The organism is Murinocardiopsis flavida, from assembly GCF_003014485.1.
Lineage (GTDB): Bacteria > Actinomycetota > Actinomycetes > Streptosporangiales > Streptosporangiaceae > Murinocardiopsis > Murinocardiopsis flavida.
On record NZ_PYGA01000009.1, the window covers coordinates 173,014 to 230,684 of the forward strand.

The 57,671-nt window shown below is 72.5% G+C and carries 41 protein-coding genes, 1 other RNA gene and 1 pseudogene (1 of these 43 running past the window's edge); 25 read left to right on the forward strand and 18 right to left on the reverse strand.

Features of this window, described 5'->3' with window-relative positions:
- Nucleotides 1-221: 221 nt before the first annotated feature.
- The 9 genes and pseudogenes from CLV63_RS34580 to ssrA all read left to right on the forward strand — a co-directional run.
- Nucleotides 222-905, forward strand: a pseudogene (locus CLV63_RS34580) (HAD family hydrolase); the annotation flags it as partial.
- A gap of 798 nt (nt 906-1,703) precedes the next feature.
- On the forward strand, nt 1,704-6,656 hold the full coding sequence (locus CLV63_RS14500) for an NAD-glutamate dehydrogenase (RefSeq protein WP_106583535.1): 4,953 nt from the start codon (nt 1,704-1,706) through the stop codon (nt 6,654-6,656).
- Between the two features lie 120 nt (nt 6,657-6,776).
- Nucleotides 6,777-7,742: a tetratricopeptide repeat protein gene (locus CLV63_RS14505; RefSeq protein ID WP_146165566.1), complete on the forward strand. Its 966-nt coding sequence runs from the start codon at nt 6,777-6,779 to the stop codon at nt 7,740-7,742.
- A gap of 147 nt (nt 7,743-7,889) precedes the next feature.
- Nucleotides 7,890-9,008, forward strand: coding sequence for a peptide chain release factor 2 (gene prfB / locus CLV63_RS14510; protein WP_106583537.1), 1,119 nt, complete (start codon nt 7,890-7,892; stop codon nt 9,006-9,008).
- A gap of 376 nt (nt 9,009-9,384) precedes the next feature.
- On the forward strand, nt 9,385-10,074 hold the full coding sequence (gene ftsE, locus CLV63_RS14515) for a cell division ATP-binding protein FtsE (protein ID WP_106583538.1): 690 nt from the start codon (nt 9,385-9,387) through the stop codon (nt 10,072-10,074).
- An 81-nt stretch (nt 10,075-10,155) separates the two neighbouring features.
- On the forward strand, nt 10,156-11,064 hold the full coding sequence (gene ftsX / locus CLV63_RS14520) for a permease-like cell division protein FtsX (protein WP_211301307.1): 909 nt from the start codon (nt 10,156-10,158) through the stop codon (nt 11,062-11,064).
- 79 nt (nt 11,065-11,143) lie between these two features.
- Nucleotides 11,144-11,608: an SsrA-binding protein SmpB gene (gene smpB / locus CLV63_RS14525; protein ID WP_106583540.1), complete on the forward strand. Its 465-nt coding sequence runs from the start codon at nt 11,144-11,146 to the stop codon at nt 11,606-11,608.
- A 100-nt stretch (nt 11,609-11,708) separates the two neighbouring features.
- Nucleotides 11,709-13,688, forward strand: a complete 1,980-nt coding sequence (locus tag CLV63_RS14530; RefSeq protein ID WP_106583541.1) for a penicillin-binding transpeptidase domain-containing protein — start codon at nt 11,709-11,711, stop codon at nt 13,686-13,688.
- 480 nt (nt 13,689-14,168) lie between these two features.
- Nucleotides 14,169-14,541: a transfer-messenger RNA gene (ssrA, locus tag CLV63_RS14535) on the forward strand.
- Nucleotides 14,542-14,664: 123 nt separating this feature from the next.
- On the opposite strand, the gene CLV63_RS14540 is transcribed toward ssrA, so the two are convergent.
- Entirely contained in the window at nt 14,665-15,144 is a 480-nt protein-coding gene (locus tag CLV63_RS14540) for a hypothetical protein (RefSeq protein WP_106583542.1), read from the reverse strand.
- A 456-nt stretch (nt 15,145-15,600) separates the two neighbouring features.
- Between CLV63_RS14540 and CLV63_RS33565 the strand changes: the two genes are divergently transcribed.
- Nucleotides 15,601-15,834, forward strand: a complete 234-nt coding sequence (locus tag CLV63_RS33565; protein ID WP_106583543.1) for a hypothetical protein — start codon at nt 15,601-15,603, stop codon at nt 15,832-15,834.
- 296 nt (nt 15,835-16,130) lie between these two features.
- Here the strand turns inward: CLV63_RS33565 and CLV63_RS14555 are convergent, their stop codons facing one another.
- Together CLV63_RS14555 and CLV63_RS14560 are read right to left on the reverse strand one after the other, a co-directional pair.
- On the reverse strand, nt 16,131-16,445 hold the full coding sequence (locus CLV63_RS14555) for a hypothetical protein (protein ID WP_106583544.1): 315 nt from the start codon (nt 16,443-16,445) through the stop codon (nt 16,131-16,133).
- A gap of 134 nt (nt 16,446-16,579) precedes the next feature.
- Nucleotides 16,580-17,881, reverse strand: coding sequence for an N-acetylglucosamine-6-phosphate deacetylase (locus CLV63_RS14560; protein WP_106583545.1), 1,302 nt, complete (start codon nt 17,879-17,881; stop codon nt 16,580-16,582).
- A 479-nt stretch (nt 17,882-18,360) separates the two neighbouring features.
- Here CLV63_RS14560 and CLV63_RS14570 point away from each other — a divergent pair, with 479 nt between their 5' ends.
- On the forward strand, nt 18,361-18,966 hold the full coding sequence (locus tag CLV63_RS14570; protein ID WP_106583547.1) for an NADPH-dependent FMN reductase: 606 nt from the start codon (nt 18,361-18,363) through the stop codon (nt 18,964-18,966).
- A gap of 100 nt (nt 18,967-19,066) precedes the next feature.
- Here CLV63_RS14570 and CLV63_RS14575 read toward each other — a convergent pair whose 3' ends face one another.
- A complete protein-coding gene (locus CLV63_RS14575; protein WP_106583548.1) occupies nt 19,067-19,969 on the reverse strand; it encodes a hypothetical protein in 903 nt (300 codons plus the stop codon).
- A 141-nt stretch (nt 19,970-20,110) separates the two neighbouring features.
- Between CLV63_RS14575 and CLV63_RS14580 the strand changes: the two genes are divergently transcribed.
- The gene (locus CLV63_RS14580) at nt 20,111-21,601 is read left to right on the forward strand and encodes a GDSL-type esterase/lipase family protein (RefSeq protein ID WP_245928818.1); all 1,491 of its coding nucleotides are present in this window, start codon (nt 20,111-20,113) and stop codon (nt 21,599-21,601) included.
- 68 nt (nt 21,602-21,669) lie between these two features.
- Here CLV63_RS14580 and CLV63_RS14585 read toward each other — a convergent pair whose 3' ends face one another.
- Nucleotides 21,670-22,962 carry an HNH endonuclease signature motif containing protein gene (locus tag CLV63_RS14585; RefSeq protein WP_106583549.1) on the reverse strand — a complete coding sequence of 431 codons (1,293 nt, stop codon included), beginning with the start codon at nt 22,960-22,962 and terminating at the stop codon, nt 21,670-21,672.
- Nucleotides 22,963-23,193: 231 nt separating this feature from the next.
- Here CLV63_RS14585 and CLV63_RS14590 point away from each other — a divergent pair, with 231 nt between their 5' ends.
- The 6 genes from CLV63_RS14590 to CLV63_RS14610 all read left to right on the forward strand — a co-directional run bounded on the left by CLV63_RS14590 (nt 23,194) and on the right by CLV63_RS14610 (nt 34,382).
- Nucleotides 23,194-24,447, forward strand: coding sequence for a methyltransferase (locus CLV63_RS14590; protein ID WP_106583550.1), 1,254 nt, complete (start codon nt 23,194-23,196; stop codon nt 24,445-24,447).
- 211 nt (nt 24,448-24,658) lie between these two features.
- Complete coding sequence (locus CLV63_RS14595) at nt 24,659-26,761, forward strand: hypothetical protein (RefSeq protein WP_106583606.1); 2,103 nt, start codon at nt 24,659-24,661, stop codon at nt 26,759-26,761.
- Nucleotides 26,758-26,898 carry a hypothetical protein gene (locus tag CLV63_RS33570; protein ID WP_170134226.1) on the forward strand — a complete coding sequence of 47 codons (141 nt, stop codon included), beginning with the start codon at nt 26,758-26,760 and terminating at the stop codon, nt 26,896-26,898. The genes CLV63_RS14595 and CLV63_RS33570 overlap by 4 nt, the downstream gene beginning before the upstream one ends.
- A gap of 298 nt (nt 26,899-27,196) precedes the next feature.
- The gene (locus CLV63_RS14600; RefSeq protein WP_106583551.1) at nt 27,197-28,567 is read left to right on the forward strand and encodes a glycosyltransferase family 4 protein; all 1,371 of its coding nucleotides are present in this window, start codon (nt 27,197-27,199) and stop codon (nt 28,565-28,567) included.
- Nucleotides 28,564-33,315: an alpha-(1->3)-arabinofuranosyltransferase gene (locus CLV63_RS14605; RefSeq protein WP_170134227.1), complete on the forward strand. Its 4,752-nt coding sequence runs from the start codon at nt 28,564-28,566 to the stop codon at nt 33,313-33,315. Before CLV63_RS14600 ends, CLV63_RS14605 begins: the two co-directional genes overlap by 4 nt.
- A complete protein-coding gene (locus tag CLV63_RS14610) occupies nt 33,312-34,382 on the forward strand; it encodes a DUF3068 domain-containing protein (protein ID WP_245928819.1) in 1,071 nt (356 codons plus the stop codon). Before CLV63_RS14605 ends, CLV63_RS14610 begins: the two co-directional genes overlap by 4 nt.
- Before the next feature lie 395 nt (nt 34,383-34,777).
- On the opposite strand, the gene CLV63_RS14615 is transcribed toward CLV63_RS14610, so the two are convergent.
- Nucleotides 34,778-35,524 (reverse strand): class I SAM-dependent methyltransferase, encoded by a 747-nt coding sequence (locus CLV63_RS14615; protein ID WP_106583552.1) that lies wholly within the window; start codon nt 35,522-35,524, stop codon nt 34,778-34,780.
- 124 nt (nt 35,525-35,648) lie between these two features.
- Nucleotides 35,649-36,389 (reverse strand): class I SAM-dependent methyltransferase, encoded by a 741-nt coding sequence (locus tag CLV63_RS14620; RefSeq protein ID WP_106583553.1) that lies wholly within the window; start codon nt 36,387-36,389, stop codon nt 35,649-35,651.
- A 180-nt stretch (nt 36,390-36,569) separates the two neighbouring features.
- Here CLV63_RS14620 and CLV63_RS14625 point away from each other — a divergent pair, with 180 nt between their 5' ends.
- Nucleotides 36,570-38,681 (forward strand): hypothetical protein, encoded by a 2,112-nt coding sequence (locus CLV63_RS14625; protein WP_211301308.1) that lies wholly within the window; start codon nt 36,570-36,572, stop codon nt 38,679-38,681.
- A gap of 20 nt (nt 38,682-38,701) precedes the next feature.
- Here CLV63_RS14625 and CLV63_RS14630 read toward each other — a convergent pair whose 3' ends face one another.
- Nucleotides 38,702-40,009 (reverse strand): acyltransferase family protein, encoded by a 1,308-nt coding sequence (locus CLV63_RS14630; protein WP_245928820.1) that lies wholly within the window; start codon nt 40,007-40,009, stop codon nt 38,702-38,704.
- Nucleotides 40,010-40,195: 186 nt separating this feature from the next.
- On the opposite strand from CLV63_RS14630, the gene CLV63_RS14635 reads away from it, so the two are divergent.
- The 4 genes from CLV63_RS14635 to CLV63_RS14650 all read left to right on the forward strand — a co-directional run bounded on the left by CLV63_RS14635 (nt 40,196) and on the right by CLV63_RS14650 (nt 44,396).
- Nucleotides 40,196-41,122, forward strand: coding sequence for a DUF3068 domain-containing protein (locus tag CLV63_RS14635; protein ID WP_106583554.1), 927 nt, complete (start codon nt 40,196-40,198; stop codon nt 41,120-41,122).
- Nucleotides 41,123-41,148: 26 nt separating this feature from the next.
- A complete protein-coding gene (locus CLV63_RS14640) occupies nt 41,149-42,093 on the forward strand; it encodes a decaprenyl-phosphate phosphoribosyltransferase (protein ID WP_106583555.1) in 945 nt (314 codons plus the stop codon).
- A gap of 68 nt (nt 42,094-42,161) precedes the next feature.
- Nucleotides 42,162-43,511, forward strand: a complete 1,350-nt coding sequence (locus CLV63_RS14645) for an FAD-binding oxidoreductase (RefSeq protein WP_211301309.1) — start codon at nt 42,162-42,164, stop codon at nt 43,509-43,511.
- A gap of 114 nt (nt 43,512-43,625) precedes the next feature.
- The gene (locus tag CLV63_RS14650) at nt 43,626-44,396 is read left to right on the forward strand and encodes a decaprenylphospho-beta-D-erythro-pentofuranosid-2-ulose 2-reductase (protein WP_106583557.1); all 771 of its coding nucleotides are present in this window, start codon (nt 43,626-43,628) and stop codon (nt 44,394-44,396) included.
- Between the two features lie 32 nt (nt 44,397-44,428).
- Here the strand turns inward: CLV63_RS14650 and CLV63_RS14655 are convergent, their stop codons facing one another.
- The 4 genes from CLV63_RS14655 to CLV63_RS14670 are packed head-to-tail and all read right to left on the reverse strand — an operon-like array spanning nt 44,429 to nt 48,207.
- Nucleotides 44,429-45,052, reverse strand: a complete 624-nt coding sequence (locus tag CLV63_RS14655; RefSeq protein WP_106583558.1) for a GTP-binding protein — start codon at nt 45,050-45,052, stop codon at nt 44,429-44,431.
- The gene (locus CLV63_RS14660; RefSeq protein WP_106583559.1) at nt 45,033-45,404 is read right to left on the reverse strand and encodes a DUF742 domain-containing protein; all 372 of its coding nucleotides are present in this window, start codon (nt 45,402-45,404) and stop codon (nt 45,033-45,035) included. Before CLV63_RS14660 ends, CLV63_RS14655 begins: the two co-directional genes overlap by 20 nt.
- Nucleotides 45,405-45,415: 11 nt before the next feature.
- Nucleotides 45,416-45,850: a roadblock/LC7 domain-containing protein gene (locus tag CLV63_RS14665; RefSeq protein ID WP_106583560.1), complete on the reverse strand. Its 435-nt coding sequence runs from the start codon at nt 45,848-45,850 to the stop codon at nt 45,416-45,418.
- Nucleotides 45,847-48,207, reverse strand: a complete 2,361-nt coding sequence (locus CLV63_RS14670; protein WP_106583561.1) for a sensor histidine kinase — start codon at nt 48,205-48,207, stop codon at nt 45,847-45,849. Before CLV63_RS14670 ends, CLV63_RS14665 begins: the two co-directional genes overlap by 4 nt.
- A gap of 341 nt (nt 48,208-48,548) precedes the next feature.
- Here CLV63_RS14670 and CLV63_RS14675 point away from each other — a divergent pair, with 341 nt between their 5' ends.
- Nucleotides 48,549-49,634, forward strand: a complete 1,086-nt coding sequence (locus CLV63_RS14675) for a VanZ family protein (protein WP_342751409.1) — start codon at nt 48,549-48,551, stop codon at nt 49,632-49,634.
- Nucleotides 49,635-49,679: 45 nt separating this feature from the next.
- Here CLV63_RS14675 and CLV63_RS14680 read toward each other — a convergent pair whose 3' ends face one another.
- The 6 genes from CLV63_RS14680 to CLV63_RS14705 form a co-directional block, all read right to left on the reverse strand.
- Entirely contained in the window at nt 49,680-50,075 is a 396-nt protein-coding gene (locus CLV63_RS14680) for a DUF3592 domain-containing protein (protein WP_106583563.1), read from the reverse strand.
- 409 nt (nt 50,076-50,484) lie between these two features.
- The gene (locus CLV63_RS14685; protein ID WP_106583564.1) at nt 50,485-51,018 is read right to left on the reverse strand and encodes a hypothetical protein; all 534 of its coding nucleotides are present in this window, start codon (nt 51,016-51,018) and stop codon (nt 50,485-50,487) included.
- 33 nt (nt 51,019-51,051) lie between these two features.
- Entirely contained in the window at nt 51,052-51,636 is a 585-nt protein-coding gene (locus tag CLV63_RS14690) for a TetR/AcrR family transcriptional regulator (protein WP_106583565.1), read from the reverse strand.
- 114 nt (nt 51,637-51,750) lie between these two features.
- Nucleotides 51,751-53,853, reverse strand: coding sequence for a YhgE/Pip family protein (locus CLV63_RS14695; protein WP_106583566.1), 2,103 nt, complete (start codon nt 53,851-53,853; stop codon nt 51,751-51,753).
- Nucleotides 53,850-54,656, reverse strand: a complete 807-nt coding sequence (locus tag CLV63_RS14700; RefSeq protein ID WP_106583567.1) for an ATP-binding cassette domain-containing protein — start codon at nt 54,654-54,656, stop codon at nt 53,850-53,852. The genes CLV63_RS14695 and CLV63_RS14700 overlap by 4 nt, the downstream gene beginning before the upstream one ends.
- Nucleotides 54,657-55,019: 363 nt before the next feature.
- Nucleotides 55,020-56,459: a GuaB1 family IMP dehydrogenase-related protein gene (locus CLV63_RS14705; RefSeq protein WP_106583568.1), complete on the reverse strand. Its 1,440-nt coding sequence runs from the start codon at nt 56,457-56,459 to the stop codon at nt 55,020-55,022.
- Between the two features lie 242 nt (nt 56,460-56,701).
- Between CLV63_RS14705 and CLV63_RS14710 the strand changes: the two genes are divergently transcribed.
- A protein-coding gene (locus CLV63_RS14710; protein WP_106583569.1) for a CDP-alcohol phosphatidyltransferase family protein crosses the window boundary here: on the forward strand, nt 56,702-57,671 show its 5' portion. 50 nt of this gene lie beyond the right edge of the window; only the first 970 of its 1,020 coding nucleotides appear in the window; the start codon lies at nt 56,702-56,704; its stop codon lies beyond the right edge, outside the window.

Consider the following 57,671-nt stretch of genomic DNA (forward strand, 5'->3'; position numbering starts at 1 on the left):
ACTGCCGTGCTCGTCCCGATATGGGGCCGCGGGGCCGTGTTCGTGTGCGTCGGTGCGGCAAGATAGGGAGGAGGAGACCGCTCGTTCGGAGTCCACCCCGAGCCCGCCTCAGACCCCGGCCTGCTTCAGACCCCGAACCCGCTCTCGGCCCGAACCCCCGACCCGGCCCCCCGACCCGAACCGCGTCCGTACACAAGGAGCCTCCGATTAGCCGCTTGGTGCTGTGGAATATCGACCTCACCCTCGTGGACGTCGCCCGGGTGACCAGGGCGGCGTGCGCCGAGGCGTTCGAGACGGTCACCGGCCAGCCGCTGGTCTACCTGGCGGCGACCTCGGGCCTCAGCGACTCCGAGATCTTCTTCGAGTTCCTGGCCCGCAACGACGTCGACGGCGAACCCGACTACGACCAGCTGCCCGACTTCATCGAAGCGCTCGGCGACGCGTTCGCGCGCCGCCGCGACCAGCTCACCGCCACGGGCCGCGCCATGCCCGGCGCGCTCGAAGCGCTCCAAGGTGTCGCCGGCATGGAGAACACCGTGCAGAGCGTGGTGACCGGCAGCATCATGCCAAATGCCGTCGCGAAACTCGCGGCGTTCGGCATGGACGGCTACCTCGATCTCAGCATCGGGGGCTTCGGTTCCGAGCACTACCCCAAGGCGAGCATGATCCAGTTCACCCGCATGCGCGCCGAGGAAGCCCGCAAGACCTCGTTCCCGGAGTCCCGCACGGTCTACATCACCGACGCCGTCCGCGACGTGGAGGCCGCCATCATCGGCAGGGCGACGCCCATCGGCGTCCTCGGCGGGTCGGCCACCGAGTCGCAGCTCCGCGCGGCGGGCGCGCGGCACGTGCTGCCCGACCTCACCGACGTCGAGGCGCTGTTCGCGGCGGTGCGCGCCGCGACCGGCGGCGTCGCGGCGCCGGCCGAGCCCGACGACCACCACCTCACCGAACCGCTGGCCCACCTCCGCCGGCCCGCTTCCGACCGCACCGCCGAGATGCCGCCCGTAGCCGCCCCGGCGGCGCCGTCCGCCGCGGCCGCCTCGGCTGACTCGTCCGACGAGCGCACAGCGGAGCTGCCGCACCTCGGTCCCGACGGCGGCGAGGACCAGAAGACCGCCGAGATGCCGCCCGTCACGCCGCCCGCCGAACCGCCCGCTCCGCAGTCCACCGAGGACCGCACCAGGCCGCTGCCGTACCGCGGGCCGGAGGACGGTGCCACGGGAGCCTGACCAGGCCCCGGGGGCGGGTCCCGGGCTGACCGGAAGCGGACTGTGGCGCCCGGCCCCATGGAAACCGGTGCCGTACCGGGCGTAGCGTCGGTTCCGTGCACCCGGATACCCGCCTGAACCACCCGTCCGCACCAACCGCATCCGGTCGCGCAATGCACTCCTAACAGCGGAAACGTGCTATTAACGCGGTTTGGGGATGTTGATCGCTGTTCTACGGTGTGAAACGCAGTAGCCTGAACCGAGGCGTGGAGCGGACGACGACGTCCCCCCACACAGAACCTTGACCTGTGCGCACAGGACCACTGGGGGATTCTCCGATGCGGGCCGATGAACAGGGACGCGTTGCGCTCCCCGGTGGTGTTCACACATCATCACAATGCACACCCCACGTGTTACCGCGACAGGCGCGCGGACGCCCCCAGGACCTGGGCGCGGTGACCACCGACGACTCACAAAGGAGTGAGATCGCACATGTCCGGGCAGTCTGACGCTGTGCAGGAACGGATCCTCGGCGAAGCCGCCACCCAGTGGCCCGAACTCGCCGGCGCCTCCTCGGCCGACACCTCTCCGGTCGGCATCTCCCCGGCCGACCTCCGCGACGTCGAACGGTTCCTCCGGCTGTACTACCGGCACGTCGCGTCCGAGGAGCTCAAGGAGCGCGGCGGAGCCGAGATCTGCGGCGCCGCCATGGCGCACCGCGAACTCGCCCGGCACCGTCCCCAGGGCCGCGCGAAGGTGCGCGCCTACACACCCGACCGCGAGGCCGGCGGGTGGGACGTCGGCCACTCCGTCGTCGAGATCGTCACCGACGACGCGCCGTTCCTCGTCAACAGCGTGACCATGGAACTCGCCCGCCGCGGCATCGGCGTCCAACTCATCATCCACCCCCAGCTCGTCGTCCAACGCGACCTCAACGGCGACCTCATCGAGGTCGAGCCCGAGGACGCCGCCGCGCACCCCGGCCTCGCCCCGCTCGCCGAGTCGTGGATCCACATCGAGGTCGACCGCCAGTCCGACTCCGCGGCGCTCAAGGACATCGAAGCCGACCTCGAACGCGTCCTCAGCGACGTCCGCCAGGTCGACGAGGACTCCGGGAAGATGCGCGGCCGTGCCATAGACCTCGCCGAGGAACTGTTCAACAACGAAGCGGTCCTCGAACGCTCCGGTATCCGCAGCCGCGAGGTCATCGAAGGCGTCGAGTTCCTGCGCTGGGTGGCCGACCGCCACTTCACCTTCATCGGCTACCGCGAATACGCCCTCGCCGAGGACTCCGACGGCGCGATGTCCCTGCGCCCCGTCACCGGCACCGGCCTCGGCGTGCTGCGCATGGACGCCCCCGCCGAGGAGGGCTACGCCGTCCTGCCCCCCGAGGCCCGCGCGAAGGCGCGCGAACCCCACGTGCTGGTGCTCACCAAGGCCAACTCCCGGGCGACCGTGCACCGCCCCAAGTACCTCGACTACATCGGCGTCAAGCGCTTCGACGCCGACGGCAACGTCGTCGGCGAGCGCCGCTTCCTCGGCCTCTACACCCACGAGGCGTCCACCACCAGCATCGCGCAGATCCCCCTGCTCAAGCGCAAGCAGGCCGAGGTGCTCGAACTCGCCGGGTTCGACGCCGACTCCTACGACGGCAAGGACCTCACCGAGATCCTCGAAGGCTTCCCCCGCGAGGAGCTGTTCCAGACCCCCGTCGAGGAGCTGTACGACATCGTCCTCGGCGTGCTGCGGCTGCGCGAACGCCGCGGCACCAAGCTGTTCGTGCGCCGCGACCCCTACGGCCGCTACGTGTCGTGCCTGGTGTACCTGCCGCGCGACCGCTACAACACGAAGGTCCGGCTCGACGTCCAGAAAGTGCTCGAACACGCCTTCGAGGGCGCCAACATGGACCACAGCGTCATGGTCGGCTCCTCGCCGCTGGCCCGCCTCTACGTGGTGGTCCGCGCCGACCGCGGCCGCGCCCTCGCCGACGTCGACCACACCGCGCTCGAAGCCGAGGTGGTCAAGGCCACCCGCTCCTGGGACGACGACCTGCTCGCCGAGCTCACCGCGCGGTTCGGCGCCGACCGCGCCGCCGAACTGCTGTTCTCCTACGGCGAGATGCTGCCCGAGGGCTACAAGGCCGACACCGGCGCCGCCACCGCCGTCGACGACCTCGCCAGGGTCGACACCCTGACCCCCGGCGGGCTCACCGTCAGCCTGTACCAGCAGGAGGGCGCCGGCGAGCACGACTGGCGCTTCAAGGTCTACCGCGAAGGCGACCCCATCTCGCTGTCCCGGGTGCTGCCCCTGCTGGAGCACATGGGACTGGAGGTGGTCGACGAACGCCCCTACGCCATCACCCGCCCCGGCGCCGACGACTCCGAGCGGCGCTCCTGGATCTACGACTTCGGGCTCGCCCCCCTCCCGTCGGCCTCCATGTCGCCCGAGCGACTCAAGGGCCTGTTCGAGGACGCCTTCGTCGCCCTCTGGCACGGCAGAGGCGAGTCCGACGGCTTCAACGCCCTCGTGCTGCGCGCCGGCCTCACCTGGCGCCAGCTCACCATCCTGCGCGCCTACGCCAAGTACCTCCGCCAGACCGGGAGCACGTTCAGCCCCGCCTACATCGCCGACGTCCTCGTCGCCAACGAGCACATCGCGAACCTGCTGGTGCGGCTGTTCGAGTCGCGGTTCGACCCGGCGCGCACCACCGGCCGCAAGGAGCGCACCGAGGGCATCGCCGAGGAGGTCCGCGGCGAACTCGACACCGTGGCGAGCCTCGACCACGACCGCATCCTCCGGTCCTTCCTGTCCGCCATCGAAGCCACCCTGCGCACCAACTACTTCCAGAACGCGGGAACCGCCTCCGGCTCGGACTCTGCAACCGCCTCCGGCGCGAAGGCGGGCAGCGACCCAAAGCCCTACCTCGTCTACAAGCTCGACCCGGAGCGCATCCCCGACCTCCCCGCGCCGCGGCCCCGCTACGAGATGTTCGTCTACTCGCCCCGGGTCGAAGGCGTGCACCTGCGCTTCGGCTCCGTCGCGCGCGGCGGACTCCGCTGGTCCGAGCGGCCCGAGGACTTCCGCACCGAGGTGCTCGGCCTGGTCAAGGCGCAGATGGTGAAGAACACCGTCATCGTGCCCAACGGCGCCAAGGGCGGCTTCGTCTGCAAGCAACTCCCCGCCGGCGGCGACCGCGACGCCGTCCAGGCCGAGGTCATCGCCTGCTACAAGCACTTCATCAGCGGGCTGCTCGACGTCACCGACAACCTCGTCGACGGCCGCATCGACCACCCCGACGACGTCGTCCGCTACGACGGCGACGACTCCTACCTCGTGGTCGCCGCCGACAAGGGCACCGCGACCTTCTCCGACATCGCCAACTCCATCTCCGTGCAGCGGGGATTCTGGCTCGGCGACGCCTTCGCGTCCGGCGGCTCCGTCGGCTACGACCACAAGGCCATGGGCATCACAGCCAAGGGCGCGTGGGAGTCGGTGCGCTACCACTTCCGCGAGATGGGCGTCGACGTCCAGAACGAGGACTTCACCGCCGTCGGCGTCGGCGACATGTCCGGCGACGTCTTCGGCAACGGGATGCTGCTGTCGGAGCACATCCGGCTGGTCGCGGCGTTCGACCACCGCCACATCTTCCTCGACCCCGGGGCCGACCCCGCGCGCGGCCACGCCGAACGCAGCCGGCTGTTCGACCTGCCGCGCAGCTCCTGGGACGACTACGACCGCTCGCTGATCTCCCAGGGCGGCGGCGTGCACCCGCGCACCGCCAAGTCCATCCCCATCACACCGGAGGTCCGCGCGGCGCTCGACCTCGGCGGCGACGTCACATCGCTGCCGCCGTTCGAGCTGATCCGCGCCATCCTCAGGTCGCCCGTCGACCTGTTCTGGAACGGCGGCATCGGCACCTACATCAAGTCCTCGACCGAGACCAACGCCGCCGTCGGCGACAAGACCAACGACCCGGTCCGCGTCGACGCCACCGAACTGCGGTGCAAGGTCGTCGGCGAAGGCGGCAACCTCGGCCTCACCCAGCTCGGCCGCATCGAGTTCGCGCTCGAAGGCGGCCGCGTCAACACCGACTTCATCGACAACTCCGCCGGCGTCGACACCTCCGACCACGAGGTGAACATCAAGATCCTGCTCGACCCCGAGGTCCGCGCCGGGCGCATGACCAAGGAGGAGCGCGACGCCCTGTTCATGGGCATGACCGACGAGGTCTCCGACCTCGTCCTGCGCGACAACTACCACCAGAACGTGGTGCTCGCCGCGGCGCGCAAGCAGTCGCAGTCGATGCTCCACGTGCACGCCCGGTACCTGCGCAGGCTCGAACGCTCCGGGCGGCTCAAGCGGAAGCTGGAGTTCCTGCCCGACGACAAGGCCATCGCCGCGCGGCGCGCCGCCGGCCAGGGCCTGTCGGGCCCGGAGTTCGCCACTCTGCTCGCCTACACCAAGATCGCCCTGGGCGAGGACATCCTGTCGTCCTCGCTCCCGCGCGACGAGTACCTGCGCGAGACGCTCACCGGCTACTTCCCGACCCCGCTGCGGGAGCGGTTCGCCGACGCGATGCCCGAACACCCGCTGAGCAGCGAGATCGTCACCACCCAGGTCGTCAACGACTTCGTGAACCGGGCGGGCACCACCTTCGCGTTCCGGATCAACGAGGAGACCAGCGCGAGCTTCGCCGACATCGCGCGGGCCTACCTCGTGGTCAAGGACGTCTTCCAGATGGCGGACCTCTGGCGGTCCGTCGAGGCGCTCGACCACGAGATCGACGTCGACACCCAGCTCACCATGCTGCTCGAAGGGCGCAAGCTGCTGGAGCGCGCCGTCCGGTGGCTGCTGCGCAACCGCAGGTCGCCGTTTGGCCTGGCGGCGGAGGTCGAGTACTTCAGCGCGGGCGTCGCCGAGATCCTGCCCATGCTGCCGGAGATGCTCCAGGGGCGCGACCTCGCGGCGTACGAGGAGCGGCGCGACTCCTACATCGCCCGAGGGGTCCCGAAGGAGCTCGCCGAGCGCGTCGCGGCCATGGTCCCGGCCTACTCGGCGTTCGACCTGGTGGAGGTCGCGAACCGCACCTCGCGCACCCTGCGCGAGGTCGCCGAGTGCTACTTCGACCTCGCCGACCAGCTCCAGATCAGCCGGCTGCGGGAGCGCATCATCGCGCTGCCGCGCGACGACCGCTGGAACACCATGGCCCGCTCCGCGCTGCGCGACGACCTCTACGCCGCGCACGCCGAGCTGTCCGGCGACATCCTGCTGTCGGGCAGCTCCGGGGAGACCCCCGACGAGCTGCGCGCGCACTGGACCGACCAGAACGAGCGCGCGGTCGAGCGGTCCGGGCAGACCATGTCGGAGATCTGGGAGACCGAGCGGTTCGACCTCGCCACCCTGTCGGTGGCCGTGCGCTCGATCCGGTCCCTGGTCGTGGGCTGACCTGTGGCCGGTTGAGTAGGCCCGTTGAGTAGGTCCCGGCGGGGTCCCGGTCATAACCGGGACCCCGCCGGGACTTGGGGCTGTTGTCGCCCTGGTGTCCCGTTTGGTGCAATAGAGTCCGTGGGAAAGCACGGTCAACCGCTGAATGGCCCCGACCTCCAGGTCCGGCTGCACGCGGCCATGAACAACCCCGAAGACCTCGCGGCCCTGGTCCTCGGCGGGCTGGCCGCCGCGGCGGGCACCGATCCCGCCGTTGGGGCCCCTTCTTCTGGACCGCTTCCTTCCGGGCCGCTTTCTCCTGGTTCCCTTCCCGCTGGGCCCCCGCCTATCGGACCCTCCTCCGCCGGGCCCGAGGTCCTGTGGGCGGCCGAGCGCGCCTACCGGATCGACGACGACCGCCACCGCGGAGTCGTCGTCTACACCGCGGCGCTGCGCGCCTGCGCCGAGTACCGCAAGGCCGAGAAGCTGCTCCGGGCCCACCAGAAGCGCTACGGCGCCAACGCCGACGTCTGGTTCGGCCTCGCGGCGCTCGCCGCCCGGCGCGGCAACGACACCGACGTCCGGGTGTCGCTCGACAACGCCCTGCGCCACGACCCCGACCACGCCGAATCCCTCACCTGGGGCTACCAGTACATCCGCCATGTCCGCGACCAGGCCCGCGGCTCCGGCGAGGCCGCGGCCGAGGAGTGGCTCGGCCAGTACACCAAGCGCAGTTGGCGCGCCACGCTGATGCTCGCCGACCGCTCCCTCGACCGCGGCGACCTGAACACCGCCGAGGACCGCTACGCCCACGCCTGCGGGCTCGCCCCGCGCAACACCGAGATGCTCATGGGCTGCGCCCGCGGCCTCGCCGACCGCGGCTACCTCCAGGAATGCGCCAACCTGGTGCTGCGCGTGTGGAAGGCGTCCATGGGGCCGCGGCCCATGGTGCACGCCGTCGAGGCGCTGCTGCGCGCCGGCGAGGCCGGGCAGGCGTCCATGGCCATGACCCGGCTGCGCGGGCTGCAACTCGACGGCCCCGAGCAGCGCATCGCCGAAGGGCTCGGCGAACGCGTGCGGGCCGCCTGCGTCTCCGCCGGCATTTGAGCTGATACCTGAGCTGGCACCTGAGCTGATACCTGAGCTGATACCTGAGCTGATACCTGTGCCGGCATCCGAGCGGGCGCCTGAGCCGGGGCGCGGGCGGGGGTGCGGGCGGCCCGTGCCAGGTCCCGGTGGGCCTAGACTGGGCGGGTGGCTGACGACGACCCCGCAGAGCAGATCAAGGAACTTTCGGCGACCCTCGCGAGCGTCGAGTCCGTCATGGACCTCGACGCCAAGCGCACCGAGATCGAGCAGTTGCGCGAGCAGTCGGCAGACCCCGACCTGTGGAGCGACCAGGACAACGCCCAGAAGGTCACCCGTCGGCTGTCGTGGCTGGAGTCCGAGGTCAACCGGGTCAAGACCATCAGCCAGCGGCTCGAAGACCTCGCCGTGCTGTTCGAACTCGCCGCGAGCGAGGACGACCCCGACACCCGCACCGAGGCCGACACCGAGCTCGGATCGCTGCGCAAGGACGTCGGCGAACTCGAGGTGCGCACGCTGCTCAGCGGCCCCTACGACGAACGCGAGGCACTGGTCAGCATCAACTCCCAGGCCGGCGGCGTCGACGCGGCCGACTGGGCGCAGATGCTCCAGCGCATGTACCTGCGGTGGGCCGAGACCCGCGGCTACCCCACCGATGTCTACGAGACCTCCTACGCCGAAGAAGCCGGCATCAAGTCCACCACCTTCGCGGTCCGGGCGCCGTTCGCCTACGGCACGCTGCGCGGCGAGCACGGCACCCACCGGCTCGTGCGCATCTCGCCGTTCGACAACCAGAGCCGCCGCCAGACCTCCTTCGCTGGGGTCGACGTCGTCCCGGTCGTCGAGCAGAGCGACCACATCGACATCGACGAGTCCGAGCTGCGCATCGACGTCTACCGGTCCAGCGGGCCCGGCGGGCAGGGCGTCAACACCACCGACTCCGCCGTGCGAATCACCCACCTCCCCTCGGGCATCGTCGTCTCGTGCCAGAACGAGCGCTCCCAGATCCAGAACCGGGCCACGGCCATGAACGTCCTCCAGGCGAAGCTGCTGGAGCGCAAGCGCCAGGAGGAGCGCGCCGAGATCGACGAGCTCCGCGGCGAAGGCGCACGGAGCTGGGGCACGCAGATGCGCAACTACGTCCTGCACCCCTACCAGAGCGTCAAGGACGTCCGCACCGGATATGAGACCGGTAACACCGGCGCGGTGCTCGACGGCGACATCGACGAACTCATCGACGCCGAGATCCGCTGGATGCGCAGCAGGGAGCGCGGCGAGGACGTGTAGCGCGGGGCCGCGGCCGTTGCCCCGGTCCGCCTGCCGACCGGGCGTCCCGCAGCGCCGGTATGCGTGAATGTTACCGACGGTTGACATTTCCGATATGCTCGGACGCGCTGTTCATGATGCCGCTGTGGCACAGCGGCGATGCAGCGGTGATCGGTCGACCGCCCAGTGTGGCGCGCCGACTACAGCCCGGACAGCGATCCGGACCATCTCCCGGACAGCCCCGGACACCAGTGCCGGGCAATGCTCCGGACAAAGACTGGACATTCCGGGTTGCGATCACCTCTACACTGTCGTTTGGCCCTGTGGCCGGTACTGCCCTCGCGGGTTCCGACACCCGTGCGGGCGCCCCAACCTTCGAGAACCTTGTGATGCTCCTGTGATCCATTTCGATACCGTCACCAAGGGCTACCCGACCCAGAAGCGCCCTGCGCTCGACAGCGTCTCGATCGCCGTCGAAAAGGGCGAGTTCGTGTTCCTCGTTGGCCCCTCAGGGTCGGGCAAGTCCACGTTCCTCCGGCTGGTCCTCAAAGAGGAGAAGCCGTCCAAGGGCAGAGTGCACGTCGCCGGTAAGGACCTCGCGCGCCTGTCCAACTGGAAGGTGCCGCACCTGCGCCGCCGCATCGGCTGCGTCTTCCAGGACTTCCGGCTGCTGCCCAACAAGAACGTCTTCGAGAACGTCGCGTTCGCGCTGGAGGTCATCGGCAAGCCCCGCCGGTTCATCCGCAAGGTCGTCCCGGAGGTCGTCGAACTCGTCGGCCTCGAAGGCAAGTCCGACCGGATGCCCGATGAGCTGTCAGGCGGTGAGCAGCAGCGCGTCGCCATCGCCCGCGCGTTCGTCAACCGCCCGCAGATCCTGCTGGCCGACGAGCCCACCGGCAACATCGACCCGGCCACCTCGATCGGCATCATGAAGGTGCTCGACCGAATCAACCGCACCGGCACCACCGTCGTCATGGCGACACACGACGCCGCCATTGTCGACTCGATGCGCAAGCGCGTCATCGAACTCGAAGAGGGCCACGTCGTGCGGGACCAGTCGCGCGGCGTCTACGGCCAGGCGTACTAGGAGTACGCGCCGCCCGCGCGTACTCCGCGGCGCTGGTCGCAGCAGCGCGGCGAAGCCCACAAGGATGGACCTTTACACATCATGCGTGCACAGTTCGTAATCTCTGAGATCTGGATCGGCCTACGCCGAAACCTCACCATGACCATCGCGGTGATCACCACGGTGGCCATCTCCCTCGCCCTTTTCGGCGGCGGCCTGCTCATCAACTCCCAGGTCTCCGAAATGCGCAAGTTCTGGGACGAGCGGATCTCGATCACCATCTACCTGTGCAATGACCTCTCTCCGAACAAGGAGTGCGAGGAGAACGGTCCGGCCACGAAGGACGACACGAACAAGCTCGAAGCCGACCTGAAGGCCATGCCCGAGGTCTCCGACGTCCAGTACGTCACGGCCGAAGAGGCGTGGACCGACTTCCAGGAGCGGTTCGCCAACAACAAGGCGATGGTCGACGCCACCCAGGAAGGCGACCTGCCCGCCAACTTCCGGGTCCAGTTGCAGGACCCCACGAAGTACGAGCAGGTGCAGGACTCCGTCCAGGGCCGCGCGGGGGTCGACTCGATCTCCAACGACAAGAACGTCCTCGACCAGTTCTTCGGGCTCCTCGACGGGCTCAAGTGGGCCGCGCTGACCGTGGCGTTCATCCAGCTCGCCGCAGCGGCGCTCCTCATCGGCAACACCATCCGGCTGTCGGCGTACAGCCGGCGCAGGGAGACCGGCATCATGCGGCTCGTCGGTGCGTCGAACTTCTACATCCAGCTGCCATTCCTGCTGGAGGGCGCCATCGCCGGGCTCATCGGCGGTATCTTCGCATCGGGCTTCATCGTGGCGGCCAACTACTTCCTGCTGTCGCGGATCCAGTCCTGGTTCAACTTCGACACCCAGTTGGGCGCGGGCTCGCTGCTCTACGTCATCGGGGTGTCGATGATCCTGGGGATCCTGCTGTGCACCGTCGCCTCCTTCCTGACACTGCGGCGCTACCTGCGGGTGTGAGGGGCGCCGCCGCAGCGGGCGGCGGGGCGCGGGCGGCCCGATAGGCGGCTCGACGTGACTTGGCTGGAAGGGGTTCGCAGTGCCACGGGAGAAGGGGCGGAAACTCATCGCCCAGAACCGCCGTGCCCGGCACGAGTACCACATCGACGACACCTACGAGGCGGGCCTGGTCCTCACCGGCACCGAAGTGAAATCGCTCCGGGCCGGGCGCGCCTCACTGGTCGACGGCTTCGCCCAGGTGAAGAATGGCGAAGTGTGGTTGGAGAACGTGCACATTCCCGAGTACTCGCACGGAACGTGGACGAACCACTCCGCACGCAGACCGCGTAAGCTGCTCCTGCACCGCGAGCAGATCGAGAAGCTCATCGGCAAGACCCGCGAATCCGGCCGTACCCTCGTACCGCTGTCCCTGTACTTCGTCGACGGCACGGCCAAGGTCGAACTCGCACTTGCTCGCGGAAAGCGCGAGTACGACAAACGCCACGACATCGCCGAGCGCGAGGCGGCGCGCGACGTCGAGCGCGCCCTTCGCCGCCGACGCTGACGGGCCCGCCCGCCGAGCCGCCCCACGGCGCTTCGGTCCGGTCTTCGGTCCGCCGGTTCACCGGTGCATTCCCACCGGTTCATTCGAAAGGACGACCTGGGTGTTCCCCCGTCACCTCCTTCGAGTCGCCGCCGCGGTGTGCGGTACCGCGATGGTCGCGGTCACCGCCGGCTGCGCGGCCGAACCCAGCCCGGAGATCGCCGTACGCTCCTTCCTGATCGAATGGCAGTCCGGCAGGTACGACGAGGCGGCCCGGTACACCAACGGCTCGGCGGGCGGCGTCGCCGCCGCGCTGGAGGACGTCCACGACCAGCTCGACCTCGCGGCGCTCCGGCTGGGCCTGGGCCGCATCGAGAAGGACGGCGACACCGCGACCGCCGAGTTCTCCCTCCAGGCCGACCTCGGCATCGGCGACCCCGTGTGGAACTACACCGGGTCGATGCCCCTCGAACGCAGCGCGCAGGGCTGGGCCATCGACTGGTCGCCGTCCGTCGTCCACCCCGACCTGGGCGCGGGCGAGCGCATGGCGGTCAGCTACGACGTCCCCGACCGCGGGCAGATCTTCGACCGCTCCGGCACCCCGCTCGTCGGCAAGAGCAAGGTGACCGCGTTCGGCGTCCGACCCTCGGGGATGGACGACAAGGAGGACGGCGTCTCGCGCCTCGCGAAGCTCCTCGGCGAAGACCCCGACCCCCTGCTCAACCGGGTGCGGTCGGCGCCGTCCGAGGAGTTCCAGCCGCTGGTCCTGATGCGGCGCAAGGACGTCGACAAGTCGCTGCTCGCCGACGCCAAGCGCATCCCCGGCGTGCAGACCGCGGAGATCGGCATGCAGCTGAACCCCAAGGCCGCAGGGGCGCTGGTCGGCGAGGTCGCCGGCACCGCCGAGCACAAGGTGTCATCGCGGGTGTCGGGGCCCTACCAGGCTGGCGACACCGTGGGCCTGAGCGGCCTCCAGAGCGTCTACCAGCAGCGCCTCGCCGGCACCGCCACCACGAAGGTCGTCAGCCTCGACGAGAAGGGCGACCAGACCGACGTCCTCAAGGAATGGCCGGGGGTCGAGAGCGGGTCGCTGAAGACCACCGTCGACGCCAAGGCGCAGAAGGCCGCCGAGAAGTCCCTGGCCGACACCCCCGGCCGGGCGTACCTCACCGCCGTGCACGCACCGACCGGCGAGGTCCTCGCCGCCGCGGGCCGGCCCAACCGCTTCGACAACGACGGCGCGTTCACCCAGGAGTACCTGCCCGGCGAGACCTTCACCATGATCACCGCGGCGTCCATGCTCGGCGGTGACGGCCTCAAGACCGACGGCAGGGTGCCCTGCCCGCAGCAGCGCAAGGTCGGCGACCGCACGTTCACCAACCCCAGCAACGGCGCGCTGGGCGGCGCGCCCGACAACCCCTACGCCGACCCCGACATGGAGCGCAACTTCGCGTTCTCCTGCGCCACGTCGTTCGCCTCGCTGGCGGACAAGGCCGACCCCGAGAAGCTCGCCCGCACCGCGGCCGACTTCGGTGTCGGCGCCGACTGGCGGCTGTCGGTGCCGACCTTCAGCGGCGAGGTCGACCTCGGCGCCGACCCCTCCAAGGGCGACCTCGCCGCGGTGATGGTCGGCTCCGACGGCGTCAAGGTCAGCCCCCTCACCATGGCGCTGGCGGCCGGCGCCGTGGCCGACGGCACGTGGCACGCCCCCGAGCTCGTCGCGGGCAGCGACCGCAGGGAGCACGGCGAGGAGGGTGCCGCGCTCGACCCCGCCATGCTCAAGGACCTGCGCGCCATGATGCGCGCCTCCGTCGAGAACGGCAGCGCCACGGGTGTCGAGGGCTCCGGGCAGGACCCGGTCTACGCCCAGACCGGCACCGCCGAGCAGAACATCGACGGCAAGAAGGTCTCCGTTCAGTGGTTCGTCGGCTACCAGGGCGACGTCGCGTTCGCCGCCGCCGCCGAAGTCGACCCAGCGGTGCGCCTGATGAACCAGCACGCCGTCGACGCCGCCGGGACCTTCCTCCAGGAGCTGCCCGACGACTTCACCGGCAAGAGCCCCGGCGGCGGCGCGCGCGAGCACAGCCGCTCCGAGAACTGACGCTCTGAGAACCGGCGCTCCGAGAACCGGCGCTCCGAGAACCGGGCAGGGGCAGGGCCGCCGGGTCGGCGGGTGCCTGACTGTTCTGCCGGGAGGCTGAGCCGATGGGGAACTGAGCTACCGGGGAACCGGGCTGCCGGGTAACTGGGCTGCGGGGCAACCTTTTTGGCCGTTCGGCGCGTCTTCACCTATGACTGCGCCGCGACGGTGGTTGCGGCGGGCAGTCCAATGAACAGGTCCTCGACTCGGGGGAGACCTGTTCTTCCGAAAGGCCGGCCCGACCCTGCCGGCCGCCCTCGCGGAGGGCGTCGACGGTTCCCGTCCGCCCCCGCGAGGGCCTTCCCCCCGGGGATCGCCCCCGCGGATCGCCGCGATACGGGAATCGAATTGGCTCCGGAGCTGTTGACGCTGTAGCGTGGGAACACCGGGGACGTGCTGCGTCCCCGCGCGCGGCCCCTCGGGGTCGTTGAAAAATCCACAGGGGGTGATCGGTTTCGACTTCGGTAGTCGTTATATGGAGAAGCGTGCCGAGGGTTGTGGTTGTGACCTCGTTAATCCTGCAATCGCGTAAATATCAAGTGCCAATTCTAAGCGCACTGAGTTCGCTCTCGCTGCCTAAGCGATAGCAACTCTGTCGGCCTGGACCCGTCCCCGGTTCAGGACCCGGCATCGTTATGGGGACTTACCGGTCAGATCAGGCCACGGGGCCTGACTGGGACATTTTCGTGGCTGGGCTTGTCAGCGACTTGTTCGCGAGAGCGCTGGGGCCAAGTAGAACGATAAGCGAACTGCGCACGGAGAAGTCCTGTAGCACTGCGGAAGGACGCGGGTTCGATTCCCGCCACCTCCACCCTAAAGAAGAGCCTCTGACCTGCAAGATTGCGCCGTCGCAATTGTGCAGCAGTGTCAGAGGCTCTTCTTGTGTTGCGCCCCGCGTGGGCGTCAGAGGGGCCGGTTCACCGCCCCGGCGCCGGGGTCAGCACTTGTAGGACTCGATGTCGATGTCGTGGTGGTTCCACACCTTGTACCAGGTGGTCCTCTTGGGCGTGTGGGTGGACATGTCGGCGTCCTCCTCCCCGTCCCAGTTCCACTGCACCTTCATCGTGCAGCCGCCCTTCACCTTGAAGGTGTCGGTGTCCTTGTACGCCGACTCGTAGGAGTGCTCGCCCGGCTTCAGGGACTGCTGCGGCGAGTCGTTCCCGCACGTCGGTCCGCCCGGGTGCGGCGAGGTGTCGTCGCCGCACCAGTTCTTCCCGACCCGGACGTTGCTCTTCGACCGGTTCTGGATCTCGCTGTACCCGGGGGCCTTGGCGCCGGCTCCGCCCGCCGCTGCCCTGTCCTGGCCCAGGTGCACGACCTCCGGACCCTCGGCCGCCGCAGGCGATCCGAAGGCGAGCGTCCCGCCGCTGAGGACCAGCGCGGCCCCGCCCAGTGCGATCCGTCGGCTGATCGTCATTCCGTTGCGCATTTCCATTCCCTCCCTCGGTACTCTCCGTGAGCACCACGCACAGTGTGCGATGGCGTTGTAAGGGGCGGCAACGGAATGTCACAAGGATCGAAATCCCCAGGTCGGGCCGGGTGCGCGGGAGTCACGGCAGTGGACGGCGCACGGGGTCGCGTCGACACCGCAGCACCCCGTGAACCCCATATGACCTGGTGTGACGATGGGTTGCCGGTAGAGGCGGCAGGGTGCACCCCTCCCCGGTGACGCCGGGTGAACGCTGACTGGCCGTATCGGGCCGGGGCCGGAACGTGCCACCCGACATCCGCCATCCCCTCACCCGCCACCCGCCACCCGCCGCCTGCCATCTGCCACTGGCCCCGGGCGCGTGCGACTTTCGTCGGACGGTGAAGTCGGGCCAGGGGAGGACGACGCCGAGCGCTTGCTCCGTGAGCATGGACCCGGGCGGGCGTGCTCGCGTCCGCCGACTCTGCCAGGGAGGACGCCGTGCTGGAGATCATCGGGATCATCGTCATGATCCAGGGGGTCCTGGGCTTTGCCGGTCCCGCATTCTTGGGGAAGGACCTGGGGCTGCTGCACCTGTGGTTCGACCTGCCGCCGCTGGCCTACCTCGGCATCGCCGCCGTCGGCGGGGTCGTCCTGCTGCTCGGGTCCCGCGGCCGCTCGAAGAGCAGGACGACCTGAGCACCTGCCTGCCAGCCAGCCCGAGTGCCCGCCCGAGTAGCCGCCGACGTCCCGGCGCCGCGGCCGCGCCCCGCCGGGAATCGAGGCACCGGCGGGGCGCGGGGTCCGAGAGCGTCCCTATAGTCCCGACAGTCCCGACAGTTCCGAAAGTGCCGGCCGTGCCGGTTTTCGCGGCCGTGCCGGCTTTTTCGGCAGTACCGGCTTTTCCGGATGTACCAGCTTTTCCGGCTGCTCCGGCTGCTCCGGCTGTGCGGAATGTGCCGACAGCTCTGCTGGTCCCGTTTCCGTTGGTCCCGTTAGTCGGAGGTGGCGCCGACAAGCCAGGCGGTCTGCCGGGCCGCCATCGAGATGCTGTCGCTGCCGCCGAGCTTGACCCCGAACGACGCGAGGAAGGCGTAGTGGTGATCGCGCCGCTCGCAGCTGATCTCCTCGATCGCGTACTCGGAATCGGGGTTGCTCACCCGCAGGTACGGCGCCTCCTCCTCGATGATGCGGGCCCAAACGCCATACGAGGCGAGAGCGGCGGCGAGTTCGGAGAGGTGGCGTCGCTCGGCGGATCGCGGGACCGGGGTCCTCGGCGGCAAGCCCTGGGCATGTCTCGGGCGGGCCATGGCGGCCTCCTTACGGTCGAGTGAATACCCTTCCCGTCATTGTGACCCTTCGTCTCTTTTTGATTACGCAACGTAAGTACGACACGCCGCGACCGCCTTTACGGCGCCGCGGGCCGACGTCCCGCCAGCGCACCCTAGAGGGCGCGCACCCACTCCCCGCGGTGCATGACCGCGGCCGTCTCCAAGTCGGCGTCGAGAACGAGCAGATCAGCGCGGTAACCGGGGGCGATCATGCCCACATCGTCCAGGCCGAGGGCCCGTGCGGGCGTCGCCGACGCGGCGCGGGAGGCGGCGGCCAGCCCCACCCCGACACCCCCGGGGTCCTGGAGGGCGCCCGGTGTCCCGTACTGTGTCCCGTCCTGTGTCCCGTCCTGTGCCGGGACCTCCTTCGGGGGGCGGACCGCGCGGCGGACCGCGTCGGGCAGCACGATGGTGCTGCTGGCGATGGTGTCGGTCCCGGTCAGCAGCGCCTGCCCGGCGGTGACCGTGACATCCAGGTTGCCGAGCGTGTAGTCGCCGTCGCCGAGCCCCGTCGCCGACATCGCGTCGGTGACGAGCGCGACACGGTCGGCGCCCGCCGCGTCGAACACCAGCCGGGCCGCACCGGGGTGGACGTGGACGCCGTCGTTGATCAGCTCCACCGTGATGCGCTCGTCGGTCAGCGCCGCGGCGATCGGGCCGGGCTCGCGGTGGTGCAGAGGACGCATCTGGTTGTAGATGTGTGTCGCGACGGTCGCGCCCGCGTCGAACGCCGCGAGGGTCTGGGCGTAGGTCGCCTCGGTGTGCCCGATCGCCGCCACCACGCCCTGGGCGACGGCCGCCCGGATCAGGTCCTGCCCTCCCGGAAGTTCCGGCGCCACCGTGATCATGCGGAGGTGTCCGCGGCCCGCCTTCACCAGCCGCTCGAACTCGGCGAGGTCGGGGTCGCGCAGCAGGGCCGGGTCGTGTGCCCCGCACTTGGACCGGGCGATGTAGGGGCCCTCAAGGTAGATCCCGCCGAGGTCGCCGTCGTCGCACAGGTCAGCCAGCGCCGAGACCTGAGCGACAAGGTCCTCCGGTGTGGCCGTGACCAGGCCGCCGATGACGGTCGTCACCCCGCTCACACGGTTGAAGTCCACGATGCGCCGCGCCCGCTCCGGGTCGGCGTCCGTGAACGCGGCGCCAGCGCCGCCGTGCACATGGATGTCGACCGTTCCCGGCAGGACGTGCCTACCGCCCATGTCGAGGATCTCGGTGCCGGCGCTCTCTGTTTCCGCGCTCCCTGTTCCCGCGCTCCCTGTTCCCGCGCACTCTGGGGCCCCGGGTGCGCCGGCGCCGAGCGCCTGGACGCGGCCGGCACCGACCCGCAGCCACCCCTCGACCATCCCGTCGGGCGCGGCGATCCGCGCGTTCGTCAGCGTCGTCGTCAGGGTCGTCCCGGTAGCGCTCCGGCTCATCCTCAGCGCCTTTCTGTGCCCGATGCCACATCTTGCGGTGTCGCCATGCCGCGGCCGTCGGGCGCGCGGAACACCGCTGACGGGCGGATGCCCGCAGAGCAGGGGTTTCGCGCGGCGCGGCGGCTGGACGGCAAGGCTGCGGGCGGGCGCCGTCCCCCCGCGATTCCCACACCAATGGGGACGAGTGGAGACGAGACCGTCCGCTACGCATTGACGATAGCGTCGTCGGACACTCATCATGGGTTCCATGTCCGCCGGTGAGCTGCTCGTCCAGCGCCTGCATGTCGATCTTCGACAGCAGGCCAGCGCCCTGTGTTGTAGCTAACGTCTCCCGCCTCCCGGGGCCGGCGAGCGCCTGAGCGCCGCCAGTGCCGTGCGTCACATCCCGGCCGCGCCCCGGAGAGCCTACGGCTGTCCGCCTCCTCCCTTGAACTTGCGCTCGCGTCGCGCTCTGCCGCGGCGTTCACCTGGAGACAACTATGACCACGTTCACCGTGCTCGTCGCAGATCCTTCCCCTGACACCGGCCCTGCCCAAGGTTCAGGCTCCCGTTCCGGGATCCGCGCCGCCGCAGTGCGGGCCGCCCGCGCCGTTTCCCCCGGACTCGCCGCCGCCCCGTCGCACATCCCGGCCCCGATCCCGACCTCGGCTTCGACTTCGACCCTGGCCGAGCCCCAGGTGGTGGACCTGGCCGAACTCGGCCCGGCGCTGCTCACCTCCGACCCCTCCGAGCGCGGCGCCGTCGCGGCGGCACTGGACCTGGTGTCCGGCAGCGACTTCCTGCTGATCGCCACCCCGCAGGTGCACGGGGGCTACACCGGGCTGCTGAAGGTGTTCCTCGACCGGCTGCCCGAGTTGGGGCTCGCGCAGACGGTCGCGCTGCCCATGGCCGTCGTCGACGACCTGCGCAACGGCCGCAACGTGGAGGAGGACCTCCGGGTGGTGCTGTCGGAGCTGGGCGCCTGGGTGCTCGAACCCGGCCTGCTCCTCAGCCGGGGCGAACTCGGCGAACCCCACCGTGTCATCGGCGCCTGGGCCGAGATCGCGGCTCCGGCGCTGCGCGAAGCGGTCGCCATCGCCGCCTGAGCACCGCCCCTGCCGCTACTGGGCACCCCTGCCCGTTCCTGGGCCCTGTTCCTGGGCCCTGTTCCTGGGCGCCATTGCCGACCCCTGGGTGGGCCGCTGGTCAGCCCCTGGTGCGCGACCGCATCCGCGTGGTGTCGGCCTCGGCCTGCGCGACGTTGCCCCGCACCAGGGCGACCACCGCCAGGGTCAGGGCGAAGCCGGTGACCCGCAGGGCGAGCATCAGCGGGTCGGAGGGGAGCTGCTCGGCGAAGATCCAGGTGCCCAAAAGCACCATGAACACGTTGCCGAGCACGCCGGCGACGGGCGCCGTCACCGAGGCGCGGGCCCGTTGCATGGAGGTCTGGAACAGCACGATGCCGACCGCCCAGCCCACGGCGTACAGGTAGGGGAACGGCGACAGCAGCGCGGGGACGATCGCCTCGACGACGCCTCGCTCGGCGAGCAGGCCCCCGAGCCCTTTGCCCTGGAGGCCGGCCACGCCCTGCGCGAGACCGGCGGCCGCACCCATGGCGGCCGCGGAAACGTAGCGGCCGCCTTTCCCGGCGACGGCCATGGCGCCGACGCAGGCGATCAGCGTCACCGCGCTCACGGTGAGCAGGACGGGCATGTCGGCCGTCGTGCCCGCTTTCGCGTCGCCGCCGCCGAGCGACAGGCTGAGCACCAGCAGCGCGACCGGCATCAACGCGAGCGCGACCTTCTCGCCGCGGGTGATGGGCTCGCCCAGGACCAGCGCCATGAACAGCAGCATCGCGGAAATCCCCGCGGCGTACGCCGGTTGGACGATCGACACCGGCGCCAGGCCCAGCGACACGATCAGCCCGACGCTGCCGAGTGCGGCCAGGACGCAGCCGCCGACCCACCGGCCGTTGCCCAGCAGTGTGCGCGCGAGGTGCAGGGGCCGGTGCACACTGATGTCGGGCGACCGGTGCAGCGCACGCTGCTCGATGGTCAGCCCGAGGGTGTAGACCGCGGCCGAGACCAGCGCGGCGACCAGACCGATCACGCCAAACCGCCCAGTGCAGTAGGAGAGCTGTGCAGTAGCAGAGCCGTGCAGTAGAACCTGTTATCGGGCGCCAAGTATGGCAGGGGATTCAGCGCCCACGCATATGTAACACGTTCTAGTGCTAGGGCTAGTCTTGGGGCAGTGACGAGCGACAGCGAACCCGAACAGGTGCGGACCCGGCCCAGATTCCAGCCGTCGACCCTGGGCCTGGTCGGGGTGGCGTTCGCCGCGATGGCGGTCACCCTGCTGCTGCTCCAGACGTTCATGGGGACGTTTCGATCGGCCGGCTCGCCGCCGGAGCCGACCCCCGACCCCTCCATCATCGCGACCCCGCCCGAGGGCACCGCCCGGATCATGGTAGCCGGGGACTCGCTCGCACAGGGCAGCAGCGGCGACTACACCTGGCGCTACCGGCTGTGGAAGCACCTCACCGACAACGACGCCGACGTGGACTTCGTGGGGCCCGCCGACACCCTGCTCGACGTCAACGCCTTCGACTACGGCGACACCTCCTACGCCGAACCCGGCTTCGACCGCGACCACTACGCCGCCTGGGGCGCATCGGCGGCCGACATCGCGAAGGGGATCGGCGAGGAGACCGCCCAACACGACCCCGACTACCTCCTCCTCATGGCGGGCACCAACGACCTGGTGACCGGGTCCGAACCGGAAGAGGCACTGGAGCACGTGCGCGACGCGGTGTCGACCGCGCGGGTGGCGCGCGGCAATGTCCAGATCGTGCTCGGTGAGCTGACACCGATGTGGGGCACCGGCCGCGACAAGGCCCTCAACAACGACGTCGCCGAGTTCAACCGCGGACTGCCCCGCCTCGCCGCGCAGCTCACCGCCGAGAACTCGCCGGTGGTGGTGGCACACACCGCGGCGGACTACGCCCCCGCCGACGACAACTGGGACACCACCCACCCCAACGCGCGCGGTGAGCTGCGGATCGCCGCGGCGTTCGCCGACGCCCTCGACGGGTTCCTCGACTTCGGCGCGCCCTACCCGCGCCCGCTCCCGAAGGCGGACGTGGGGCCCAGGGACCCGCCGGTGGTCGAGGCCGCCGCTCAGCCGGGCGGGGTGCGGTTGAGCTGGCGGCCGGTGCCCGGCGCCACGCGGTACAAGGTGCTGCAACGCCGCATCGACCCCGACCCCGACAAGCGGGTGGTGCTGCCGACGGAGGTCGACGGCCACAGCGAGAAGCGGCGGTCGGTCGACGTCGACTCGCTGTTCAGCGGCGCCGACTACGAGTTCGTCGTGCAGCCCTACAAGGGCGACGACGCCGGTGTGCGCTCCGAACCGGTGCGGGTGACCGCCGACAGCACCGAACCGGGCCCGCCCGAATGGGTGCGGATCACGGCCGACCGCTCCACCCTGGTCTGGGCCGAGGCGCCGCGCGCCACGCACTTCGCGGTGTGGCGGCGCGCCCTGCGCTGCGAAGGCGACGAGTGCGAACCGCGCGACGGCGAGGGCCCCGACGGCGGCGCCGGATGGCAGCGGATGGAGGTCGTCAACGGCGACCGCCGCTGGCCGATCGGGGCGGACGACCGCGGCTATGAGTACGTGGTGGTCGCGCACCGCGACTTCGTTGAGGGCGAGGCGTCGAAGCCGCTGGAGGTCGCGCCGGAGTAGCGGCCGCATGCGGGCATGGGTGCGGCCCGTCGGACCAGGGGTCCGACGGGTGCGGCGACCGGGGCGGCTCAAGCCGGGCAGCCGGGGGGCGGATCGGTGCCGTGCCCGTCCCGCACCGGATGGCGGTGCCTGCGGCGCTCGGCCGCGGCCCTGCGGCGCTCCTTCGCGAGGTTGTGCGCCGCGCACAGGGGTTGCAGGTTCGACAGGCTCGTGGACCCGCCGTCCCACCAGGCGGTGATGTGGTCGATCTGGCACCACGCGATGGGGCGGTCGCAGCCGTGCTCCCACGCGCACGAGTCGTAGGTGGCGTGGATCGCGTTGCGGATGTGGGGCGGGCAGATGCGCTCGGAGCGGCCGACGTCGAGCGGCGCGCCGGTGATGGGGTCGAGGATGATGCGCCGCAGCTTGCAGTCCTTGGCGAGCGCCCGCGCCTGGGACACCGAGTAGACCACGCCGTTGTCGCTGGTGGCCGGGGGAGAGCCCGGCTCGCCCCGCAGGGTCGCCAGCGGCACCGTGAGCCGGACCTGGGCGGGCTCGCCCCCGCGCCACGGCAGGTTGCCGGAGTGGGCCAGGCAGAAGCGCACCATGGCCATCGCGGAGTCGTAGCGGCGCTGCGCCGCGGTGCGCTGATCGCCCTCGGCTGGGGGAGCGGAGAAGGCGTCGAGCGCGGTGCGCAGGGCGTCGTAATCGGCGGAATCGCCCGACATGCCGAAGTGGAAACCGCCGAGAACGGGGTCGTGCGCCAACCCGGCCGAGCGGCCCTCGTGGAGCTCCGCCTCGCTGCGATCGTGATCGGCCGGGTGCAGCGTGGCGAAGAGCCTCGCGCCGGCGCGGTCGAGATCCTTGCAGGTGCTGGAGTCCTTGAGGGCGAGCGGCAGCAGGATCTGCTCGACCGCTCCGGCGAGATCGGCCTCGCTGGGGTAGAGCTCGCGGTCGCGCAGCGGGGCGCAGCGGCCGACGTGGTGCGCGATGCGGGCTGCCTTGGCAGCGGTGATGCCGCCGTCCTCCATGGCCGCCCAGGAGGCGTCGAGCCCCTCGGGGAAGTCGGCGAGTGCGGCGTACTGGGCGCCCTCGGACCGGGTGAGCCCGCCAGCGCACGAGAACCAGTCGGCCGCGCGCCGGAACCCGGCCGACGCCATGCCGCCGGACGCCTTGGCGCGCGCCGCCACCTGTGCCACGGCGGCCTGCACCCGGCCGAGGTCGGCGAGCAGCGAGGTGAGCTCCTCGGCGACCTCGCGTGCGGCACCCGGGGGGATGGCCTCGGCGGATTCGTCCCGCAGCAACCGGGCGGCGCCGCCCAGCAGCTTCCGCGCCTGGGCCACCCGGCCCGGCTGCGAGGGAGCTGCTTGAGTTTCGATCATGTGTTCAATTTAATCGTGTTGAACTGCAAATACTATATCCGAAGGGTGATGCTGGTGTTACCTGTGGGGCAGGAGTGCCTACCCAGGCAGGGCCGCTCCCGGCGGAACGACGCCCCGCCGCCGTCTACGATCCAGATGGCGTCCTGCGGCGCGGCGAACCGAGGGTGCGCGGCGATGGTCCTCGGCTCGACCCATGCGCCACAGCACCGTTCGACCTCGGTAGGAGGCGTCGTGACCCGAATCGACTGGACCGAAGCTGGCGAGCAGCGGAGCGCGCAGTGGCGCTCGGAGAGCCGGACGCCGCCGCCCGTGCGCGTCGTCGTCGCCGACGACCGCATGAAGGCCGACACCGCGTACCGCCTGGCCACAAAGGGCACCGCGCTGCTGTGGCGGGGCGACTTCCACAACGCACGCCAACTGCTGAGCGCCGTGGCCCGGCGCTGCGACCGGTCGTCCCGCCCGAAGGGCGGCACCCCCGCTGAGGGGTTCGCGGCGCACCGCCGCGCCCGCGCCCGCCGCGCCCGGACCCTCGGCATGCTCCTGGTGGAACTGGCGCCCGATCACAGCGTCGCGCTGCGGCGGGCGCCCGACACCCGCCGGGCCTGCGCGCGGGTCTTCGGCGACGCGCGGGACGGCCAGGGCGGTCAGGACGGTCAGGACGGTCAGGACGGCTCGGTCATCGCGATCAGCGAACTGCTCGGCCTGCTCAGCGCCGACGAATGGCGGCGCAAAGGGGTGGCCGTCCCCGCACTCGACGCGCGCGTACACGCCCATTACGGCGTCTTCTCCCCGGTCAGGGGCGAGTACGTCGACCTGGTGGCCCAGGCGCCGCTGCCCGGGCAGCGGGGCGGCGCCGCGGGGCGCCCGCGCGTCGCCTTCGACATCGGCACGGGGACGGGGGTGCTCGCGGCGGTCCTGGCGCGCCGCGGCGTCGGTCGTGTGGTCGCCACCGACACCGACCCCCGCGCGCTGGCGTGCGCCGCCGAGAACATCGACCGCCTGGGGTACGCCGAACAGGTCGCCACCGTCGCCGCCGACCTGTTCCCCGAGGGCCGCGCCTCGCTGATCGTGTGCAACCCGCCGTGGGTCCCGGCCGACCCGACCAGCCCGATCGAGCGCGGCGTCTACGACCCGGAGAGCCGCATGCTGCACGGCTTCCTCGCCGGGCTGCCCGAACATCTCGACGAGGGCGGCGAGGGCTGGCTGATCCTGTCGGACTTCGCGGAGCACCTGGGGTTGCGGTCGAGGTCGGAGCTGACCGACGCGTTCGACGCGGCGGGCCTGGCGGTCGCCGGCACTTTGGACACCAGGCCGCGCCATCCCCGCGCGTCCGATCCATCGGACCCGCTGCACGCCGCCCGCGCCGCCGAGGTGACGACCCTGTGGCGGCTGCGCCCGCGCGCGGGAAGCGGGCACGCAGAGGACCACGCAGAGGACCACACAGAGAACCGCGGAGAGAACCGCGCAGAGGGGCACACGGAGTAGGGAACCAGGCGAGCAGGCAGGTAGGTAGGTAGGGGAGCAGGCAGGGGAGTCGAGCAGCGGAGTACTGAGGAGCGCTGGGGCGTGCCGATGGTCCCGGTCGATGAGTGGGTCGATCGGGTCCCCGAACCGCCGGGCAGGTGGTGGCGCGCAGTTCGATCGGGGTGCCGAGCGGGTGCCGCACGGACGTGGCGAGGGAGCGGAGGTGGAGCGGATGGCCGCCGTCGGTGGCGAGGCGGGGAGCGGGGCTGCGGGCAGGGGCGCCGCTCTGCGGCGGTGGGGTGTCCGGCTGGTGCCCGCGCTGGTCTCGGTCGCGTTGGGCGTGCTGGCGCTGGGCCCGGTGCTCGGGCCGGGGTTCGCGCTGCGTTACGACATGGTGTTCGTCCCCGATCCGCCGTTGTCCGCGGCGTCTCTCGGCGGCGGGTCGGGGTTCGCCCGCGCTGTGCCGAGCGACGCGGTGGTCGCCGCGCTCGCGACCGTGCTGCCCGCTGACGCGGTGCAGGCGATCGCGTTGCTGTCCGTCTTTGTCGTGGGGGGAACGGGGGCCGCGCGTCTGGTGCCAGGGGGCGGGTGGGCGCCGCGGAGCGCGGCCGCCGTCCTCTACGTCTGGAACCCGTTCGTCGCCGAGCGGCTGCTGCTGGGGCAGTGGGCGATGCTGCTCGGGTACGCCGGGCTGCCATGGGTGCTCGCCGCGGTGGTCCGGCTCGGGCGGGCGCGCGGCGTGCCCCGCCTGGTCGTGGCGCTGATCCCGGCCGCTGTGGGCGGCTTCTCCTCGGTGGTGCTCTCGGCGCTGGTGGCGGGGCCCGCTGCGGTGGTGCGGCGCGGGGCGGGGCGGCTGCGCGCGCTGGGGTGGACGGTGTGCGCGCTCGTGCTGGTGAGCCTGCCGTGGCTGATCCCTTCGCTCTCCAGCGGCGCCCGGACCGATCCGGCCGCGGTGGAGTTGTTCGCGGCGCGTGCCGATGGCCCGTTCGGTGCGGCGGGGTCGCTGCTGGTCCTCGGCGGGGTGTGGAACGCGCAGGCGGTACCCGAGTGGTACGGGGTGCCGGTGTTCGCGGCGTGCAGGGTGGTCCTCGCTGTCGCCGCGGTGGCGGGGTGGGTGTGGTTGGCGCGCGGCGGCGTGCGGTCGGCGCCGGTGTTCTGGCCGGGGTTGTCGGTCGCCGCGGCGCTGGGGCTGGGGGTGGCGCTGCTCGGGACGGTCGAACCGGGCCGGGAGCTGCTCCGGGCGCTGATCGGGTGGTGGCCGGGGTTCGGGCCGCTGCGCGACGGCCAGTTGTTCGTGGCGCCGCTGGCGCTGCTCCAGGCGGCGGGGCTGGGCGGCGCGGTGGCGTGGGTGCTGCGGAGTGTGCGCCGCGGGGCGGGCGGCACGGCGCATGGCGGGGCGGGGGCTCCGGGGGAACCCCTTTCTTCAAGTAAAGCCGAGTCGGGTACCGCGCCGCCATTCGGATCTTCCGGGGTGTGGACGGCGCTTCGCCTGGGCGGGGGCCGCGCGTCCGGGGCGGCCGTTGCGACGGGGGCGGTCGCGGTGGCCGTCCTGCTGCTGGCGCCGGTGGCGCTGCTGCCGGGGCTTGCCTGGGGGGCGGCCGGCCGCCTCGCGCCGGTGGACTACCCGTCGGAATGGCGCGCCGTGCGGAACCTGGTCGACGGGGATCCCCGGCCGGGTGCGCTGGTGTCGCTGCCGTGGAGCGCCTACCGGGGGCTCGACTGGGGGGGCGGTGGACGTACTGTCGTGGTACTCGACCCGGCGGTGAAGTCGTTCGACCGCAGAGTGGTGTGGAACGACGACCTCCGGGTCGCCGTCGGCGGGCGGGTGCGCACGGTCGACGGCGAGGACCCCCTCGCGCGCGCCGTGGCCCCCGCGGTGGCGGGCGGCTGGCCGCTGCGCGCCGACCCTTCGGCGGCGCGGCGTTTGGGCGCAGCGGGCGTGCGCTACGTCCTCGTCGACCGCGCTGCGGCCCGCGCGGCGCTCGGCGCCGACGGCCCCGGGACGCCCGGCGCGTCCCCGGGTACCTCCTCGGACGCCTCCGGGGGCGCCGGAGGAGGCACAGGAGGAGCTGCCGGAGACGCCGACAAGAACACGTTCTTCATTTCGCGGGGCGACGCCCAGGTGGTGCACAAAGGGGCCCGGTTCGTGCTGCTCCGCCTGCCCGATGACCATGTCCAGGCGAGGGTTGAGCGACTTTCGGGGTTGGAAGTTACCGGCTGGTTCGTTACAGTTGTGGCAATTCTCTGGTCAATGGTTGTATCAGGTTCTAATCTCGTTCCCGTGCGTCCCGTCCGGAGCACCGGGATGGGTACGTGGAAGGAGAACCGCAAGTGATCAAGATTCTTGCCGCATCGGTCATCGGCGCGGCGCTGGCCGGTGGGCTGACCTTCGGCATCACCACCTGGTCCACCAATGCCTCTGCCGATGCGGAGCCGGTGAACGAGTCCCTTTACAACTACGGCGACCGCTGACCCGGGCCGGCCCCGCGTCCCCCGTTCGCGGGTGCCGGTCGGGTCGCGCCGGGCGCGAACCCTCTCGGTCTTCGCAGGTACGACCCCTGCGGCCCTCCTGAACCACCGGTTCCGGGCCCGGCCCATGCGTCGTCTGCCGCCGCCTTCAGCGGACCTCTCCGCCGACGGCGCCTCTGGCGTCCCCACCCACTGATCACACGCCCCTTATTCCGGGCCCGGTTTCCCCTGGCCCCGCCGCCGGGGTCCCTTTCCCGCGGCGCGGTGCCGCCGGGCCGCGCGGGCGGAACAAGGAGTACACGTGGTCTTCCAGCAGACCCCCCTCTCGGAGCAGCGGGATTCCGCCGGCCCACCGCCGCCGCGGCTCGCGCCGGCCACCGATAGCCCGACCACCGATAACCCGGCGGTCGACGGTCCGGTCGGCGCCGACCCGGGACCCCGCCTCGACGGTGTCCGCATCGCCGTCATCAACTGGCGCGACCCGTGGCAGGCCGCAGCGGGCGGCGCCGAGGAGTACGCCTGGCAGATCAGCCGGCACCTCGTGGGGAGGGGCGCGCTGGTCACGTTCGTCACGAGCCGGGAGCCCGGGCAGGCCCGCCACGAGACCCGCGACGGCGTCATCTTCCGCCGCATGGGGGGCAAGTTCAGCGTGTACCCGCTGGTGGCGCTCTGGCTGCTGCTGTGGCGGCGCGAATTCCAGGTGGCGCTCGACTGTATGAACGGCATCCCGTTCTTCTCGCGGCTGGTGCTGCCGCGCGCCACCCGGGTGGTCAGCGTCGTGCACCATGTGCACGACCTCCAGTTCAACGCGTATTTCAACCGGCCCATGGCGTGGTTCGGCCGGTTCGTCGAGAGCCGCGTCGCCTCGTTCGTGTACCGCCATTGCACGACGGTCACGGTGTCGGAGTCGTCCCGCCGCGCCATGCGCGAGAAGCTCGGCTGGCGCGGGCCCATCACCGTGGTGCACAACGGCAGCCCGCAGGCCGAGCCGGTGCCGCCGCCCGGTGACCCGTCGGAGCTGGGCGCCCCCGCCGTTGTCAGCCTGGGCCGCCTCGTGGTGCAGAAGCGCGTCACGCGGGTGGTCGACCTCGCCGTCGACCTCCGCGACTCCTGGCCGGGGCTGCGGGTGCACGTCGTGGGCCGGGGCCCGGAGAGTGTGCCGCTGGAGGAGCAGATCCGCCGGCACTGGTTGGCCGATCGCGTCGTTCTGCACGGATTTCTGCCGGAGGACGCCAAGAATGCGGTCCTCGCCGGTTCGTTGCTGCACGTCACCGCCTCGGAGTTCGAGGGGTGGGGGTTGACCGTCATCGAAGCGGCCGCCATGGGGGTGCCGACCGTCGCCTACGATGTCGATGGCCTGCGCGATTCCGTGCGCGACGGCGAGACCGGGTGGTTGGTGCGCGACGGCGAGGAGCTGTCGGCCGTGGTCCGCCGCGCGCTCACCGAGCTTCGCGATCCGGCGCGGGCCGACGAGGTCCGCCGCGCCTGCCGGGCGTGGGCCGCCCGTTTCACCTGGAAGTGCAGTGGAGCCGCGATGACCGGGCTGGTAGCAGCCGAGATCGGCGCCGTGCCGAGCACTGGAGCCGTGTCCGCCGCGGCCTTCGCCCCGGCCCGCGGCCCTACTTTCGACACGGCTCCCGACCCGTCCGGAGAGGGCGGGGCGCCCGCGTGACGGCTGCCCCCGCTGCCGAGCCGGGCCCCGCGCGTTCCCGGCGTCCCACCCCGCTGCGACCCGACGAGTCCCTGCTGCGCCGGCTGAAGTTGTTCGGGGTCTGCCTGCTGCTCAGCGCGGTCGCGCTCAGCATGGACCCGGGCAAGATCGTCGGCGACACCAAGATCGACCTGACGATCGACCCGACGGGGTTCCTGCGGCGGGCGCTGCACCTGTGGGACGGCGCCTACTTCGGCCAGTTGCAGAACCAGGCGTACGGCTACCTCTTCCCCAACGGCCCGTTCCACGCCCTGCTCATCGGCATGGACATGCCTCCGTGGCTGGTCCAGCGCCTGTGGATGGCGGTGCTGCTGTGCGCGGCGTTCCTCGGCACGGTGCGGCTCGCCCGGGTGCTGGGCATCGGCACCCTCAACACCCGCATCCTCGCCGGGCTGGCGTACGCGCTCGCGCCGCGCGTGCTCACCCTGCTGTCGTACAACTCGGCCGAGTTGCAGCCGATGCTGCTGCTGCCGTGGATCGTGATCCCGCTGGCGCTGGGCGCCCGGCACGGCCGCAGCCCCATGCGCATGGCGATGCTGTCGGCGGTGGCGTTCCTGTTCTGCGGCGGCACCAACGCGGCGTCGGAGCTTGCGGTGCTGGTGGTGCCCGGCCTGTACCTGCTGACCCGGTCGGGGGGTCCGCGCAAGCGGCGGCTGCTCGCGTGGTGGCTGTTCGCGATCTTCCTGGTGTCGTTCTGGTGGCTGGTCCCGCTGCTGCTCATGGGCCGCTACGTGTTCTCGTTCATGCCGTACACCGAGGACGCCGCCACGACGACGAGCGTGACGTCGCTGCTCAACGCCTTGCGCGGCACGTCGAACTGGATGGGCTACATCCCGTCGAACGGGCAGGCGGCGCTGCCGGCCGGGGCGGAGCTCTCCGGGGAGCCGTGGCTGATCGCCGTCACCGCGCTGGTGGCGGGGTTGGGCCTGGCCGGTCTGGTGCACCGGATGATGCCGGAGCGGCTGTTCCTGATCGCGTCACTGCTCACCGGCACCGCCATTGTGGTGGCGGGGTACACCGGCGACCTCACGGGCCCGTTCGCGCCGGCCATGCAGGCGGCGTTCGACGGTGTGCTGAGCCCGTTCCGAAACGTGCACAAGTTCGACGCGCTGATCCGGCTGCCGGTGGTGCTCGGCCTGGCGCACATCCCCATCGCGGTGGCGGCGCGGGCGGCCAGGCACCCCTACCGCCTGCCGGGCGGGCGGACCGCCGGCCCGGGCCGGGCCCGGCGCATCGCGGCGGGCGCGTGCGCCGTGGCGTTCCTCGCGACGCTGACACCCATGGCCGACGTCGGGGTCGCGACCCGCGGCGGGTTCGAGCGCATGCCGAAGTACTGGCACGACGCGGCGGCATGGCTCGACCAGGAGGCGGGCGGGTCGGGCAGCGGGTCGGGCGGCGGAATGACGATGGCGGTGCCGGGGTCGGCGCGCGGCGAGTACCTGTGGGGCCGCCCCATGGACGAGCCGATGCAGCCGTTGATGTCGGGCCGGTGGAGCAACCAGCAGATCATCCCGTGGGGGTCGGCGGGGGTGTCGCGGCTGACCCAGGAGATCGACCAGCGGGTGTCGTCGGGGCGGGGCTCCGCCGGGCTCGCCGACACGCTCGCCCGCATGGGGGTCACCCACCTGCTGGTCCGCAACGATCTGGACCGCACGGGCGCCAACGGCGGCTGGCCTGCGCGGGTGCATCAGGCGCTGCGCGACTCGCCGGGCATCACACCGGAGCGCAGTTTCGGCCCGGTCGTGGGGTCGCTCGAACGGACGTCGGCGGCGTCCTGGTTCGACCAGCCGTACAAGGCCCTGGACGTCTACACGGTGCGCGGAGCGGCGCCGGTCGTGGGGACCGTCCCGAAGGACGGGGCGCTGCGGGTCACGGGCGGCCCCGAGGCGCTGCTGGCAATGTCGGAACAGGGCATGCTGCCCGACGACCGCCCCGTTCTGCTGGGCGACGACCCCGGCGCGGCCGACATCGCGCCGGAGGACACCGTGGTGACCGACACGTCGCGCCGCCGCGAGGTCGTCTACTCGGACGTGCGCCGCAACGTCACCAACACGCTCACCGCCGATGAGGAGCTGGAGCGCGACGCACCGGCGCCCGACATCATGGACCCGGCGTGGGAGCCCTACACGGGCGTCGCGGTGAACCGCGGGGTCGAGTCGGTGACCGCGTCGTCGTCGGAGGCCGGCGCCGACGCCTCACCGGGCAAGCGCGACCCCGGCCGGGCCCCGTTCGCGGCGCTCGACGACGCGCCGGGCACGTCGTGGCGGTCCAGCGAGTTCGCGGGCGCCCTCGGCGAATGGCTGCGGGTCGAGTTCGCCGAACCGCGCGACGTCAGCGGGCTGATGGTCGCGTTCGAGCAGATCCCGGGGGAGCCGCCGCCGTCGCGGGTCGATGTGGTCACCGACCGCGGTTCGGCGTCGTCGCCGGTCGCCGCGACGGGTGAACCCCAGGAGCTCGCCGCGCCGCCGGGTACGACCAAGAGCCTGAAGGTCCGGGTGGACGAGCTCGCCTACGAGCCCGAGTACCGGTTCGGGACCCGGGTCGGCATCACGGGGCTCACCCTGCCGGGCCTGGACCCGTCGCGCACGATCGCCGTGCCGGGGGTGCCGGGGGCGTCGACAACGGTCCTCACCGGTTCGACGGGCACCGTTCCGGGATGCATGCGCGGCCCCAAGGTGTGGGTGTGCAACCCGTCGCTGGCGGTGCAGGGCGAGGACTCCTACACCTTCGACCGGACGTTCGAGATGACCGGCGGCGCCGCGAAGGGCCGCCACACCGTCCGCGGGCAGGTCGTCGCGACCGACCCCGGCGCGGTGGAGAACGCGCTGAACAGGGCAGGCGGCTACCCCAAGGTCAACTCGTCGTCGACGTCGGTGGACCACCCGGCGGCGATGGGCCGCAACGCGTTCGACGCCGACGGCGCCACGATCTGGTACCCCGACCCGGCGGAGGACACCCCGTCGCTGGACGTCGACTTCGGCAAGCGCACCCGCATCAACGGGGTGAAGGTGGAGTTCCCGCGGCCGGAGAGCGTGAGCCGGCCCGTGAAGGTGACGGCGGAGAGCGGATCGACGGTGCGGGAGGGCTGGCTCGACGGGAGCGGCTGGGTGGGGTTCGCCCCGTTCAACGCCAAGGAGGTCACGCTCACCTTCGACCCGCCGGAGGGCCAGCCGCTGGAGGTCCGCAGGATCGAGGTGCCCGACGTCGAGCCGCTGGAGCCCGTCGAGGGCGGCGCGGTGCGCAGCGCCTGCGGGCTGGGCCCGGTGCTGCGGGTCAACGGCGAACGGGTCGAGACCCGGATCTCCGGCGGTTCCCTGGCCGGCGAGCTGAACGGGCGCCCGCTGACCTACGAGAGCTGCACGGGTGTGGGCCTGCGCGACGGCGACAACCGGCTCGTCGTGGACTCCGGCAACCAGTACCAGGTGCGTTCGGCGGTGGTCGAGCCGATGAGCGGGGGCGCCGCGGGCACCGGGGGTGCAGGGAAGGCCGGGGGCGCTGACGAGCGCGACGAGCGCGACGGGCGCGACGAGGTCGCCATGGAGCGGGTCGCCACCATGGACGAGTGGGGGCCGGGGCAGCGGCGGTTCTCCGTGTCGGTCGAGGACGCGTCCTACCTGGTGGTCAACGAGAACTTCAATGAGGGGTGGGCCGCCGAGTTGGCGGACGGCGACGGCGGCGGCACCGCGCTGAAACCGGTCCGGTTGGACGGGTGGAAGCAGGCGTGGGAGCTGCCGGCCGGGTCGGCGGGCACGGTCACGTTGCGCTACACCCCCGATGGCCCGTACCGCGCCGCGCTGGCGGTCGGCGCGGGCATGGTCGGGCTGGTACTCGCCTTGGCGTTCGCCCGATGGCCGCGGCGCCGCGGCACGGGCAGCAAGGTCGGCAAGAACAGCAAGGTCGGCAAGAACAGCAAGGTCGGCAAGAACAGCAAGGTCGGCAAGAACAGCAAGGTCGGCAAGAACAGCAAGGACGGCAAGAACAGCAAGGACGGCAAGAACAGCAAGGACAGCAGGGACAGCACGGGCAGCAAGATCGTCAAGGGCAGCAGCGACAGCAGCGACAGCACGAACAGCACGGTCGACACCGATAGCACGGGCGGCGAGGTCCGCACCGGCAGCACGGACGGCGACGGCGGCCCGCGGTGGTCCGCCGCGCGTTCACTGCCGTCGGTGCGCGCGGGCCGTCCGGGGCCGCGGGTGATGGCGGCCGTGCTGCCGGTGGTGTCGGTGGCCTACGGGGTGTGGGTCGCGGGGGCGGTGGGCGCCGCTGTCCTCGGCGGCGCCGTGCTCGCCGCGTGGTGGTTGGGCCGCCGCCCGCCGAAGCGGCTGCGCCACGCACGGGCGGGCCGCCCGGTGCTGGGCGGGCCGCGCACCAGGATCCTGGTGGGGCCGTGGACGGCCCTGATCGCCATGACCGCCGCGGGGCTGTCCCTCGCCGTCGGCAGCTACTTCGCGACCTACCTGCCGTTCAACGACATCAGCGGCGTGCTCGCCGAGCCGTTGCGGGGCTGGGTCGCACAGGTGCTGTGCCTGCCCGCTCTGGCGCGGGTCCTGGCGTCGCTGCGGTCCGCCGCGACACCGGGGGAGCCGGAACCGCCCGCGGCCGCCGGAGCGGATGGCGCCGCCGCGGCCGCCGAACCGGAGGGGGTGCCGGCCGGCGACGGGCCGGTCGGCGGCCGGACCGCCGACGGCCGCGAGGTGACCGCGTGAGCGGCGCGGCGGGCGGGCGCTCGCTGCTGCGCCGCAACCTCGCGCCGGTCCTGGTGGCGCTGGGCGCGTTCCTGCTGACGCTCGCGGTGCTGCTGAACACCTACGTGTACGGGACGCTCGCCATGCTGCCGGGCGACACCGAGGCGGAGTGGCGCCTGGAGGACGAGTCGGCGACCTACCTCGACACGGCCACGTGGCGCACCGCGAAGAAGGCCGCTGTCGCGCAGCGCACCGAGGTGCGGGGGTCCACGGCCCCCGGCAACAGCAGGTGGAGCACATGGGAGGTGTCGGTCGACACGGTCGCGGCCGACCGGATGATCGGGCACATGGACCGGCGGGTCATCGTCGACCGTTCCACCGGCCTGGCGGTGAACTGCTGCGGTGAGCACGTCGACGGCGACCGGGCGGTACGCCAGGCCGGCCTGGTCCGGCAGTGGCCGGCGGGCGGGTCGGCCGGCGACCACCCGTTCTACGACGCCGATCTGCGCGCGGCGCCGATGATGCGTTTCGACGGGACGGAGAACGTCGCCGGGGTGTCCGCTCGCCGCTATGTGCAAGAGGTCGCGGCGACCCAGGTCCCCGGCTCGGCCCGCGCTGTGCCGGCGCACGCGCTCGGCGGCCGCGGCAACGGGACGGTGCAGGCGACACGCTGGCTGGAGGTGACGCGGACGCTGTGGGTGGAGCCGGTCACCGGGCGGGTGGTGAACGCCGAGGAGCAGCGCACGGAGACGCTGCGCGCCGAGGGCGGCCGGGGCCGCGACCGGGTGCTGCTCGACGCCGACCTGGCGATGCCCGACTTCCAGGTGAAGGCCGCCGCGGAGCAGGCCGAGTCGCACGCCCTGCGGCTCCGGCTCACCGGGTCCTGGCTTCCCATGGGGCTGGGCGGACTGGGTGGCGCCGTGGCGCTCGCGGGCCTCGCGGTCGCGTTCGCGCGCCGCGGGCGGGGGCAGGGCAGGGAAGGCAGGGAGGGCCGGGAGAGCCAGGAGGGCCCTTCCACACAGAGCGGACGGGACGCCGCGCCCGCCGCCGAACCCGTGGCGGAATCGCCGGAGCAGCAGCCGGGATAGCCGCCAGAGCGGCAGGACCGGCAGCGGGAAATCCCGTCGGCGGCCGGGGCAGGGCGGTCGAGTGGCGGGTTCGTTTCGGCCGTCGCGGGCCCCCGCTGCGCGACAATCGCGAAGCGGCGCAGTAGGGGCGTGCGCAGGCTCCCCGGCAGCCTTGCCAATGTTGCCGTTACCCACCCGTGCCGTGAGCGCCCGCGTCTGGTGGTGTGCGGGCCTGTCTGCTCATTCGCCGCGGGGATCTGGTCCGTCATTCGACAGCACGGAGATCGGCGGGGCGCGTGTGGTCTCGGCCGGGGCCGGAGATGTCGTTGGTTGCAGGGTACGTTCGGTTGGCTGCCGGTTAGCCTGCGCAGCAGCGACGGCCGAAGCGCGCCCGAGGGTGCCGTACCTGGTCCTGGTCAGCGTTTGCGCAGGACGAGGAGCAGGTTCCAGGTGGCGAACTCGCGGAGGACGGGGACGTGCACGACGCCCTTCGCCCAGGACGGGAGGTAGCGGGGGAGCACGTCGACGATCTCGACGTCGGAGTGGGCGAGGACGCGGGTGCGCGTCCACCGGATCATCTCGGCCGCCGACACGGCGAACATGCTGCGGCCGAAGTCGTTCTTGGGGCGGCGGCCGTGCTTGGCCGCGAAGCGCTCGGCGGCGTATCGGCCGCCGAGGAAGTGCCACGGCGACGTCTCATGGCCGCCCCACGGGGACAGCCACAGCGTGTAGGACAGGTAGACGAGCCCGCCCGGGCGGGTCACCCTGACCATTTCGGCCGCCATCCGCGCGGGGACCGGCACGTGCTCAAGGACGTTGGAGGAGAAGCACACGTCGACCGATGCGTCGCGCAGGGGCAGCGCCAGCGCGCTGCCCTGGATCGCCGTGTCGGGCAGGGCGCCGTCGCGCAGCCGCAGTTCGGCGGTGTCGGGGTCGACGCACACGCAGTGCGCGCCCGCGGCCCGCAGTTCGTCGGCGAAGTAGCCGGGCCCGCCGCCGACGTCGGCGACGACGCGGCCGTCGAGCGGCGTGTAGGTGCGCAGTTGGGCGACGGTGTCGCGGGCGAGGGTGCCGTAGAAGTGGTCGGGCCGGGTCTGCTCGGAGCGGAACGCGGCGAACAGGCCGGCGGAGCGGCGCAGTGTGGCGCGGAACGGGGCCGTCATCGGGGCTCCACTGTGGGCGCGGGGCGGCGGTGGTGCCGCCGGTGGAACGATCCGGTCATCGGGCTGCCCCGGCGGGCACGAGGCTGCTGGTGGTGCGGCTGGTGCCGCTGGTGGGACCGGGGCGTCATCGGGGCTCACCTGCGGAGACGAAGTAGCGGAGGTGCCGCCAGTGGTCGCCGCTCCAGTACTCGTCGGCGGCCGCGACCTCGGCGCCGTGGTGGCCGAGGAACGCGCGCATGGTCTCGGGCGGCAGGGTGTGCATCCGCATCGGCGCCGGGTAGCGCAGGATCGCGCGCTGCGCGAGCCGGATCACCGGCCACGGCGCGTAGCGGAACGCCAGGCCCTTGAGGGTGCGGCGCTCGCCCGAGGGCATGCCCAGCACCAGGGCGCCGCCGGGCCGGACCACGCGCAGGAACTCGCGCAGGTAGCCGCGTGCCAGTGCCGGCGGGAGGTGTTGCAGCACGAGGTCGCAGTAGACCAGGTCGACGGAGTGGTCGGGGAGGTCGGCGAGGTCGGTGGTGTCGTTGTGGCGGAAGTCGATGCGGCCTCCGCTGCGGTCGAGGCGGCGCGCCTCGGCGAGCATGGGCGCGGAGATGTCGACCGCGACGACGGTGTCGAAGTGCGCGGCGAGCGCGTTGGACAGCCGTCCGGCGCCGCAGCCGAAGTCGAGGGCGCGTTCGGCGCCGTGCCCGATGCCGAGTTCGGCGAGCCGGCGCATCGACGCGTCGACGTCGGCCGCGCCGGAGGCGAGGAACTCGTCGTCGTCCCACCCGCCGTCGCGTTTGGCGGGGTCGACGCAGACGGCCCAGAGGGGCGCGGCGGAGCCGAGCCGGGTCCAGTCCTTGCGCACTTCGTCGAGTCCCACCGGCGCTCTCCCTGCACCGAGCCGCACCCGGACACCCGGGTGGACTCTGTTCTCGTTCTAATATGTCTGCTGCTATGGACCAGCGGCGACAATCGCAGCAGTATGTGGAACGCGTTGTATTCTGACACCTCTTCGCTTGGCGGCGCCAACCGGTCCGGCCGACCCCCGGAAGTGAGCGGCATGCCCGAGTCCGACGAATCCACGGCGCGCGGCGGCGCCGGTACCGAGGCACCCGAGGAGCCCGCTGCCCCCTCTGTCCCCGAGGGGCAGGCGGAGCGGCCGGTGCTGCCGCCGGTTCGCGAGTGGTGGTCCATCGGGGCGCGCGATTCGCTGATCCTGCTGGGCGCGGTCCTGGTGATCGGCTCCCTGGCGCTGAAGGTGTACGCGCTGCGCCAGGCGTACTTCGTCGAGGACGACTTCCTGTTCGTCGGCAACGCGGCGTCGACGACCCTCACCTTCGGGTACCTGACCGACCTGCACAAGGGCCACCTGATGCCGGGCGCGCTGCTGCTCGCCTACGCGCAGACGGCCGTGTCGCCGTACAACTGGCCGTTGACGGCGGGGGTGATGCTGGCGTTCCAGGCGGCGTCGTCGGTCGCGATGTTCCGGCTGCTGTGGGTGGTGTTCGGGCGGCGCTGGTTCATCCTCACCCCGCTGGTCGTGTACGTGTTCGCGCCGCTGACCCTGCCGGTGCTGACGTGGTGGTCGGCGGCGCTGAACGCCGTCCCGTTCCAGCTCGCCATCGTCCTCGCGCTGCTGTGGACGGTGCACTACCTGCGGACGGCCGATCCGCGGTACGCGTGGTGGGCGGCCGGCGCGGTGGTGTTCGGCATGGCGTTCTCGGTCAAGGCGATGTTCCTGCCGCCGCTGCTTTTCGTCGTCGCGGCGGCGTTCTTCACCCCGGGGCGGCTGCCGCGCTCGCTGTGGCGCGCGTTCGACGCCAACCGCGGGTATTGGCTGGGCATGGCGGCGCTCACGGTGGGGCACCTGCTGCTGTACCTGGCCAAGCAGGAGAGCGCCGAGGGGGAGGGCGCCGGGGTCCCCAAGGCGGGTGTCGCCTGGGACATGAGCCGGCGGCTGCTGGGTGAGACGTTCCCGGTCGGGGCAGCGGGCGGCCCGTTGCAGTGGGGACCGGTGACCCCCGCCGGGGGGCTGCTCGACCCGGGCGCGGTGGTCCTGGCGGCCTCCTGGTCGGCCCTTGCGGTCGTGGTGCTGCTCAGTGTGGCGTTCCGGCGCAGGGGCTGGCGCGCGTGGGCGCTCCTCGCGGGGTATGTGGTGTGCGTGGACGTCGTGCCGACCCTCATCGCGCGCGGCCGCTACGAGGAGATGGTGGGCTACGACCCGCGCTATGTCGCCGACGCGGCGCTGGTGTTCGCGGTCTGCCTGGCGTTCGCGTTCATGGCGGCCGAGGGGGAGGAGCGCGAGGACGCGGACGGTTCGGTGTACCGCAGGCGCCCGCCCTTGGCCCGGGTCCGCGACCTGGCGGTGGTCGGCACCGCGGGGTTCCTCGCCGCGGCGGTGTACTCCGGGTACACCTACGCCGACACGCTCAGCGGCGACCGTGTGCGGTGGTACGTCGACACGGTGCGCACGTCGCTGCGCGCGGTTCCGGAGGAGGCCGGGATCTACCCGCGGCCGGTTCCGGGCGACATCGTGCTGCCGTGGAACGGGCCGCGGCGGCTCAGTTCGCACCTCCTGGCCCCGCTCGCGGGGGAGGGGGTGCGCGGCCGCATCGAGAACCCGCGCCCGTCCGACTACCCGATGGTGTTCAACGACGCCGGGTTCCTGGTGGGGGCGAAACCGGGGCCGGGCAGCGCGTTCTTCGGCCCGCCCGAGGGCGAGAAGTGCATCGCGACGTTCGGCGGCACCGCCAAGTGGGAGATCGAGTCGCTGGGCGGGCCCAGCCTGGTCGTCGGCATCGCCTACAAGGCGAAGGAGGAGACCAAGGCGACCATCGTGGTCGGCGACGCGTGGGTGCCCGTCACCCTGCCCGCTGCGCCCAAGGGCGGGACCTGGTATGTCCCCGTCGAGGGCGCCGGGACCCAGTTGCTGCTCACCACCGAGGAGAACGCGGTGTGCATGAACTGGGTGACGCACGGCGAGCTGGTCCCCGCGACCGAGGGCAACCCGTGGGAAGAGGGCGAGGACGGCAAGGGCGACGAGGACGGCGACGGCGGCAAGGGCGAGAAGGCCGGTAAGGACGGCAAGGACGGCAAGAGCGAGAACGGCAAGAGCGGGGACGGCGGAGAGGACGAGGACGCCGAGGGGCAGGGCGACGACGGCGCGGACTGAGGCCGCTGCGCCGGCACGGCTCAGGCCGGGCGGCGCGGCGCGGGTTTGCGCGGGGTCCGCGGCACGGCCCGCGCCCAGCGGCGGACGGGTTCCTCGACGAACCGGTGGGTGAGCGTGGCGAGGACGACGGTCCCCGCGGTCACGGGTCCGATGTCGAACCAGAAGGACCCGGTGAAGATCTCCTGGCCGGTGAAGCCGCGCCACAGGTACAGCACGACGAACTGCCACAGGAAGATCCCGTAGGAGATGCGGCCGAGGAAGCGGCTGACCGGGTGGGCGAGCAGCGCGGCGAGCCAGGTGCCGTCGGCGAGCCGCTCGGCCGCGGGGCGCCGCACGGCCGGGGCCTGGTCGGGCGGCGGCAGGAACGCCACGGGCGCGATGACGAAGAACGCGAACAGCAGGGAGGTCGCGGCGTCGGCGAGGGCGATCCAGTAGCCGTCGACGCCCACGAACCGCGGCCCGGTGACGGGCGTGGACGCCACCACGTACACGACGGCGGCCAGCCCCCAGGACAGTCCCGGCGACTGCGCCAGCGTGCGGCTGAGGCGCCGCGCGGGGCCGTCGGCGCCGGGTTCGCGGTGCGCCCACTCGGTGAGTACCGCGATCGCCATGCCGACGGCGAACATGCCCAGGGTGCGCGGCAGCCAGGCGTGCATGTAGGGGCGCGGGTCGGGATAGAACTGGAGCAGCAGGGCCGCGGCGCCCGCGGCGGCGATGAGCGCCGTGCCGGTGAGGAGCCGCCGGGCGCGGGCGTCGGCGCCGCCGCCCGCGCGGGCGGCGAACCGGGTGAGCAGCCACGCGATCAGGGGCAGGGCGGCGTAGAAGCTCACCTCCACCGAGAGGCTCCACATCTGGCCGAGGCCGTAGGGGCCGGTCCCGGCGAACCACGGGTCGGTGTTGAAGGTGTAGGTGAGGGTGAACACCTCGATCCAGTGGCGGATGCCGAACCCGTCGTTCCACAGCAGCATGGCGGTGAGCGCGACCAGCCAGTAGGCGGGGAGGACGCGCAGGCCGCGCCGCCACAGGTAGGAGCGGACGCTGGGCCCCGGTGTTCCGTCGATGGCGGCGCGCGCCCACGGCCGGTACAGCAGCAGCCCCGACAGGGCGAAGAACAGGGGTACGCCCATCTCGCCGCGCGAGAGCAGCGCGCCGATGGCGCCGTCGGCGAGTGCCGCCCCGGTCTCGATCGCCACGTGGAACACCAGGACCATGAGCGCTGCGAGGGCCCGGATGCCGTCGAGCGCCTGCTGGTGCCCGCTGACCTGCGGCAGGGTGCGCGCGGGGTCGGCGGGCGGTGTGGGGTCGGGTGGCGGTGCGGGTGGGGTCACAGGGCCGGCCTTCTCACGTGCGGGGGCTGGCGCGGTGCGCGCTCTGGCGCATCCCGCGGTTGGGCACCAGACTAGAACCTGTTATAAAAATTCAGACACGCCCTGGTGACGTAGCACACGGGGCCAACTACGATACCTCAAACTGAACCGGGTTCCAGATCCGGACCGCTACCCCCTGGAGGGCTCATGCGCCGAACCGTTGCAGTCGTCTGCATCGCGCTCGGGGTCTTCTGCATTGCTTTGGCCCCCTTGCTGCGGTATTGGGTCGCCCCGACCTTTATGAAGACCCCGTTGGACTACTACTCCACGCTCGTGAACCGGACCGACGACGCCACCTATTTCAGCGCGAAGGACCTCGAACAGATCGACAACGCCGAGGTCGAGGCCACCACCACGCTGCGCGCCGACGTCGCGGCCAGCAACGACGACGTCGTGGTGTTCGACGGCTTCACCTGGGTCAAGGACGTCGGCACCGACTTCGCGTTCCTGTCCACGTCGCGCCGCATCGCCCACGACCGGGAGAACGGGCTGGCCGTCGACTGCTGCGACAACTCGATCAACGAGAAGTCGGTGAACCCGAGCGGGCAGGCGTTCAAGTGGCCGTTCCTGGTGGAGAAGAAGGACTACGAGTTCTTCGACCCCACGATCGCCGACAGCAGCACCATCGAGTTCGAGGGCGAGGAGGAGGTCAAGGGCGTCCCGACGTACAAGTTCGTGCAGCGGATCGAACCCACCAAGATCGGTGAGCGCACCCTCCCCAAGAAGCTGCTCGAACTGAAGGGCAAGGGCGACGTCGAGGCCGACGAGATGTACTCGATCACGCGCACCTACTGGGTGGAGCCGACCACCGGTGTCGGCGTCGACCTGATCGAGGACCAGCACCGCGCGGCCGTCGTCGACGGCGAGGAGCGGCTCATCCTCTTCGACGGGGAGATGCGCTTCGACGAGAAGACCGTCAGCCAGCAGTTGAAGACCGCGTCGCAGAGCAGCCGGCTCACCCTGGCCCGGACGACCGGCCCGATCATCCTGCTGGGTGTGGGGGTCGTGCTGTTCGCCGGCGGTGTGATCCTGACCTTCGTCGGTGCGTCGCGTTCGCGCGGGCGCAGGGGCTGAGCGGGTCGGAGTCCGGTGCACCCGTGATGGGCGACCTCGGTTCGCGTCCCGCGCGCGCGGGAGCCCCGCCGCGGGACGCACGGCAGCGCCGCGGACCGGGTGTGCGCGCCCGGGCCGCGGCGCTGCTGCGCGCCTGCCGCCCCAAGCAGTGGGTGAAGAACCTGCTGGTCTTCGCCGCGCCGGGCGCTGCGGGGCGGTTGGACGACCCCGCGGTGTTCGGCTGGACGGCCGTCGTGTTCGTGCTGTTCTGTGTCGCGGCGAGCGGCACGTACCTGCTGAACGACGTCCGCGACGCCGAGGAGGACCGCCGCCACGAGCGGAAGCGGCGCCGCCCGGTGGCGTCGGGGGCGCTGTCGCCCCGGTTCGCCGCTGTGGCGGGGGCGGTGCTGGTGGTCGCCGCCCCGCTGGCGGTGCTGCCGACGGGCCGGCTGCCGCTGTTCGTGGTGCTGGTGGGCTACCTGCTCCTCACCGGCGCGTACACGCTGTGGCTGAAGGACATCGCGGTGTGCGACATCGTCGCGGTGGCGGGCTGCCACGTGCTGCGCGCCCTCGCGGGGGGCGTCGCCATCGGGGTGCCGTTCACGAGCTGGTTCCTGATCGTGGTGTTGCTGGCGGCGCTGCTGGTGGTCGCGGGCAAGCGTGAAGCGGAGCTGCGCAACCCCGGCAGCGGCGGGGGGCGCGCCACCCTCGCCCGGTACTCGGTGCGCTACCTCGCCCAGGTGCGCACCATGGCGGCCGGGGCGATGATCGTCACGTACTGCCTGTGGGCGCTGGAGAACCACACCGGCCCCGAGCTCGGCTTCCACGCGGCGAGTATCGTGCCGTTCATCATGTTCGTGCTGCGCCACCACCTGCTGGTCGACCGCGGGCAGGGCGAGGAGCCCGAGGAGATCGCGCTGCGCGACCGCCCCCTCCAGGTCTCCCTGCTCGGCCTGGTGGTCCTGGTGGGGCTCGGCATCTACGTCGGCTGAGCCGCCGCGCCCGCCGCCGCCCCCCGGGGCCGCGGCCCACCGACCCGTCGAAAGGCCGCCCCGTGCGCATGGAACGCCGACTGCTCACCGGCTGGGGCCGCACGGCCCCCACGCTCGCCACCGTCGCCCGGCCCCGCACCGCTGAGGAGGCGGCGCTGCTGCTGCGCCAGGCGGGGGAGCGCGGCGCGATCGCGCGAGGGCTGGGCCGGTCCTACGGCGACGCGGCGCAGAGCGCGGGCGGCATCGTCATCGACTGCGCCGACCTCGCACCGGGGTTCCGGCTCGACCCGGCCGCGGCCACCGTCACCGCCGCGGCGGGCACCAGCCTCGCCGAGCTGATGCGCGCGCTGCTGCCCCGCGGCTACTTCGTCCCGGTCACCCCGGGCACCAGGAACGTCACCGTGGGGGGCGCCATCGGGGCGGACATCCACGGCAAGAACCACCACGCCGACTCCTCCTTCGGGGCGCACGTCAGGTCGCTGCGGATCGTCACCCCCGGCGGCGGCCTGCGCACCGTCGGGCCCGACCGCGACCCCGACCTGTTCTGGGCGACGGTGGGCGGCATGGGGCTCACCGGTGTCATCACCGAGGCGACGTTCGGCGTCGTACCGGTGTCGACCGCGCGGATGCGGGTCGACACCGACCGCACGCCCGACCTGGACGCGACGCTGGACCTGATGAGCACCACCGACCACCGGTACCGGCACACGGTGTGCTGGGTCGACCTGCTCGCCCGCGGCGCGTCGCTGGGGCGCGGCGTCCTCACCCGCGCGCACCACGCCGAGGTGGCGGACCTGCCCCGGTCGGCGCGCAGGGACCCGCTGCGCTACGCCCCCGCCGGGCGGGCTGCGGCGCCGCCGTGGGCGCCGCCGCACCTGCTGAACCGGTGGAGTGTGCGCGCGTTCAACGCCGCCTACTACGCGAAGGCGCCGCGTGCGCGCCGGGGCGAGATCCAGGGCGCCGCGTCGTTCTTCCACCCGCTCGACGCGGTCGCGGGCTGGAACCGGCTGTACGGGCCGCGCGGGCTGGTGCAGTACCAGTTCGTGGTGCCGTTCGGCGAGGAGGACGCGCTGCGCCGCATCGTGGGGCGCCTCGCCGCCGAGGGCGCCGCGTCGTTCCTCGCGGTGCTGAAGCGGTTCGGCGCGGCGACCCCCGCGCCGCTGTCGTTCCCGATGCCGGGCTGGACCCTGGCCCTGGACCTGCCCGCCGAGCTGCCCGGCCTCGCGCGGCTGCTGAACGCCCTGGACGAGCAGGTGCTCGGCGCGGGCGGCCGCATCTACCTGGCGAAGGACAGCAGGGCTGCCGCTGACGCCGTGCACGCCATGTACCCGCGGCTGGCGGAGTGGCACGCGGTGCGCACCCGCGCCGACCCGGCCGGCGTCCTCACCTCCGACCTGTCGCGCCGGCTCATGCTCTGACGGCGCGCCGCCCCCGCGCCCGCCCGGGCGCGGGGGCGCGTAGGATCCAGCGACCGCGCGGCAGATCCGCGCCGCCCGCCCGCGGCGGGCCGAACCGGAAGGAACGATCCCACCATGCGCAACGCCGTCGGCGCCGTGCACACCGTGCTGCTGCTCGGCGGGCGGAGCGAGATCGGGGCCGCCATCGTGCGGCGGCTGGTCCGCGACGGCGCCCGCTCCGTCGTGCTCGCCGCCCGCGACCCGGAGAACTCCCTGGCGCTGCGCTCCACGGTGCGCGCGCTGCGCGAGGCCGGCGCCACGGAGGTGGCCGCCATCGGCTTCGACGCGGCCGACCCGGCGTCGCACGCGGCGACGGTCGCCGAGGCGGTGGCGCGCGTGGGCGACCTCGACGTCGTCGTCGACGCGTTCGGGGTGCTCGGCGACCAGGCGGGCTACGACGCCGACCCGGTCGCGGCGGCGGAGTCGGTGACGGTGAACATGACGGGCCACGTGTCGGCGGGGCTCGCCGTCGCGGCGCGGCTGCGCGAGCAGGGGCACGGCACCCTGGTGGTGCTGTCCTCCACGGCGGGCGCGCGGGTGCGCCGGGCGAACTTCGTCTACGGCGCGGCAAAGGCCGGCCTCGACGGGTTCGCGCAAGGGCTGGGCGACTCCCTCGCGGGCAGCGGCGCCCGGGTGCTCATCGTCCGGCCCGGCTACGTGCGCACCCAGATGTCCGCGGGGGTCGACCCGGCCCCGTTCCCCGCCACCGCGCGGCAGGTCGCCGACGCGGTCGCCGAGGGCCTGCGCGTCGGCGCGTCGGTGGTGTGGGTGCCGCGCAAGCTGCGCTACCTCTTCGCGGGGCTGCGCGTGCTGCCGCGCGCGGTGTGGCGGCGGCTGCCGCGATAGGCGGGCGGGCAGCGAGCGCGGTGGCGGGCGGGTCAGGCGTCGCTGGGCAGCAGGGCCGTTTCGACCAGCGCGGTGAGGACGTCCTTCGCCGAGGCGCGTCGGCGGGCGTCGCACACCACCACGGGTGTCGCGGCGCCGACCCCGATGGCTTCGCGGACCTCCGCGGGGTCGTAGCGGGCGGCGCCCTCGAAGGCGTTGACGGCGACGACGAACGGCAGCCGGCCGCGCTCGCAGTAGTCGATGGCGGGGAAGCAGCCGTTGAGCCGCCGGGTGTCGGCGAGGATCACCACGCCGAGCGCGCCGCGCGCGAGCTCGTCCCACATGAACCGGAACCGCTCCTGGCCCGGCGCGCCGAACAGGTACAGCACGAGGTCGCCGCCGATGGTGATGCGGCCGAAGTCGAGCGCGACGGTCGTGGTGGTCTTGCCCTCGACACCGGAGAGGTCGTCGACGCCGAGGCTGACGTCGGTCATGACCTCGTCGGTGTCGAGCGCGTCCATCTCGCTGACGGCCCGGATCAGGGTGGACTTGCCGGTGCCGAACCCGCCCGCCACGACGATCTTGACGGCGGTGGGGACGGGGCCGGTCGGAACAGGGCCGGTGGGAACGGCACCGGACGGTTCGCGCCCGGGGACGTCAGAGCCGCTGGATGCCATGGATGACCGCCTGGAGGACGTCCCGGCCGACCGGGCTCTCGGTGATGGGGGCGCGTGCGAGCGCGTAGCCCCGCCCGATCAGGTCGCGGAGCAGGACCTTGACCACCCCGACGGGGATGTGGAGGTGCGCGGCGACCTCGGCGACGGACTTGGCGTCGCGGCACAGCGCGATGATCTCCACCTGCTCCGGTTCGAGCGTGGTCTCGTCGATCTCGGCGCGGGTGGAGACGATGATGCTGATCATGTCGAGGCGCACGGTGTCGAGGGAGCCGCGGCCGGTGGTGATGACGTAGGGGCGGACCAGGGGGTCGCCGTCGAGCGGTTCGGGGCCGGGCCCGTGCGGCTCGTGCATGCCGGGCCCCGTCACCGCGTCGGCCCGCCGCGCCGTTCGCCGGCACCGGGGCCGCGCGGCGCGGCGTCGAGGAACCGGCCGACCCTGGCGACCAGGACGTTCATCTCGTAGGCGACGAGCCCGGCGTCGGCCTCCTCCCCGGCGACGAGGGCGAGGCAGGCGCCGTCGCCCACACCGGTGACGAACAGGAACGCGTGCTCCATCTCCACGACGGTCTGGAGGACCCGGCCGCCGCCGAACCGCTGCCCGGTGCCGTGCGCCAGGCTGGACAGCGCCGAGGCGACGGCGGACAGGTGCTCGGCGTCGGCGGCGCGGAGGTCGCCGGAGCGCCCGGTGAGCAGGCCGTCGGAGGAGAGCACGATGGCGCAGCGGGCGCCGGCGGTGCGGTCGACGAGGTCGTCGAGCAGCCAGTCGAGGCCCTCGGGCGATGTCCGGGTGTCGGTCATAGGTCCTTCCCTGTGTCCTCCGGTGGCGGTGCGTCCTGCCTGCCGTCGGCGCGGCCCTCGCTGCTGCCCCGCTGGAACGCCGACATGCTGCGGCGCAGCCGGGTCGAGCGGCTCTCCCCGGTGTCGGCCACCGGGTCGTCGGGCGGCGCGGGCGCGGGCCGCGGTGCGGGGGGCGCCGAGTTCGGCGGTGCGGGGCGCGCCTTGGGTTTCCTGCGGGGGAGTTCGGAGTGGCCGCCGCTGCCGGGGTCGGGCGCTACGGCGGGGGCCGGGCCGGGCCGGGAGGTGCCGGGCCGGCGGCGCGGCAGCCCGCCGGTGGTGAGCGCCGGTTCGGCGGGCTGCCGCGGCGCCCCGGGCGGCGCCGCGACCCGGCCGGGACGGGGGGCGGCGGCTGCCGCGGCGCGAACGGCCCGGTTGGGCCCGGTGCGGGGCCCCGTGGCGTCGTTCGACACGATCTCGGGCGGCAGCAGGGCGACCGCCTGCACCCCGCCGAAGGGGGAGCGGCGCAGCGACACCTGGATGCTGTGGCGGCGGGCGAGCCGCGCCACGACGAACAGGCCGAGGCGGGACTTCTCGCTGACGCGCATGGCGTCGAACTCGGGCGGGTTCGCGAGCAGCGCGTTCGCCTCGGTGAACTCGTCGGGGGTCATGCCGAGGCCGCGGTCGGCGACCTCGATCGACACCCCGCCGAGGACCCGCTGCGCGCGCACGTGGACCAGGGTGTGCGGCGGGGAGAACGCGGCGGCGTTGTCGACCAGTTCGGCGACGAGGTGGATGACGCCGGCGACGGCGGGGCCGATGATGCCGCAGCGGGCGACCATGCCGCGTTCGACCCGCGTGTAGTCGCCGGATTCGGAGATGGCGCCGCGCACCACGTCGACGAGCGGCATGGGGCGCCGCCATGACCGGCCGGGGTTCTCGCCGCCCAGGACGAGCAGGTTCTCCGCGTTGCGGCGGGAGCGGGTGGCGAGGTGGTCGAGCGCGAACAGTTCGGCGAGCCGCTCGGGGTCCTCCTGGTCGCGTTCGAGGGCGTCGAGCATGCGGAGCTGGCGGTGCGCAAGGGTCTGGCTGCGGTGCGCGATGTTGACGAAGACCTTGTTGACGCCGTGGCGGAGTTCGGCCTGGCGGACCGCCGCCTGGACGGCGGTGCGCTGGGCGGCGTTGAACGCGCGCGCGACCTGGCCGATCTCGTCGTCGCTCGGGTTCAGGTGGGGGAGTTCGGCGTCGATGTCGACGTCCTCGTTGCGGCCGAGGCGCGCGATGATCCCCGGCAGCCGGTCGTCGGCGAGTTCGCGGGCGCGGGCGCCCATGTGGTCGAGCCGGGACACGAGGCGCCGCGACGACCGCATCGACAGCCAGATGGCGCCCCCGGCCACCGCGGCGACCCCGAGGCTGCCGGACAGCGCGAGCAGGATCGTGGTGCGGGCGTCGGCCGCCTGCACCGAACCGGCCCAGGTGGCCTGGTCGGCGCTGATCCCGGCGAGTTCGGACTGCACCGGGCCGTACGCCTGGTGCCAGTCCTGGCGGGTCATGGGCGGGGCGAGGTCGGCGTCCGGGCCGCTGCCGTATTCGCGGGTGACGATGTCGCGTTCGTACTCGCGGAGCCGCTGCCACGCGTCGGACTCTTCGAGCCGTTCGAGGCGCCGGCCCTGCTCGGGGCCGAGGTGTTCGCGGATGCGGGTGAGGGTGCCGCGGTAGTCGCCGATGTGCTGGGTGAAGCGCTGCTGGTCGTCCGGTGTGAGCGTGCCCGTGGAGAAGGACCGCGCGAGCCGGGCGTCGGCACGGGACAGGGTGTCGAGGGTGCGGAAGGCGTAGGCGGCGCTGAGCGCGGGGCCCACGGCCTTCTCGGAGGGGTAGGCGCGCGCCTGTTCGTCGAGCAGGTCGGCGCCCGCGCCGGCCAGGGAGTCGTAGAACGCGAGCGCTTCGGTGCGGTCGGCGTCGCCGGAGTCGATGCGGGCGCGGATGGAGTCGATGGCGCCGAAGCGGTCGGTGAGGTCGTCGAGGCGGCGGTGGACCGTCGCGGGGGCGTAGGGCAGCGCCCCTTCGGCGTTGGCGACGACCTCGTCGATGCGGGAGTCGGACCGTTCGCGGGCCGACGCCATCTCGCGGGCGTTGGACTCGGGGCGCGCCAGGTAGGAGATGGTCGCGGACCGCTCCTCCATGATGTCGCTGAGCGCGAAGGCCGCCGGGCCGAGGACCTTGTCGGCGCCCTGCGCCGCGGAGTGCTGCACGAGGGCGTTGGCGGCGAGGGAGCCGCTGACCACGAGCCAGAGGATGACGAACGCGGCGGTGGGCACCAGGACGGTGGTGCGCAGGCGGGACCGGAGGCTGCGGTCGGGCCGGTGGGCTGCTGGCTGCACTGCTCTCCTCGCGCCCGTGCGATGGCAGGCGGTGGTCGTCCCGGCGTGTGCGGGGGAGGGCGGGTGCTGAGGGGTCGCCGGTCGTCGCCGTTCGTCGGATCAGGGATCGGGTCGGGGAAGGCTGGAAAAGGGTGAACTCGGGGTGAATTCGGCCATCGGATCGTACCGTGCGGGATTTCGGCCCGGCCACAGGCCAGCGGCTCTTTTTCGGTAGACCGACCGGGTCCGGCCACACATGGGGACGGGTCGGGCGCGGACTTGCCGGTTTCCCGGTTTCGGCAGTGCTTTTGTCGTTACCCTTCCTGGACATGGGCGGGCTCATTGGAGGATCACCGGCGGCGGTGGCAGCGGTCGCGTACCCCGGCGTGGTGCTGGCGGTGCTGCTGGGCGGGGCCCTGTTCCTCGCCGGCCAGCACCGGCAGTACGGGCGCATCGGCGGGTGGCCGGGGCTGGTCACCACGGCGGTGTTGGCGTCCGGCTGCGGTGTCGCGGTGTACGCGGTGTGGCCGCTGCCCGGGAGCGTCGACGGGCTGTGCGCGATCACGGGCGGTGCGCCCATGGTCGCCGACCCGCTGGGCACCGTCACCCCGTTCACCGCCGCAGCGGCGGCGCACGCCGGCGCTGCGGCGGGGGTGTTCGTCCCGGTCGGGTTGCTCGCCCGCTACCGGTACCGCCGCGGGTGGGTCGCCACCGTGGTGCTGGGCGCCGTTGCGGCGCTGGCCGTCGAGGCGGTGCAGGCGACCGGTGTCGCCGGGCTGTACCCGTGCGCGTACCGGACGGCAGCGGTCGACGACGTCGTGCTGGGCGCCGCGGGTGCGCTGCTCGGCTGGGCGCTGGGGGTGGCGGCGACCCGGCTGCTGCCGCGCGGCTGGCCGGCCGCCGTCCCCGACCTGATGCCGCCCGCACTGTCGCGCCGGATCCTCGGGCACGCCGTGGACATGGGGCTGTGCTGGTTCGGTGCGACCGCCATCGCTGCGGTCGCCGCCGCGTCCCCCGCCGTCCCGTGGGTGGGGCCCGAGCAGCTGCGCCCGGTACTGCTGTGCGCGCTGGCGCTGTCGTTCGGCCTGGTCGTGCCGCTGCTGCGGGCCGACCGGTGTTCGCCGGGGCGCGCGTTCGTGCACCTGGCGCTGGGCGCCGCGCACGGCCCGGGCCCGGCGGGGCGGGTGCGGACGGCGGTCCGCTCGGTGGTGCTGTACGGGCCGGTCCTGGCGCTGGTGCTGCTGGACCTGGCGTGGTGGTCCCTGGCCGTCGCGGCGCTGCACGGCTGCTGCGTGGTGGTCCGCCGCGACCAGTCCGGGCTCGCCGACGTGCTGATCGGCACCCGGGTCACCACCCGCACGGCGGTGAGCGGCGGGCTGCCGCGCCGCATGGTCCGCTACGCCCCGCCGCGCGTCCCGGCCGCGGCGCGGAGCAACGGGGCGGAGTAAGCGGAGTGGAGTAACAGGGCGGAGTAACAGGCGGGGCGGGCGCCGCTACAGCCAGGCGAGGTAGCCGAGGAACGCGCCGATGAGGGCGAGGGCCGCGCCGAGGGCGAGGTACATTCCGTGCACCCAGTTGCTCAGCCACGGCGCTTCGACGACGCGGGCGGCCTCGGGCGAGTCGGGGTCGTAGGAGACGGTGACCTGGTCGCCGGCGCGGGCTGCGGCCCACCCGGCGTTGTTGTGCGCGGCCATGACCTCGCGGCCGTCGTCGGTGTGGAAGCGCACCATGATGCGGGCGGTGCTGCTGGTCTCGCGGTAGCCGACGATCTCCCCTTCGGCGCGCCGCCCGCGGCCGGTGAGCAGGACCCCCAGCCGCATCTCGTGGAACTGCCACGCCAGCAGGCCGAGGCCCACGGCGATCGGAATCAGCGGATAGAGCTGTGCCACCTGCGCCCCCCGAGTGTGAGTACTGCGGGCCCGCCCCGATCGGGCCGTCACGCAGCACTTTAGCGCGCGTGGCGGCCCGATCGGGGCGGGCGGACCGGGTCGGCGGGCGGGTGGGGCGCGGGGTGGAATCGGGGCCGGTGTCCCCCGCGAGGAGGATGCCGCTCCCCCCTGCGGACGGAGCGGCGCGGCGGAGAATACGCCGGAAGTCCGATGTGTGCGCCCGCGGTGTGCCTCTAGCGTTGTGTGCACGGTCGGGGAGGCACTTTACGGGGGTGCAGCGCCGACCGAGAGGGGTCTGGGCAGGGCGCGCTCCAGGCTCCGCACCACGGCGGGTCCGGCGTGCTTGCGAGCCGCCCGGACCCGCCGCCGTCCGCGGGGGCGCGGCCGGGACGCCGCCCGCACCCGGCGCCTACCGGTGGGCCTGGTAGGCCGCCGACCAGTAGCGGCCGAGGCGGACGTAGACGCGCTGCACGCCGGGGGTCGAGACCAGGTCCTCCTCGATCGCGCAGTCGGGCGTGTCCGCCAGCGCGTGGGCGGTGAACGCGCTGAAGCGGCTCTGCGGCGGGTCGAACCTGAGGTAGTCCAGCACGGTGCGCGGGTCGCGCGGGTCGGGTCGGCTCTCCAGGGACGCCGTGCAGAACGTGGGCCGCAGCAGCCCGCCGGCGTCGAATCCCTCCCAGCCGTGGATGGCGAGCATGCACCAGGTGCCGTGCCCGCTGATGTGGGCGACGATCGCGCGGAGGTGCGCGGCCGCGGCGCGGATCAGCCGCCGGTTCCGCTCGGGCACGGGCAGGCCGTCGAGGAAGCCGAGCTGGTCGTAGCGCGCGTACAGCGGCGGCTCGTCGAAGGTGCTGAGGGGTTCGCGGAACGTGTCGAGCCGGTCGAGTCCCTGCTCGTGGAGGAGCCGCCGGAAGCCGGCGGCGATCGCTGCGTCGTCGTCCATGGGAGCGGCCGCCTCAGTGTCCAGGGTGCGGGTCTAGGGTGCGGCGATGAGGCCGTCGAGCATCCGCATCAGCGCGGCGTGGATCTCCTCCATCGGGCGGTCCGGTTGCAGGGTCCGCCAGTCCAGCGCGACGGTGAGGACCATGCCGAACAGCGCCGACCCGGCGATCCCGGTGTCCAGGGGCGGGTCCGCGCGGGGTTCGGCCGCCGCGAGGTCGGCCAGCAGGCCGGAGATGACGCCGATCGCGTCGGTGCGGATCTGCCGGACGGTGGCGTACCACGCCTGGTTGGTGCGCCACGCCTCCGCCATGAGGAGCCGCGCGAGGGCCTCGTGCTCGCCGATGAACGCCAGTTCGGCGCGCAGGACCGCGGCGAGCGCGTCGCGGGGCGGGCCGACGGCGGCCTCGTTCAGCCGCGCCGAGAGGCGCGACACGCCCCATTCGAGCAGCGCGGTGTACAGCTCGGTCTTGCCCGCGAAGTTGTAGTACACGGTGCCTTTGGCGACACCGGCGCGGTCGGCGATCTGCTCGACGGTCGTCGCGCCGAACCCCTGCTCGGACACGAGGGTGACGGCGGCCTCGAAGAGCCTCTGCCGGGTGGCTTCGCGGCGCGCGCTCACGCGCCCTCCTCACTGCGGGGCACTGGGCCGCCGGGTCGTTCGGGTGGCTGGTGCCGGGCGCGGGGCGCCGACCGTCCCATTATCGGCCGGGCCGCCGCTGGCGCGTCGGCGCGGTCACAGTGTGAGCGACGGGTGCAGGGCGCCCATCGTCCAGGTCCGCTTGCGCGCCACCGCCACCCAGGTGAGCAGCAGCGATCCGACCAGGTAGCAGCCGAGGACCCCGGCGGCCTGCCACACGACCGCCGTCTGCCCGCCGCTGATGAGGTGCCGCAGCGCCATGACGACCCAGTGCATCGGCAGGTAGGGGCCGATCGCCTGGAAGAACGGCGGGCTGGTCTCCAGCGGGTAGGTGCCGCCGGAGGAGGTGAGCTGGAGCATCAGCAGCACCAGGGCGATCACCCGGCCGGCCGCGCCGAACTGGGCGTTGAGCCAGTGCACGACCGAGGTGAACGCCGCCGCGGTGAGGACGAGCAGGCCGATGAGCCCGGCCCAGCGCTGGGCGTCGAGGCCCAGCCCGAACGACAGCGCGGTGAGCATCGCCGCGACCTGGGCGGCGCCGATGACCGCCGGCAGCAGCCAGCCGGCGAGGGTGACCCGCCAGGACGGTGCCGCTCCGGCGAGTGCGCGCCCCGACAGGGTCGGCAGCACCATGAACGTGACCATGGCGCCGACCCACAGCGACAGCGGGAGGAAGAACGGCGCGAACCCGGTCCCGTAGTTCGGTGCGGGGTTGGCGACGTCGTCGGCGAGCCGCACCGGGTCGCTCATCATGCCGCGGCTGGTGGACCGCTGGTCGGCGTCGTAGGTGGGGATCTGGTCGAGCCCGTCGTCCAGGCCGTCGGAGAGGTCGTGCGAGCCCTTCTTGAGGGTGCCCAGCCCGTCGTCGAGCTTGCCCGAGCCGTCGTGCAGGTCGCCGATGCCGTCGTCGAGGTCCTTGGACCCGGAGTAGGCGGTCTTGAGGCCGTCGCGGAGTTCCCGGTTGCCCTTGGCGAGGTCCTTGAGGCCGTCGTTGAGGTCGTGGACCTTCTTCTGGGCGCCCTCCAGGTCGTCCGCTGCGTCGGGCGCCTCCTTGGCGACGGCGCCGGCGAGCTTCTCGACCTTCGCGGCCTTGGTGCCGACGGTGCCGATCTGGTCCCGGTTGTCCTGCACGAAGTCGTTCAGGCGGGCGGCCTCGTCGGCGGTGCCGCGCGCGTCGGTGAGGATCTTGTACAGGGTCGGGTCCTCGGTCTCCAGGCCGGGATTGCGCTTCAGGTGGTCGTCGATCCGGTCGCGGACGCCGCCGGCGTGTTCCGCTGCGGCGCTGCTGTCCTCGGGGAGCTTGTCGAGCGCGTCGGAGAGGACGTCGGCGGCGTCGGCGATCGCGGTGGCGCCGGACTCGATGTCGGGGGCGTCGTCGCGGAGGGTGGGGATCGCGTCGTCGGCGATCGGGTCGAGTTTCTCGACGGCGTCGGAGACCTGCTTGGACGCCTTGGTGGCGCCGGTGGCGAGGCTCTTGGACCCGGAGTAGGACTCCTTGAGGCCGCCGCGGAGCTCAGAGGAGCCCTCTTTCGCGCCGCCGAGGCCGGTGTCGAGCCGGTGCGCCCCGGCCTTGGCGTCGTCGGCGCCGTCGGCGAGGTCGTGGGCGCCGTCGGCGGCCTTCTCCGTCTGGCCGTGGATGTCGTTGAAGCCGAGGAACATCTTGTCGAAGTAGTCGCTGCCCGCCGTCCGGCCGGCGGCGGTGCGGACGTCCTTGAACGCGGACCCGAGCAGTTCCCGCACGATGTAGGAGTTCGCGTCGTTGAACTGCGCTTCGAGCATGGCGGGGACGGGTTTCTCGGCGGCGCCGGAGGGCGAGGCGAGGTTCGCGCTGAAGTCCTCGGGGATGGTCAGGGCCACGTAGTAGCGGCCGTCGGCGACCCCTTCCGCCGCGTCGTCGGCGTCGGTGTCGCGCCAGTCCAGCCGGCCGTCCTCGTGCAGTTCCCGGACGAGGTCGTCGCCCGCGTGCAGGGTCTCGCCGTCGGCCCGGGCGGGCCGGTCCTCGTTGACCAGTGCCACGGGGAGCCGGTCCATGCGGCCGAACGGGTCCCAGAACGACCACAGGTACAGCCCCGAGTACAGCAGGGGGATGAGGGCGAGCGCCGCGAGTGCGGCGCACGGCAGTGGGGCGCGGAGGTAGGACAGGGCGGAGAGGAGGCCGACGCGGGCGGTGGGCAGGATCCGGATGCGCGGGATCTTCACGGTTTCCCCTTCCCTTCTCCGCCGGACCGGTCGGTGCGCAGCAGTTCGCTCAGCCGGGCCCGGCCGCCGGCGGCGCGGGTGCCCTTGGCCGCCGCGCGGCCCTTCGCGCGGCGGGCGCCCCGGCGGCGCCGGGGCCGGGACTCCTCGGCGGTCTCGGCGTCCCTGTGCAGCGGGACGGTGGCGGTGGGGTCGGGCGCGTGGGAGGTGTCGGCGCAGGCGGCGATGACGGTGAGGCCGGAGTCGGCGAGGTCGGCGAGGGTGCCCCAGAGGGCGGCCTGGTGTTCGGGGTCGAGTCCGGCGTCGACGTCGTCGACGAGGAGCAGCCGGGGCTCGTCGAGCAGGGCGAGGGCGATTCCGAGCCGGCGCCGTTCCGCGGTGGAGAGGTCACGGACGAGGCGCCGGGGATCGATGCCGTCGAGTCCGGCGGCGAGGAGCGCCGAGGCGCGCAGCGGGCGTGTGGCGGTGCGCAGCCGCAGGAGCAGGCGCTCGTTGAGCTGTTCGCGGACCCGCAGCCGCTCGTCGAGGTCGTTGACGCCCTCGCTGAGCCCGAGTGCGCTGATCCGCCGCACCTGGCGGGCCTTGGCGGGCAGGGCGTGGCCGTCGACGGTCAGCGACCCGGAGGTGGGGCGCATGCGCCCGGCGAGGGTGAGCAGCAGTGCGGTGCGCCCTTCGCCGGCGTCGGCGCGCAGCGCGGTGAGGGTCCCCGGGCGCGCGCTGAGGTCGACGCCGGTGTAGACCTGCCCTTCGCCGGTCCGCAGCGTCAGCCGCTCAGCGTCGACCCGGACCCCTGTCGCCCGCCGCATGCCCGCACCCCCGAACTCGTTTTTGCACTGACTGGTCAGTTCAAAAATAATCGTTGACCGGCCGTGCTTCGAGCCTTCGCAGACATGGCGTGGAACACAACGCGCCACGCGCCGGGTTGACCGCATGCGGACCGCGGCCCGACCCGGCGCGGAACCGGCGCGGGACAAGCACTGAACCGGCCCGACCCGGCGCGGAACCGGCACTGAACCGGCCACGGCAGCGGCATGCAGCAGGCTGGGAGGCAGGAGCGCAGGCAGGAGCAGGCAGGGAGCACGCGCGCTCCCGGGCATGCGAAAAGGGCCGGTCCGCGCCGTGTTCGGCGCGGACCGGCCCCGTGAACGCCCTGCGGCCGGGGTGCCCGGCTACCAGCTCGTCGGCACGGGCTGGCCCTCGCTGTACCCGGCGGCGCTCTGCACGCCCACGGTGGCCCGCTCGTGGAACTCCTCCAGGGTGGTGGCCCCCGCGTAGGTCATGGAGCTGCGGACGCCGGCGACGATCTCGTCGAGCAGGTCCTCGACGCTGGGCCGCTCGGGGTCGAGGTACATGCGCCCGGTGGAGATGCCCTCCTCGAACAGCGCCTTGCGGGCGCGCTCGAACGGGGTGTCGTCGGAGGTGCGCAGCCGCACCGCCCGCGCCGACGCCATGCCGAAGCTCTCCTTGTAGCGGCGGCCCTGCGGGTCGCGCAGCACGTCGCCGGGGGACTCGTAGGTCCCGGCGAACCAGGAGCCCACCATCACGTTGCTCGCACCGGCGGCGATGGCGAGGGCGACGTCGCGCGGGTGCCGCACGCCGCCGTCGGCCCACACCGACCCGCCGAGCTCGCGCGCCGCGGCGGCGCACTCCAGGACCGCGGAGAACTGCGGCCGGCCCACGGCGGTCATCATCCGCGTGGTGCACATGGCACCCGGCCCCACACCGACCTTGACGATGTCGGCCCCCGCCTCGATGAGGTCGCGGGTGCCCTCGGCGGTGACGATGTTGCCCGCGACGACCGGCACCGCGGGGTCGAGCGCGCGCACGCTGCGCAGCGCGCCGAGCATCTTCTCCTGGTGGCCGTGCGCGGTGTCGATGATGAGGACGTCGGCGCCGGCGTCGAGGAGCTGGGCCGCCTTGCCAGCGACGTCGCCGTTGACTCCGACGGCCGCGGCGACCCGCAGCCGGCCGGCGGGGTCGACGGCGGGGGTGTAGAGGGTGGACCGCAGCGCGCCGGTGCGGGTCAGCACGCCCACCAGCGCCCCTTCGGCGTCGACCACGGGCGCGAGGCGGTGCCGGAAGTCGTGCAGCGTGGTGAACGCCTCGTGCGGGTCGGTGCCGGCGGGGACGGTCAGTAGGTCCGTGGCCATGACCTCGCGGACCTGGGTGAACCGGTCGACGCCGCCGCAGTCGGCGTCGGTGACCACGCCGACGGGGCGGCGCTTCTCGTCGATGACGATGGCGGCGTTGTGCGCGCGCTTGGGCAGCAGGTTCAGCGCCTCGCCGACGGTCTGCCCGGGCGTGAGGGTGATGGGCGTGTCGTGGACGAGGTCGCGCCGCTTGGTCCAGGCGATGACGTCGGCCACCACATCGTGCGGGATGTCCTGCGGGATGACCGCGATCCCCCCGCGCCTGGCGATGGTCTCGGCCATGCGCCGCCCGGCGACGGCGGTCATGTTCGCCACTACGATGGGGATGGTGGTGCCGGTACCGTCGTGGGACGCGAGGTCCACGTCCAACCGCGACCCCACAGCGGAGCGCCGCGGGACCATGAACACGTCGCTGTAGGTCAGATCGTGGTCGGGTACCTGGTCGTTGAGAAAGCGCACGCGTCTACCTCGGTCGTTGCAATCGGGGTCCGGGCGGCGGCGCGGTACTCGCGCGGCGGTTCCGCTCCGGACCACTCGTACTGCTCAATTATGACCGCGCCGGTTGGGTCGCCCGACAGCAGTCTGGGATGATCCTCCGGCTACCACTCGAAACCCCCTCCCTAACGGAATCGTGGTCCTCCACCGCGTGGCGCGGCTCCGGCCTCCGCACGGCTCCCGCGGGGAGGCCCGCAGGAGAGCCGATGACGAGCTTCACACTCGCGGAGATCCGCGAGCGCACCTACAAGAAGCGCGACGCGTGGTGGACGGTGTTCCTCGTCGACCCCCTCGCCGCCCCACTGGTCAAGTGGACCGCGAACCGCACGAACATCACACCGAACCAGATCACGTTCGGCGCCGGTGTGCTCGGCGCCGGTTCGGCGGTCTGCTTCGCGCTGGGGTCGTGGCCGTGGCTGGTCGCCGGTGCGCTGCTGTTCCACCTCAGCTTCGTGCTGGACTGCATGGACGGCAAGATCGCCCGCCTCAAGGGCAACGGTTCGGTGTTCGGTGCCTGGGTCGACTTCATCTTCGACCGCATCCGCTTCTTCGGCTGCATGCTCGCGCTGCTCATCGGCCAGTGGGCCGCGACGGGCGAGGTGGTGTACCTGCTGCTGATGCCGGTCGTGACCTTCCTGGACCTGCTGCGCTACCTCAACGGCGCGCAGGTCGCGAAGACCCGGGCGAGCATGCGCGACAAGCTGCGCGCGGCGACGCTGGGGCAGACCGTCGACGCCGGTGTGGACGACCCGGAGAGCACCGAGGCCGCGAACGGCGGCGGTGCCGCCGCTGCCGCACCCGAGTCCGCCGACCCCGAGCCGGCGCCCGTGGTGTTCATGGAGGAGGTGCTGCGCGAGAACCCGGACCTGAGCGCCGAGGAGGTGCGCAGTTCCACCCAGGGCGCCCGCGTCATCGACGTGCACCAGGGATTCTCGGCGCGGTTCGGCTGGTACGACCGGCTGCGCGGCGCGCTGCTGCGCAGCCGGGTCCGGCCGCACCTGTTCAGCGGCATCGAGTTCGAGATGTTCGTCTGCGTGCTCGCGCCGCTGACCGCGGTCACCGCGGCGTTCAGCGCCCTGCCCAGCCTCATCGTCCCGGTCACCATCGCGTCGTGCGCGGCGCTGCTGGTGTTCGAGCTGGTGATCATCTACAAGCTGTGGCTGGCGACCCGCGACT

Bases quoted from the DNA above. Each gene is read 5' to 3' on its own strand.
- CLV63_RS14500 (WP_106583535.1), top strand. From the start codon at position 1,704: ATGTCCGGGCAGTCTGACGCTGTGCAGGAACGGATCCTCGGCGAAGCC.
- ftsX (WP_211301307.1), top strand. From the start codon at position 10,156: ATGCGTGCACAGTTCGTAATCTCTGAGATCTGGATCGGCCTACGCCGA.
- CLV63_RS14540 (WP_106583542.1), bottom strand. From the start codon at position 15,144: ATGACGATCAGCCGACGGATCGCACTGGGCGGGGCCGCGCTGGTCCTC.
- CLV63_RS14555 (WP_106583544.1), bottom strand. From the start codon at position 16,445: ATGGCCCGCCCGAGACATGCCCAGGGCTTGCCGCCGAGGACCCCGGTC.
- CLV63_RS14560 (WP_106583545.1), bottom strand. From the start codon at position 17,881: ATGAGCCGGAGCGCTACCGGGACGACCCTGACGACGACGCTGACGAAC.
- CLV63_RS14570 (WP_106583547.1), top strand. From the start codon at position 18,361: ATGACCACGTTCACCGTGCTCGTCGCAGATCCTTCCCCTGACACCGGC.
- CLV63_RS14585 (WP_106583549.1), bottom strand. From the start codon at position 22,962: ATGATCGAAACTCAAGCAGCTCCCTCGCAGCCGGGCCGGGTGGCCCAG.
- CLV63_RS14595 (WP_106583606.1), top strand. From the start codon at position 24,659: ATGGCCGCCGTCGGTGGCGAGGCGGGGAGCGGGGCTGCGGGCAGGGGC.
- CLV63_RS14615 (WP_106583552.1), bottom strand. From the start codon at position 35,524: ATGACGGCCCCGTTCCGCGCCACACTGCGCCGCTCCGCCGGCCTGTTC.
- CLV63_RS14625 (WP_211301308.1), top strand. From the start codon at position 36,570: ATGCCCGAGTCCGACGAATCCACGGCGCGCGGCGGCGCCGGTACCGAG.
- CLV63_RS14635 (WP_106583554.1), top strand. From the start codon at position 40,196: ATGCGCCGAACCGTTGCAGTCGTCTGCATCGCGCTCGGGGTCTTCTGC.
- CLV63_RS14640 (WP_106583555.1), top strand. From the start codon at position 41,149: ATGGGCGACCTCGGTTCGCGTCCCGCGCGCGCGGGAGCCCCGCCGCGG.
- CLV63_RS14645 (WP_211301309.1), top strand. From the start codon at position 42,162: ATGGAACGCCGACTGCTCACCGGCTGGGGCCGCACGGCCCCCACGCTC.
- CLV63_RS14650 (WP_106583557.1), top strand. From the start codon at position 43,626: ATGCGCAACGCCGTCGGCGCCGTGCACACCGTGCTGCTGCTCGGCGGG.
- CLV63_RS14655 (WP_106583558.1), bottom strand. From the start codon at position 45,052: ATGGCATCCAGCGGCTCTGACGTCCCCGGGCGCGAACCGTCCGGTGCC.
- CLV63_RS14660 (WP_106583559.1), bottom strand. From the start codon at position 45,404: ATGCACGAGCCGCACGGGCCCGGCCCCGAACCGCTCGACGGCGACCCC.
- CLV63_RS14665 (WP_106583560.1), bottom strand. From the start codon at position 45,850: ATGACCGACACCCGGACATCGCCCGAGGGCCTCGACTGGCTGCTCGAC.
- CLV63_RS14685 (WP_106583564.1), bottom strand. From the start codon at position 51,018: ATGGACGACGACGCAGCGATCGCCGCCGGCTTCCGGCGGCTCCTCCAC.
- CLV63_RS14700 (WP_106583567.1), bottom strand. From the start codon at position 54,656: ATGCGGCGGGCGACAGGGGTCCGGGTCGACGCTGAGCGGCTGACGCTG.